General features: G+C 57.1%; 48 protein-coding genes, 1 other RNA gene and 5 pseudogenes (1 of these 54 running past the window's edge). 18 read left to right on the top strand and 36 right to left on the bottom strand.

Annotation, left to right across the window (positions count from 1 at the left end):
* The 3 genes from argJ to BOW53_RS03290 all read right to left on the bottom strand — a co-directional run.
* Window positions 1-95: the start of a bifunctional glutamate N-acetyltransferase/amino-acid acetyltransferase ArgJ gene (gene argJ / locus BOW53_RS03300; RefSeq protein WP_078486086.1), read on the bottom strand. The gene continues 1,117 nt to the left of window position 1, outside the view; 95 of the gene's 1,212 nt are visible here — the first part of the coding sequence; the start codon lies at window positions 93-95; its stop codon lies beyond the left edge, outside the window.
* 21 nt (window positions 96-116) lie between these two features.
* Entirely contained in the window at window positions 117-2,903 is a 2,787-nt protein-coding gene (secA, locus tag BOW53_RS03295) for a preprotein translocase subunit SecA (protein ID WP_078486085.1), read from the bottom strand.
* A gap of 128 nt (window positions 2,904-3,031) precedes the next feature.
* The gene (locus tag BOW53_RS03290) at window positions 3,032-3,877 is read right to left on the bottom strand and encodes a M23 family metallopeptidase (protein WP_245831980.1); all 846 of its coding nucleotides are present in this window, start codon (window positions 3,875-3,877) and stop codon (window positions 3,032-3,034) included.
* Between the two features lie 196 nt (window positions 3,878-4,073).
* On the opposite strand from BOW53_RS03290, the gene BOW53_RS03285 reads away from it, so the two are divergent.
* Window positions 4,074-4,520: a DciA family protein gene (locus BOW53_RS03285; protein WP_078486083.1), complete on the top strand. Its 447-nt coding sequence runs from the start codon at window positions 4,074-4,076 to the stop codon at window positions 4,518-4,520.
* Between the two features lie 25 nt (window positions 4,521-4,545).
* On the opposite strand, the gene lpxC is transcribed toward BOW53_RS03285, so the two are convergent.
* The 19 genes from lpxC to rnpB form a co-directional block, all read right to left on the bottom strand.
* Window positions 4,546-5,457: a UDP-3-O-acyl-N-acetylglucosamine deacetylase gene (lpxC, locus tag BOW53_RS03280; RefSeq protein ID WP_078486082.1), complete on the bottom strand. Its 912-nt coding sequence runs from the start codon at window positions 5,455-5,457 to the stop codon at window positions 4,546-4,548.
* 229 nt (window positions 5,458-5,686) lie between these two features.
* On the bottom strand, window positions 5,687-6,877 hold the full coding sequence (ftsZ, locus tag BOW53_RS03275; protein WP_078486081.1) for a cell division protein FtsZ: 1,191 nt from the start codon (window positions 6,875-6,877) through the stop codon (window positions 5,687-5,689).
* Window positions 6,878-6,952: 75 nt separating this feature from the next.
* Window positions 6,953-8,188 carry a cell division protein FtsA gene (gene ftsA, locus BOW53_RS03270; RefSeq protein ID WP_078486080.1) on the bottom strand — a complete coding sequence of 412 codons (1,236 nt, stop codon included), beginning with the start codon at window positions 8,186-8,188 and terminating at the stop codon, window positions 6,953-6,955.
* Entirely contained in the window at window positions 8,189-8,947 is a 759-nt protein-coding gene (locus tag BOW53_RS03265; RefSeq protein WP_172838749.1) for a cell division protein FtsQ/DivIB, read from the bottom strand.
* Window positions 8,948-9,030: 83 nt separating this feature from the next.
* Window positions 9,031-9,945: a D-alanine--D-alanine ligase gene (locus BOW53_RS03260; RefSeq protein ID WP_078486078.1), complete on the bottom strand. Its 915-nt coding sequence runs from the start codon at window positions 9,943-9,945 to the stop codon at window positions 9,031-9,033.
* Window positions 9,942-10,841: a UDP-N-acetylmuramate dehydrogenase gene (gene murB, locus BOW53_RS03255; RefSeq protein WP_078486077.1), complete on the bottom strand. Its 900-nt coding sequence runs from the start codon at window positions 10,839-10,841 to the stop codon at window positions 9,942-9,944. Before murB ends, BOW53_RS03260 begins: the two co-directional genes overlap by 4 nt.
* A complete protein-coding gene (locus BOW53_RS12695) occupies window positions 10,841-11,014 on the bottom strand; it encodes a hypothetical protein (protein WP_172838748.1) in 174 nt (57 codons plus the stop codon). Before BOW53_RS12695 ends, murB begins: the two co-directional genes overlap by 1 nt.
* Entirely contained in the window at window positions 11,014-12,453 is a 1,440-nt protein-coding gene (gene murC, locus BOW53_RS03250) for a UDP-N-acetylmuramate--L-alanine ligase (RefSeq protein ID WP_078486076.1), read from the bottom strand. Before murC ends, BOW53_RS12695 begins: the two co-directional genes overlap by 1 nt.
* Complete coding sequence (murG, locus tag BOW53_RS03245) at window positions 12,450-13,526, bottom strand: undecaprenyldiphospho-muramoylpentapeptide beta-N-acetylglucosaminyltransferase (RefSeq protein WP_078486075.1); 1,077 nt, start codon at window positions 13,524-13,526, stop codon at window positions 12,450-12,452. Before murG ends, murC begins: the two co-directional genes overlap by 4 nt.
* Window positions 13,511-14,683, bottom strand: a complete 1,173-nt coding sequence (gene ftsW / locus BOW53_RS03240; protein ID WP_078486074.1) for a putative lipid II flippase FtsW — start codon at window positions 14,681-14,683, stop codon at window positions 13,511-13,513. The genes murG and ftsW overlap by 16 nt, the downstream gene beginning before the upstream one ends.
* Window positions 14,680-16,062 (bottom strand): UDP-N-acetylmuramoyl-L-alanine--D-glutamate ligase, encoded by a 1,383-nt coding sequence (gene murD / locus BOW53_RS03235; protein WP_245831979.1) that lies wholly within the window; start codon window positions 16,060-16,062, stop codon window positions 14,680-14,682. Before murD ends, ftsW begins: the two co-directional genes overlap by 4 nt.
* Window position 16,063: 1 nt before the next feature.
* Window positions 16,064-17,146, bottom strand: a complete 1,083-nt coding sequence (mraY, locus tag BOW53_RS03230) for a phospho-N-acetylmuramoyl-pentapeptide-transferase (protein ID WP_078486073.1) — start codon at window positions 17,144-17,146, stop codon at window positions 16,064-16,066.
* A gap of 1 nt (window position 17,147) precedes the next feature.
* Entirely contained in the window at window positions 17,148-18,512 is a 1,365-nt protein-coding gene (locus BOW53_RS03225; protein WP_078486072.1) for a UDP-N-acetylmuramoyl-tripeptide--D-alanyl-D-alanine ligase, read from the bottom strand.
* Complete coding sequence (locus BOW53_RS03220; RefSeq protein ID WP_425442890.1) at window positions 18,509-20,005, bottom strand: UDP-N-acetylmuramoyl-L-alanyl-D-glutamate--2,6-diaminopimelate ligase; 1,497 nt, start codon at window positions 20,003-20,005, stop codon at window positions 18,509-18,511. The genes BOW53_RS03225 and BOW53_RS03220 overlap by 4 nt, the downstream gene beginning before the upstream one ends.
* 26 nt (window positions 20,006-20,031) lie before the next feature.
* Window positions 20,032-21,786 carry a peptidoglycan D,D-transpeptidase FtsI family protein gene (locus BOW53_RS03215; RefSeq protein ID WP_078486070.1) on the bottom strand — a complete coding sequence of 585 codons (1,755 nt, stop codon included), beginning with the start codon at window positions 21,784-21,786 and terminating at the stop codon, window positions 20,032-20,034.
* Entirely contained in the window at window positions 21,783-22,061 is a 279-nt protein-coding gene (gene ftsL / locus BOW53_RS03210; protein WP_078486069.1) for a cell division protein FtsL, read from the bottom strand. Before ftsL ends, BOW53_RS03215 begins: the two co-directional genes overlap by 4 nt.
* Entirely contained in the window at window positions 22,058-22,993 is a 936-nt protein-coding gene (rsmH, locus tag BOW53_RS03205; RefSeq protein ID WP_078486068.1) for a 16S rRNA (cytosine(1402)-N(4))-methyltransferase RsmH, read from the bottom strand. Before rsmH ends, ftsL begins: the two co-directional genes overlap by 4 nt.
* Window positions 22,994-22,995: 2 nt before the next feature.
* A complete protein-coding gene (mraZ, locus tag BOW53_RS03200) occupies window positions 22,996-23,451 on the bottom strand; it encodes a division/cell wall cluster transcriptional repressor MraZ (protein ID WP_078486093.1) in 456 nt (151 codons plus the stop codon).
* A 246-nt stretch (window positions 23,452-23,697) separates the two neighbouring features.
* Window positions 23,698-24,061: RNase P RNA component class A (gene rnpB / locus BOW53_RS03195), an RNA gene on the bottom strand.
* A 201-nt stretch (window positions 24,062-24,262) separates the two neighbouring features.
* Here rnpB and BOW53_RS03190 point away from each other — a divergent pair.
* Window positions 24,263-25,435 carry an acetylornithine transaminase gene (locus BOW53_RS03190; protein WP_078486067.1) on the top strand — a complete coding sequence of 391 codons (1,173 nt, stop codon included), beginning with the start codon at window positions 24,263-24,265 and terminating at the stop codon, window positions 25,433-25,435.
* Between the two features lie 38 nt (window positions 25,436-25,473).
* Window positions 25,474-26,394 carry an ornithine carbamoyltransferase gene (gene argF / locus BOW53_RS03185; protein ID WP_078486092.1) on the top strand — a complete coding sequence of 307 codons (921 nt, stop codon included), beginning with the start codon at window positions 25,474-25,476 and terminating at the stop codon, window positions 26,392-26,394.
* 88 nt (window positions 26,395-26,482) lie between these two features.
* Here argF and BOW53_RS03180 read toward each other — a convergent pair whose 3' ends face one another.
* From BOW53_RS03180 to BOW53_RS03165, 5 genes and pseudogenes are all read right to left on the bottom strand, one after another.
* Window positions 26,483-27,238 (bottom strand): ABC transporter ATP-binding protein, encoded by a 756-nt coding sequence (locus BOW53_RS03180; RefSeq protein WP_078486066.1) that lies wholly within the window; start codon window positions 27,236-27,238, stop codon window positions 26,483-26,485.
* Window positions 27,235-27,995 (bottom strand): annotated as a pseudogene (locus BOW53_RS03175) (ABC transporter ATP-binding protein). Before BOW53_RS03175 ends, BOW53_RS03180 begins: the two are co-directional and overlap by 4 nt.
* Before the next feature lie 4 nt (window positions 27,996-27,999).
* Window positions 28,000-28,158, bottom strand: coding sequence for a hypothetical protein (locus BOW53_RS12690; protein WP_172838747.1), 159 nt, complete (start codon window positions 28,156-28,158; stop codon window positions 28,000-28,002).
* 2 nt (window positions 28,159-28,160) lie between these two features.
* Window positions 28,161-29,177: pseudogene (locus BOW53_RS03170) on the bottom strand (branched-chain amino acid ABC transporter permease).
* Between the two features lie 110 nt (window positions 29,178-29,287).
* Window positions 29,288-30,660, bottom strand: a pseudogene (locus BOW53_RS03165) (substrate-binding protein).
* 661 nt (window positions 30,661-31,321) lie between these two features.
* On the opposite strand from BOW53_RS03165, the pseudogene BOW53_RS03155 reads away from it, so the two are divergent.
* Both BOW53_RS03155 and BOW53_RS13815 read left to right on the top strand, forming a co-directional pair.
* Window positions 31,322-32,059, top strand: a pseudogene (locus BOW53_RS03155) (SUMF1/EgtB/PvdO family nonheme iron enzyme); the annotation flags it as partial.
* A gap of 89 nt (window positions 32,060-32,148) precedes the next feature.
* Window positions 32,149-32,268: a hypothetical protein gene (locus tag BOW53_RS13815; protein ID WP_425442889.1), complete on the top strand. Its 120-nt coding sequence runs from the start codon at window positions 32,149-32,151 to the stop codon at window positions 32,266-32,268.
* Window positions 32,269-32,282: 14 nt separating this feature from the next.
* On the opposite strand, the gene BOW53_RS03150 is transcribed toward BOW53_RS13815, so the two are convergent.
* The 5 genes from BOW53_RS03150 to BOW53_RS03130 form a co-directional block, all read right to left on the bottom strand.
* Window positions 32,283-33,554, bottom strand: coding sequence for an NAD(P)/FAD-dependent oxidoreductase (locus tag BOW53_RS03150; RefSeq protein WP_078486064.1), 1,272 nt, complete (start codon window positions 33,552-33,554; stop codon window positions 32,283-32,285).
* A gap of 222 nt (window positions 33,555-33,776) precedes the next feature.
* Window positions 33,777-34,337, bottom strand: a complete 561-nt coding sequence (locus BOW53_RS03145; RefSeq protein ID WP_078486063.1) for a hemerythrin domain-containing protein — start codon at window positions 34,335-34,337, stop codon at window positions 33,777-33,779.
* Window positions 34,338-34,473: 136 nt separating this feature from the next.
* Window positions 34,474-35,565, bottom strand: coding sequence for a mechanosensitive ion channel domain-containing protein (locus tag BOW53_RS03140; RefSeq protein WP_078486062.1), 1,092 nt, complete (start codon window positions 35,563-35,565; stop codon window positions 34,474-34,476).
* 41 nt (window positions 35,566-35,606) lie between these two features.
* A complete protein-coding gene (locus BOW53_RS03135; RefSeq protein ID WP_078486061.1) occupies window positions 35,607-37,328 on the bottom strand; it encodes a potassium channel family protein in 1,722 nt (573 codons plus the stop codon).
* Window positions 37,329-37,337: 9 nt separating this feature from the next.
* Complete coding sequence (locus BOW53_RS03130; RefSeq protein WP_078486060.1) at window positions 37,338-37,721, bottom strand: DUF6394 family protein; 384 nt, start codon at window positions 37,719-37,721, stop codon at window positions 37,338-37,340.
* A gap of 272 nt (window positions 37,722-37,993) precedes the next feature.
* Here BOW53_RS03130 and BOW53_RS12685 point away from each other — a divergent pair, with 272 nt between their 5' ends.
* From BOW53_RS12685 to BOW53_RS03100, 7 genes are all read left to right on the top strand, one after another.
* Window positions 37,994-38,155: a hypothetical protein gene (locus BOW53_RS12685; protein WP_172838745.1), complete on the top strand. Its 162-nt coding sequence runs from the start codon at window positions 37,994-37,996 to the stop codon at window positions 38,153-38,155.
* Window positions 38,145-41,111 (top strand): ATP-binding protein, encoded by a 2,967-nt coding sequence (locus tag BOW53_RS03125; protein ID WP_078486059.1) that lies wholly within the window; start codon window positions 38,145-38,147, stop codon window positions 41,109-41,111. The genes BOW53_RS12685 and BOW53_RS03125 overlap by 11 nt, the downstream gene beginning before the upstream one ends.
* Window positions 41,104-42,453, top strand: coding sequence for a sigma-54-dependent transcriptional regulator (locus tag BOW53_RS03120; protein ID WP_078486058.1), 1,350 nt, complete (start codon window positions 41,104-41,106; stop codon window positions 42,451-42,453). Before BOW53_RS03125 ends, BOW53_RS03120 begins: the two co-directional genes overlap by 8 nt.
* 299 nt (window positions 42,454-42,752) lie before the next feature.
* Complete coding sequence (locus tag BOW53_RS03115) at window positions 42,753-43,019, top strand: DUF4212 domain-containing protein (RefSeq protein ID WP_078486057.1); 267 nt, start codon at window positions 42,753-42,755, stop codon at window positions 43,017-43,019.
* Between the two features lie 15 nt (window positions 43,020-43,034).
* Complete coding sequence (locus BOW53_RS03110; protein ID WP_078486056.1) at window positions 43,035-44,765, top strand: sodium:solute symporter family protein; 1,731 nt, start codon at window positions 43,035-43,037, stop codon at window positions 44,763-44,765.
* Window positions 44,766-44,877: 112 nt separating this feature from the next.
* Window positions 44,878-46,734 (top strand): putative nucleotidyltransferase substrate binding domain-containing protein, encoded by a 1,857-nt coding sequence (locus BOW53_RS03105; RefSeq protein WP_078486055.1) that lies wholly within the window; start codon window positions 44,878-44,880, stop codon window positions 46,732-46,734.
* The gene (locus BOW53_RS03100) at window positions 46,734-47,432 is read left to right on the top strand and encodes an exonuclease domain-containing protein (RefSeq protein WP_078486054.1); all 699 of its coding nucleotides are present in this window, start codon (window positions 46,734-46,736) and stop codon (window positions 47,430-47,432) included. Before BOW53_RS03105 ends, BOW53_RS03100 begins: the two co-directional genes overlap by 1 nt.
* Before the next feature lie 179 nt (window positions 47,433-47,611).
* Here the strand turns inward: BOW53_RS03100 and BOW53_RS03095 are convergent, their stop codons facing one another.
* Together BOW53_RS03095 and BOW53_RS12680 are read right to left on the bottom strand one after the other, a co-directional pair.
* Complete coding sequence (locus BOW53_RS03095; protein ID WP_135606978.1) at window positions 47,612-48,295, bottom strand: hypothetical protein; 684 nt, start codon at window positions 48,293-48,295, stop codon at window positions 47,612-47,614.
* Window positions 48,295-48,495 (bottom strand): hypothetical protein, encoded by a 201-nt coding sequence (locus BOW53_RS12680; protein WP_172838742.1) that lies wholly within the window; start codon window positions 48,493-48,495, stop codon window positions 48,295-48,297. The genes BOW53_RS03095 and BOW53_RS12680 overlap by 1 nt, the downstream gene beginning before the upstream one ends.
* Window positions 48,496-48,636: 141 nt before the next feature.
* On the opposite strand from BOW53_RS12680, the gene BOW53_RS03085 reads away from it, so the two are divergent.
* From BOW53_RS03085 to BOW53_RS03075, 3 genes are all read left to right on the top strand, one after another.
* On the top strand, window positions 48,637-50,580 hold the full coding sequence (locus BOW53_RS03085) for a sodium:solute symporter family protein (protein ID WP_078486052.1): 1,944 nt from the start codon (window positions 48,637-48,639) through the stop codon (window positions 50,578-50,580).
* Between the two features lie 187 nt (window positions 50,581-50,767).
* Complete coding sequence (locus BOW53_RS03080; RefSeq protein ID WP_135606976.1) at window positions 50,768-51,097, top strand: tetratricopeptide repeat protein; 330 nt, start codon at window positions 50,768-50,770, stop codon at window positions 51,095-51,097.
* A gap of 38 nt (window positions 51,098-51,135) precedes the next feature.
* The gene (locus BOW53_RS03075; RefSeq protein WP_078486050.1) at window positions 51,136-51,441 is read left to right on the top strand and encodes a tetratricopeptide repeat protein; all 306 of its coding nucleotides are present in this window, start codon (window positions 51,136-51,138) and stop codon (window positions 51,439-51,441) included.
* On the opposite strand, the gene BOW53_RS12675 is transcribed toward BOW53_RS03075, so the two are convergent.
* Window positions 51,428-51,592 carry a hypothetical protein gene (locus BOW53_RS12675; protein ID WP_172838743.1) on the bottom strand — a complete coding sequence of 55 codons (165 nt, stop codon included), beginning with the start codon at window positions 51,590-51,592 and terminating at the stop codon, window positions 51,428-51,430. The genes BOW53_RS03075 and BOW53_RS12675 overlap by 14 nt on opposite strands.
* A gap of 137 nt (window positions 51,593-51,729) precedes the next feature.
* Here BOW53_RS12675 and BOW53_RS03070 point away from each other — a divergent pair, with 137 nt between their 5' ends.
* From BOW53_RS03070 to BOW53_RS03060, 3 genes are all read left to right on the top strand, one after another.
* Window positions 51,730-53,496, top strand: a complete 1,767-nt coding sequence (locus tag BOW53_RS03070; protein WP_342748395.1) for a putative nucleotidyltransferase substrate binding domain-containing protein — start codon at window positions 51,730-51,732, stop codon at window positions 53,494-53,496.
* Between the two features lie 276 nt (window positions 53,497-53,772).
* A complete protein-coding gene (gene acs / locus BOW53_RS03065) occupies window positions 53,773-55,719 on the top strand; it encodes an acetate--CoA ligase (RefSeq protein WP_078486048.1) in 1,947 nt (648 codons plus the stop codon).
* Window positions 55,720-56,190: 471 nt separating this feature from the next.
* Entirely contained in the window at window positions 56,191-57,024 is an 834-nt protein-coding gene (locus BOW53_RS03060; protein WP_078486047.1) for an NYN domain-containing protein, read from the top strand.
* A 308-nt stretch (window positions 57,025-57,332) separates the two neighbouring features.
* Here the strand turns inward: BOW53_RS03060 and BOW53_RS03055 are convergent.
* Window positions 57,333-57,671 (bottom strand): annotated as a pseudogene (locus BOW53_RS03055) (transposase); the annotation flags it as partial.

The following is a 57,671-nucleotide window of genomic DNA, read 5'->3' as shown; positions in this document are numbered from 1 at the left end:
ACCAGGTCATTGCGATCCGGGTACTTTATTCCTGCTGCAGTGGCACCCAGCCGGATACCGGCAACAGGAAGGAACTCCAACTCATCCCCTGCCATGGCATCTATACCCTTACCCGGTCACTGCAACTTGCCGTGACACTGCTTGTACTTCTTTCCCGACCCGCAGGGGCAGGGTTCATTGCGGCCGATTTTCCGGTCACCGCGCACGAAAGGCTGGTGCTGCTCCGGGGCTTCGCTCTCGCCAAAACCGGCAAACTCCTCGTGCTGGAACTGGATCTCGTCAGGCTGCTCCTGGCGCTCAACGGCCATCTCCTCCTGGGCCTGCACCTGGACCTTGGTCAGCACCGAGACCACTTCGTGGGTAATGCTGTTGAGCATGCGGGAGAACATCTCGAATGCCTCGCGCTTGTACTCCTGCTTGGGATTCTTCTGGGCATAGCCCCGCAGGTGGATACCCTGGCGCAGGTAATCCATGGATGCCAGGTGCTCCTTCCAGTTGGCATCGAGAATCTGGAGCATGATCGCCTTTTCGTACATGCGCAGGTTCTCACTGCCCACCAGGGCCTCCTTCGCCGCGTACTCCTGCTCCATTTCACTGACGATACGCTTTCGCAGCGTCTCTTCGTGCAGCGAATCGTCCTCGTCCAACCACTGCTGGACGGAGTACTGCAATCCGTAATCTTTCTCCAGCGCTTCGGTCAGACCCTGGATATTCCACTGCTCCTCGAGACTCTGGGGCGGAACATAGGTATCGATCAGCTCGTTGACCACCTCTTCACGCAGCGCCAGGATGGAACCGGACACATCGTTCACGTCCATCAGACCGTCGCGCTGTTCGTAGACCACCTTGCGCTGGTCATTGGCCACATCGTCGTATTCGAGCAACTGTTTACGAATATCGAAGTTGCGCCACTCAACCTTCTTCTGGGCATTGGCGATGGCCTTGGTCACCCAGGGGTGTTCGATGGCCTTACCCTCTTCCATACCCAGCTTCGACATGATGGCCGAGACACGATCCGACGCAAAGATGCGCATCAGGTTGTCTTCCAGGGAGAGGTAGAAGCGGGTTGAACCCGGGTCACCCTGGCGACCGGAACGACCACGCAACTGGTTGTCCACGCGACGTGACTCGTGGCGCTCGGTACCCACCACGTGGAGACCGCCTGCTTCCAGCACCGCCTGGTGTCGCTCCTGCCAGTCTGAATGAATCTTCTCGATCTCGGCGTGATCATGGTTGGGATCCAGCTTGGCGATCTCTCCCTCCGGATTGCCACCCAGCACGATATCGGTACCACGACCCGCCATGTTGGTTGCGATGGTGACGGAACCAGCACGGCCCGCCTCGGCGACGATCTCCGCCTCGCGTTCATGCTGCTTGGCGTTGAGTACCTGGTGAGCGATCTTCGCCTTGTCCAGAAGCCCGGAGATCAACTCCGAGGTCTCGATGGAGGCAGTGCCGACCAGCACAGGCTGACCGCGTTTAACGCAATCCTGAACATCCTCGATGATGGCGCTGTACTTCTCGTTGGACGTCAGGTAGACTAGGTCGCCCATGTCGTCGCGGACCATCTCCTTGTTGGTGGGAATAACCACCACTTCCAGTCCATAGATCTGGAGGAACTCCGGCGCCTCGGTATCGGCAGTACCGGTCATACCCGACAGTTTGTCGTAGAGACGGAAGAAATTCTGGAATGTAATGGAGGCGAGGGTCTGGTTCTCCTGCTGGATCTGCACTCCCTCTTTAGCTTCCACCGCCTGGTGCAGACCGCCAGACCAGCGTCGCCCGGGCATGATGCGGCCGGTGAACTCGTCAACGATAACGATCTGGCCATCACGCACAATGTAGTCCACGTTTTTCTGGAACAGGGCGTGGGCACGCAGGGCGGCTTTCACGTGGTGCATCAGCGCAATGTTGCTGCTGTCGTAAAGACTCTCACCTTCACCCAGCAGCTCCATCTCCAGCAGCATATCTTCCACGTGCTGGTGACCCTCCTCGCTGAGAAAAGCCTGGCGCGCCTTCTCATCCACCGAGTAGTCTCCCGGACCGAAGTCGGGCTTGCCATCCTCACCCTCGATGGGATCCTGGCGAGTCAGCAGGGGAATGATCTTGTCGATCTGGGTATAGAGGTCGGAACTGCTCTCGGTCGGACCGGAGATGATCAGGGGAGTACGGGCCTCGTCGATGAGAATGGAGTCCACCTCGTCCACCACGGCGAAAAACTTCTCCCGCTGCACGCGCTGGTCGGCGGAGAAGGCCATGTTGCCTCTCAGGTAGTCGAATCCGAACTCGTTGTTGGTGCCATAGGTGATATCGCAGTGATAAGCATCACGCCTGCCGACCTTGCGCAGTTGTGGATAGCCGTCTGTGGCACCCTCATATTCGCGATCGTACTGATAGGAAGACTCGTCCGGCCCCATGCCGCTAGCGGAATTGATAACGCCGACGGTAAGCCCCAGAAAATCGTAAATCTTGCCCATCCAGGCCGCATCCCGTCGGGCCAGGTAATCGTTCACCGTCACTACATGGACGCCCTTGGCAGGCAGTGCATTCAGATATACCGCCAGGGTAGCCACCAGTGTCTTACCTTCACCGGTGCGCATCTCTGCAATCTTGCCTTGGTGCAGCACCATGCCGCCGATCAGCTGGACATCGAAGTGACGCATCTCCAGCACTCTTCGCCCCGCTTCCCGCACAACGGCGAAAGCTTCCGGAAGAAGATCATCCAGGCTGGATCCCGCCGCCAGCTGCTCTCGGAAATAGGCGGTTTTTGATTTGAGCTCATCATCGGAAAGGTCCTGAAGCTGGCTCTCCAGACCATTGATCTGGGCAACAACCTTCGACATGCGCTTGATCAGGCGCTGGTTGCGGCTGCCGAAGACCTTCCTGAGAATCTTACTGACCATGAAATTTCAGTTTCCATTAGTGGTGGCAAAAAGATACGAAATCATACCCCAAATCCGGCTGGGATAGCAGGTCTCTATCGGTCCTGAAACGCGGAAATAAGTTCAATTCCGCAACTGACGACAAAAGGTCAGTTGATTTTTCGGAGATATTTGGATGGATTGAGGGTCTTGCCGTTGCGTACGATCTCAAAATGGACGTGAGGACCCGTGGAACGGCCGGTGGAACCCAGGCTGCCAATCACCTGGCCTTTGGTGACCAAGTCACCAGCCTCGACGAAGATCTTGCTGTTGTGACCGTACTTGGTTGCGTAACCATCAGCATGCCTGATTTCCACCAGGTAGCCGTAGCCGCTCTGTTCCCCCGCAAACGTAACCACACCGGAGGCCACTGCAAAAACATCGGAGTCTTTCTTGCCGGCGATATCAACACCGTGATGAAACGCATTTTTGCCTGTAAAGGGATCTTTTCGGTAGCCGTAACGGGAGGAGATCCACCCCTTTTTCACCGGCCTGCCAGCCGGGGTCGTCTGTTTCTGGAGCTCGATACCCAGCAGCATCTCCTCCAGCAGTTCCAGCTTGTGCTCCCGGTCGTCCAGGGTTCTCGCCAGGCCTTCGATCTCTGCAACCAGTTCCCCGGCCTCAACCGACTGGGCTGTTTCGCTGGCGTCCAGACCACCCCGCGCAGGTGATTCGGAAAAATCAAACTCACCCGTATCCAGTTTGCCGATTATGGCAAGCCGTTCACCCAGCGCATCAATACGCAGGATATGAGACTGCATTTCACCGAGGCGCAGGGCCAATGCGTCGATATGTTCACGGCTTGCCGCCCTGGTCTCTTCCAGGTCAGTCTGTTGCTGACGGATCATGTCGTGCAAAATGCGGTTGGCCCGCTCGCTCTCGCTATTGGCCAAGCGGGTCTGCTGGCCCAGTTCATAACCTGCCCACAGGGAGGTGCCGACAACTGTTGCGAACACCACGCCCACTCCAAATACAAGCTGGCGCAAGGAAAGCGCCTTGCTTCCGGACTTCTGGCAAAATTTGGACAGGAAAATGACTTTCATATTGTCTCTATCAGTCTTAATCTAAACCATGGAAATCAGACAGTAATTCACTATCAAACCAGAGATTCGGGTTACAATCAAATCCCCAGCCCCTTTCAGTCTCCCGGACATGGCAAAAAAAACACGAATTATCAGCGAGTTTCTGCGAACCGATCCAAAAATCAGGGAACTGCTGTCAAAAAACCGCACCCAACAGCAATTGCTGGACAAAGTCCGCTCCCTGCTGCCTCCCCCCCTGGACCTGCACTGCCTCGGGCTGGTGCATGAGGAGCAACGTCTTCTTATTTACACCGACTCATCCGCATGGGCCAGTCGGCTGCGTTTCTTCTCCAAGGATCTCAACACCCAGCTACGCCAACTCGGCATCGGGGTCGAGAAAATCACAATCCGTGTAATGCTTGGAAACAACCCGAAAAAAACCAGACGCCACACTCCCCGGAAACTCTCCCGGAACAATGCGGATCTGGTCAGAGAGACAGCTGAAGCCATCTCCGATCCTGATCTGAGCGCAGCCCTCAAGCGTCTAAGCAGGCACGGCGGCACTGACAGGAGTTAGTTCGTCTAAAGCCTGTTAACAGGTCCTAGGTAGCCTGAACAGGTTTCATGTAGGAGATGGGCACGGCATCTCCCTCATCGAAGGTCACTTCTTCCCAGGCAGTCTCGTCAGCCATCAGTGTTTTCAGCAATTTATTGTTCAGGGCGTGCCCCGATTTGCAGCCGCTGAAGGAACCGATGAGACTGTGCCCCAAAAGGTAGAGGTCACCGATCGCATCCAGAATCTTGTGCTTCACGAACTCATCTTCGTAACGCAGGCCGTCTTCATTGAGAACGCGATAGTCGTCAACCACGATGGCGTTGTCCATGCTGCCGCCGAGGGCCAACTGACGCTCACGCAACATCTCGATATCGCGCAGGAAACCAAAGGTTCTGGCACGGCTGACCTCTTTTACAAATGAGGTGGATGAGAAATCGATAGCTGCGTACTTGGTACGGTCTTCAAATGCCGGGTGATCGAAATCGATGGCAAAGGCGACCTTGAAGCCGTCGAAGGGTTCAAAAGCGGCCGACTTGTCATCCTCTTCGACCACCACCTTACGCTTGATGCGAATGAATTTTTTAGGTGCGTTCTGTTCTTCCACACCTGCAGACTGGATCAGGAAAACGAAGGGGCCTGCGCTGCCGTCCATGATTGGGACTTCTGCAGCACTGACGTCGACATAGGCGTTATCGATGCCAAGGCCGGCAAAGGCTGAGAGCAGATGTTCGACAGTAGAGACACGCACACCGTCATTGACCAACGTGGTGGAGAGGCGGGTATCACCAACGTTGTTCGGACAGGCCTTTATTTCTACCGGCTCTTCGAGATCGACACGGCGGAAAACTATACCTGTGTCAGGTGCTGCGGGCCTCAAGGTCAGGTAGACCTTCTCACCCGTGTGCAAACCCACGCCAGTGGCGCGAATCACGTTTTTAAGCGTGCGCTGCCTTATCATCTTGTCCTTAGTCCCCCGACCGTAAGTGATTCAGGAATAAATTCGTCGAATGTTACCACACCTGCGGCATTTTCAGCCAAACAGCTGCAAAAACAGCCGATTGATTCCTGAAAATCCATCAAACTTGGCCAAACTACGTACGTAATCCCTGCCACCAACTTAGGGAATTCCCCAATAAGTACCTATTTCCCCGATCCATTGCAAGTTTATCACGGTCCCGGAATCCCCCTTAATCCGCCTGGCGACGAAGGAATGCAGGGATGTCCAGGTAATCCATATCCTGTTCCTGTGCCGCGTCAACATAGTTCTGAGCAGCCTGGCGATTGCGAATAGCGGTCGGGCTGTCCAGTTCGCGATAATCCACGGCAGCACCACCTGCAGCAGCAACCGCCCCGGTCTCGACCACGTCTGAATTGACCAGGCGTACGGGAGCGGCCTCCTGCTCGGGCTGGCGCTTGACGTTCAACTCGCCAAGGCCGGTAGCAACCACGGTAACCCGCAGCTCATCCGACATTTCCGGATCGATCACGGTGCCCACCACCACGGTGGCATCATCACAGGCAAACTCCTTGATCGTGCTGCCCACTTCATCGAATTCGCCGATCGAGAGATCCAGGCCTGCGGTGATGTTGACCAGGATACCCTTTGCACCGGAGAGATTGATGTCCTCCAGCAGCGGGCTGTTGATTGCCTGTTCCGCGGCATCCCTTGCCCGGGTCTCGCCACGGGCCGAGCCCGAACCCATCATCGCCACACCCATCTCGGACATCACGGTACGCACGTCGGCGAAGTCGACATTGATCAGGCCCGGACGTGTAATCAGTTCAGCAATGCCCTGCACAGCACCAAACAGTACATCGTTGGCGGATTTGAACGCGGTCAGCAGGCTCATCTCCCGACCCAGAACCGCCAGCAGTTTTTCGTTGGGGATTGTGATCAGGGAGTCGACATACTGACTCAATTCCTCGATGCCCTGGTTGGCGATCTGCATACGCTTGGCACCCTCGAAGGGAAAGGGTTTGGTGACTACCGCCACGGTGAGAATACCCATATCCCTCGCCACTTCGGCAACGACCGGCGCCGCACCCGTACCGGTACCACCACCCATGCCGGCAGTGATAAACACCATGTCCGCACCCTGCAAGGCCTCGTAGAGCCGCTCCCTGTCTTCCAGGGCTGCCTCACGACCGATCTCGGGATTGGCACCTGCACCCAGGCCCTTGGTGATATTGGTACCCAGTTGCAGCAGGGTTCTCACCTCGCTGTTCTTCAGTGCCTGTGCATCGGTGTTGGCGCAGATGAAGTCCACACCTTCAATATTTGCGTTAAGCATGTGGTGAACGGCGTTGCCACCGCCACCACCTACACCCACGACTTTGATTACCGCGTTCTGACTATATGCATCCATCAATTCAAACATTACCTCTCTCCTCTTTCGCCGGACTCGCGGAGTCCGTCACCCGTAGTTTAAAAACCGGTTCACTCCTGAACCGCGTTAAAAATTCCCCTGGAACCAGCTCTTCATGCGACTCCATACTGCCTTCATCCCGCCCCCGCTGGGCATGTCCTGCAGACGCGTGGACTGGTTCTGATTTCCAAACAGCAGCAACCCTACGCCGGTGGCATAGATAGGATTGCGCACAACATCGACAAGACCGGTCACGTACTCCGGCACGCCCAGGCGAACCGGCATGTGGAATACCTCTTCCGCCAGATCGATCAGGCCTTCCATCTTGGAACTGCCGCCGGTCAGCACCACACCTCCGGCGATCAGGTTTTCAAAGCCGCTGCGCCTGAGCTCCGCCAGCACCAGGCCAAGCAACTCTTCATAGCGCGGCTCCACCACCTCGGCCAGGGTTTGCCTCGACAGACGCCGTGCCGGCCGGTCGCCGATACTGTGTACCTCGATTGTTTCATCCCCCGCCGCAAGCTGGGTCAGCGCACAGGCGTAGCGGATCTTGATCTCTTCGGCATGCTGGGTCGGCGTACGCAGTGCCACCGCAATATCGTTGGTCACCTGGTCACCTGCGATCGGGATTACAGCGGTATGCCTGATGGAGCCTTCCGTAAAAATAGCGATATCGGTTGTACCGCCACCAATATCCACCAGGCAGACACCCAGCTCCTTCTCGTCCTCACTCAACACGGCGCAGCTGGAACTCAACTGTTCAAGAATCAGGTCATCCACTTCGAGCCCACAACGGCGGACACACTTGACGATGTTCTGGGCCGCGCTCACCGCCCCGGTCACCATGTGCACCCTTGCCTCCAGGCGCACACCGGACATACCGATAGGCTCCTTGATCCCCTCCTGCTCATCGATGATGAACTCCTGTGGCAGGATATGAAGGATCTTCTGATCCGCGGGAATCGCAACTGCACGCGCCGCATCGATCACCCGCTCCACGTCACTGTGGGTAACCTCGCGATCCTTGATGGCAACAATGCCGTGGGAGTTGAGGCTCCGAATATGGTTGCCGGCAATGCCTGCATGCACGGAGTGGATCTCGCAACCCGCCATCAGTTCGGCCTCTTCCACCGCCCGCTGAATCGACTGCACGGTGGACTCAATGTTCACCACCACACCCTTCTTCAGACCACGGGAAGGGTGAGACCCAATACCGATAATCTCGATCTCGTCCCCGTCCTTGATCTCCCCAACGATAGCCACAACCTTTGAGGTACCGATATCAAGGCCCACGATGAGGTTTTTTTCTGCCTTTTTGGTCATCTAAACCTGTCCCCTACCAGCCGTCTTGCCGTGCTTGGTCTTTACACCAGAGGCCGGCTTCATTACTTCGGTATCACTACCCTGCTCAACGCTGTCCCGGTAAACCGCCAGGCCGTTGGTGTAACGCATATCGATACGCTTCACCGAACTCCCCGGTTTCACCTTCAACCACCCGTAAACCGCTGCGAAGCGCTGCAGGCGCTTTTCTGCATCGACGCTGCCCAGCTGCAGTTCGAGTCCGCGGCGAAACTGCAACATCCACGAGTTGCGCTGATCCATCTTCAGACTTTCTATTTCCAGGCCCAGCGGAGTAACTGTCTCCATCATCTCCCGGTAACGCCGCACAACATCTATAGAGCTTCCCTCCGGGCCACTCAAACCGGGCAGGCCTGCAGGTATCGAGCCTGCTGCCGGTGCAAACACCTCTCCCCTCAGGTTGACCAGCCTGTCCTCACCCCAACGAGCCAGGGGCTCCTGCTCTTCAACCCACATCATCAATGTATCCGGCCACACACGACGGACACTCACCTGGTCGACCCAGGGCAGTCTCAACGCCGCTTCCCTCACCGCATCCACATCGATGGTGAAGAAGTTGCCGGTCACCCGATTACCGACGGCATGTTCCAGGTCAATGCGCTTGAGATGCCTAAAGTCGCCATCGATGCGGACCACCTTCACTGGCAGCACGTTTGGATCACGCAGCTTCAGCACACCCCAGGTGACACCACTGCCCATTGTTGTGGACAGAACCAGCGCCATCAGCCATCGCCCGACGTTTCCCCAATTCACACTGGCGAGTGGCAACGCCTTCTGCGGTCTCTTCTGTTTCTTGCGCTTTGCCATTACAGGGTGGTCTCCAGGATCCGCCAGACCAGTTCATCGAAATCGAATCCACGTTCTTTTGCTGCCATCGGCACCAGGCTGTGGTCGGTCATACCGGGCACCGTGTTCACTTCCAACAACCAGGGTCTTCCCGATTCATCCACCAGGATGTCCACCCGTCCCCATCCTTCGGCGCCAACACCGCGGAAGGCCTCCAGCGCCAGGGCTTGCAGCGCCTCTTCCTGCTCCCTGTCCAATCCACAGGGACAGTGGTAATGGGTGCTGTCCGCCTGGTACTTCGCCTCGTAGTCATAAAAGGTATGGGGCGTCTCCAGCCTGATCAGCGGCAGCGCCTCATTACCCAGGATGGCCGCGGTGTACTCGGAGCCGGTCACCCAACACTCAGCCAGCACCTCGCTGTCGAATCCCGCTGCACCCTGCCAGGCCGCATTCAATTCCTCTACCGTGTTCACCTTGGCCATACCAATGCTCGAACCCTCGCGAGCCGGCTTGATCATCAGCGGAAAGCCCAGTGCCTCGGCCGCTTTCAGGTCCGTCTCGGAACGCAGCAACACGTAATCCGGGGTCGGCAGCCCCATTCCCTTCCACAGCAGCTTGCTGCGGAACTTGTCCATACCCAGGGCGGAGCCGGCAACACCGGTTCCCGTATAGGGCAGACCAAGGAGCTCAAGTGCCCCCTGGATCACACCATCCTCACCACCCCGACCATGCAGCACGATGAATACCCGGCCGAACGCCCCTTTCGAAAGCACATCGAGCACATCCGGCCCGGCATCGATGCCATGGGCATCCACTCTTTTACGACAGAGGCCATCCAGAACAGCACGTCCGCTGTTGAGTGACACCTCACGCTCAGCAGACATGCCGCCCATGAGTACAGCCACCTTGCCGAAGTCTGCCGCCTTGACACTCATGCCTTTGCCTCACCCACTATCCGAACCTCGGTACGCAGACGGATACCGCTCGTCTTTCCAACCCGGGCCCGCACCAGTTCAATCATGCGTTCGATATCCTCAGCCGTCGCATCACCGGCATTGATAATGAAGTTGGCATGTTTCTCGGACACCTGTGCACCACCTATGGCAGTACCCTTCAGGCCTGCCGCTTCTATCAGGCGTGCCGCGTAATCCCCTTCAGGATTGCGAAAAACCGAACCACAACTTGGGAGCCCCGTGGGCTGCGTTGCCGCCCGACGCTCCAGCAGGCTGCGGATCTCCCGTTGCCCCGCTTCCACGTCACCGGCTTCCAGCACCATAACCGCAGCCAGAAACCACTCTCCCTCAGGCCCCGCCATGTGGCGGTAGCCGATCTCAAACTCATCGGGATTGCGCTTACGGACTTCACCGTAACGATCCACCGTCTCAACCTCGACAATATGCTCCCAGGTCTCGCCACCGAAGGCCCCGGCATTCATCGCCAGGGCACCACCCATGGTGCCCGGGATGCCGGCCAGGAACTCGGCTCCGCATAATCCCTTGCGGGCTGCAAACCGCGCCAGCTTGGCACAGGCCACACCGGCCTCGATACGCAACCTGCCATCCGACATCAGCTCAAGACCTTCCAGCCGGCCCTGGGTGGCGATCACCGTACCTTTGAACCCACCGTCCCTGACCAGCAGGTTGCTGCCCAGCCCCAGCCAGAGCAGAGGCTCTTCCTCCGACAGCTGACTCAGAAAACACACCAGGTCCTCACTGTCAGCCGGCCGATAGAAGCAGCACGCCGGACCACCCACACGCCAGGTTGTGTGCAGGGCCAGGGGTTCGTCGTAACGCAACTCCCCTCGCAACTGACTGTTGTCCCGTGCAGTCATCACTGACCGGACCCCTTTTGTCTTGCTTTTTTACGTTTCAATGCCTTGACCGCCAGAGATTCGCTTTTTCTCAACATGGATGTCTTGCCTTTGCCTCTTGGCAAAGTGGCCACCTTGAGCGGCTCGCCGCATCCCATGTGCAGACGCCTGTTTGTAATATTCGAACCCGTCATCACGCCCCCCCTTTTCCGCTCAGCCTTGCAGGCAGCGTTGCAGCAATAGCCCCGATATCCCCGGCTCCCAGGGTGAGCACGATGTCACCGTCCCGCACCAGTCCCGAGAGCACTTCCGGCAGTTCGGACATCGGATCAACGAACACCGGCTCCACCTGCCCCCTGGTGCGAATGGCCCTGCTCAGGTCCCGGCCTTCGGCACCGGCGATGGGGGCTTCCCCGGCGGCATAGACCTCGGCCAGTACCAGCAGATCAGGCTTCGACAGGACTTGCACGAAGTCGTCGAACTGTTCCTGGGTCCGGGTATAGCGGTGAGGTTGGAAAGCAAGCACTATGCGCCGCTCGGGCCACCCTTCACGTACCGCTGCGAGGGTCGCCGCCACCTCCCTGGGGTGGTGACCGTAATCGTCCACCAGTAGAACTTCCCGGCCATCGGGCAGCCTGCACTCGCTTGCCTGGAATCGCCGCCCAATACCCTGAAATCCTTCCAGGGCCTTCTGGATGGCATCAATTTCCACACCCAGCTCCCTGGCCACGGCGATGGCGGCCAAGGCGTTCAGAACGTTGTGCCGGCCAGGCATGTTGAGGGTGACCTCGAAATCGTCACCGTCGGAAGTAACCCTGAACCGGGTACGCAGTCCCACCTGGTGGATCTCGGTTGCACGGAAATCGGCATCTTCCGAAGTACCGTAGGTAATCACCTGGCGGGTAATCTCGGGCAGCAGGTCACGGGCATGCTCATCATCAATACAGATGACTGCGAGACCGTAGAACGGAAGGTGATGAAGAAATTCGATAAAGGTCTGGCGCAGCCGCTCGAAATCACCACCGTATGTGGCCATGTGATCGGCGTCCACGTTGGTCACGATCGAGAGCATGGGCTGTAGGTAAAGAAACGACGCATCGCTCTCGTCCGCCTCGGCAACCAGGTAATCACCCTTGCCCAGGCGTGCATAGGTCCCTGCAGAATTGAGCTTGCCGCCAATAACAAAGGTAGGATCCAGTCCTCCCTCACCAAGCAGGCTTGCCACCAGGCTGGTGGTGGTGGTCTTACCATGGGTACCGGCTACTGCAATACCGTAGTTGAAGCGCATGATCTCGGCCAGCATCTCGGCACGGGGCACAACCGGGATACGCTGCTCCCGGGCTGCTGCCACTTCCGGATTGGATTCGCTCACCGCGCTGGAGATCACCACGGCATCGCAACCGGTAATATTCTCAGCCCGGTGACCGATCTTGATCTTCGCGCCCTGCTCCTGAAGACGCCGGGTCGCCGCGCTCTCTTTGAGATCGGAGCCCGAGATCTGGTAACCAAGATTGAGCATGACCTGGGCGATGCCGTTCATGCCTGCGCCACCGATACCGACAAAGTGAATCTGCCTGATCCGCCCCATCGCCTCTGCAGCCAGCCTGAGCTGTGTCTTACCGCCGGTATTCATCGAACGATCTCCTCGCAAATATCGGCAACCCGGCGAGTCGCATCGGGCAGTGCCAGGGCACGTGACTTCTCGGCCATATCACGGACAAGCACGCGGCCCTCCAGCATCGGCTCCAATTGCCGGGCCAGGTACTCAGGGGTCAACTCATTCTGTGGTAGAAGCAGCGCCGCACCCTTATCAGCAAGGTAGGCAGCATTTTGGGTCTGGTGATCGTCCACGGCGTAGGGATAGGGAACCAACAACGCACCCACACCTGCAGCCGCCAACTCGGCAACCGTCAGGGCACCGGCACGACAGATCACCAGGTCTGCCCAGGCATAGGCCTCTGCCATGTCTGATATAAATGACGTTACCTGTGCATCGACACCGGCATTGCGGTAACTGACCTGGGCATCCTCGAGTTTGCTGCTACCGGCCTGGTGGCGCACTTCCGGCCTCACATCCTCTGGAATCAGGGCCAACGCCTGGGGTACAGTTTCGTTCAGGGCCTGTGCTCCCAGGGAGCCACCCAACACCAGTAACCGAAGCCTGCCATCCCGTTCTGCGAACCGAATACCGGGTTCATCAATAGCTGCGATTTCGGAACGTACCGGATTTCCGGTCACCTCGGCACGACGCCCTGTCTGAAAACTGCCCGGGAACGCCTCGAGCACCCGGGTCGCAATACGCGCCAGGTACTGGTTGGTCATTCCGGGTATAGCGTTCTGTTCATGTATCACGAGAGGTATGCCTCCCAGCCTCGCCATCAGTCCGCCGGGACCGGCCACGAATCCACCCATTCCCAGCACCAATGCAGGCTCCCGACGCAGCATCACCAATCCCGCTTGTGACATCGCTCTAAGCAGACGGAAAGGCAATGTGATCCAGCCCAGCAATCCTTTACCTCGCAGCCCCTTGATACTGACCCACTCCATCTCAATGCCATGCTCGGGTACCACCCGCGCCTCAAAACTGTCGGGTACGCCGAGCCAGAAAATCTCGGCACCACGCGCTTTTAACTCCTCTGCCACAGCCAGTGCAGGAAAGACATGACCACCGGTTCCACCCGCCATGACCATTATGCGTGCGTCCATTGCACCTCCCCCGACACCTCGCTGTCGCCGCGACGCACTTCGTAATCTATCCGCACCAGTAGACCGATCACCATACAAGCCAGGATAATGCTGTTGCCGCCATAGCTCATCAGCGGCAGCGTGAGTCCCTTGGTGGGAAGGAGTCCAACATTGACCCCGATATTGATAAAGGCCTGCATACCGACCCAGAGTCCGAAGCCCTGGGCCACGTAGGATTCGAAACGCCTGCCTGCACGCTCTGCCAATACGCCAATGCGGAATGCCCGCCAGACCACAAGCCCAAACAGGAGGATCACTGCCAGCGTACCTACCAGGCCGAACTCTTCACCGATGACAGCCATCAGAAAGTCGGTGTGCGCCTCCGGCAGGTAGAACTGTTTCTGGATTCCGTTGCCCAATCCGACACCGAACCACTCACCCCGACCGAATGCGATCAGGGCCTGGGCCAGCTGATAACCACTGTTCTCCACGTCAGCCCATGGATCGAGGAACGCCGTTACCCGCTGCATTCGATAGGGAGAGAAGATCACAAGGCCGACCAGTGCCGCGCAGGCAGTGCCCACCAGGAGCATGAACTGCCAGAGCACCACGCCACCGAGAAACAGCATCCCCATCGCGGTGGCCAGCAGCACGGCGGTGGTGCCGAAATCAGGCTGGATCATGATCAGCGAACAGGCAACGACCAGGAGCAGCATCGGCTTGACGAAGCCCCAAAGACTGTGGGTGACCTCCAGTTGGCGCCGAACCAGGTAACCTGCGATGTAGAACACCAGGAACAGTTTCATGAACTCGGAGCTCTGAAGATTGAACGGCCCGATGGGAATCCAGCGGGTCGCACCATTTGCTTCCCTGCCGAGCCCGGGTACCAGAACCAGTAACAGCATGAGCAGGCCGACGAAGTAGAGTGCGGTACTCCACTGCTCCCACTGCTCCATCGGAATCCGGCTGACCAGCAACACACCGATCATGCCCAATCCGATGGCTATCAGGTGCCTGTTCACATAATAAAAAGGCAGGTCGCTTATCCGGTGCAGGGATGCCGATGCCACCATCACCAGGCCAAGTCCCAACAGCGCCACGGCAGAACTGACCAGCCAGTAGTCGATATCCGGCAGCATGCTTGGCGCCTCGCCTATGGTGGCCTGGGTTCTGCTCATGAAACCAGCCTCCCCACCTCGGTCATGAAAACCTCGCCCCGGTGTTCATAGCTGCGATACATGTCAAAGCTCGCACAGACCGGGGAAAGCAGCACACGGTCACCGGGTTGCGCCAGCCCTGCAGCAAGCGCCACCGCCTCCTTCATATCCTCGGCAAATGCCACGGGTACCGTATCGCCTATGGCATCGGCGATTCCCTGTGCGTCCTGCCCAATCAGCACCACGCCCCGGGCCGTATCCTTCACCACCGGTTTCAGATCGGAGAAATCCGCACCCTTGTCGTCACCACCTGCAATCAGCACCGTCCTGTCCTCACCCGCGGTGGAGGCGAAACCCCTCAGGGCAGCGATACAGGCACCGACGTTGGTACCCTTGGAGTCGTTGTACCAACTCACACCGGCATGCTCTGCCACGAACTGGGTGCGATGGGGCAGTCCCCTGAACGCCCGCAGGGCATCGAGCATGGCAGACATCGGCAACTCAAGCGCCCGCCCCATGGCAAGTGCCGCCAGGGCGTTGGCCAGGTTATGACTACCCGGCACCCGCAACTCGTCTGCCGCCACCAGTCGCTCCTGTTCAAAGCAGAGCCACAGCCGTTCATCCTCGATGCGCAGTCCGAAGCTGTCTTTGCCCGGCTCACCGAGGGTAAAAAAAAGAGCAGATTTCTCTGCACCCTGCATTGCCATTACCAGGGGATCGTCAAGATTGAATACACCGACCTCGGCATGATGATAGATGCGCGCCTTGGCATCGGCATAAGAGGCAAGGGAGTCGTAGCGGTCCATGTGGTCTGCCGAAACGTTCAACACCACCGCTACACGGGACGCCAGTGTATGGGTGGTCTCCAATTGAAAACTGGAGAGCTCCAGTACGTAGAGATCAGCATCGTCAGACAACAGATCCAGTGCCGGTTCACCGAGATTTCCGCCTACCTTTACCTGGCGCCCGGCCTTGTCCGCCATCTCTCCCAGCAGGGTGGTCACGGAACTCTTGCCGTTGGAGCCGGTAATGGCCGCCATCGGCGCATTCACCTCCTGGGCGAACAGCTCAATATCGCCGATGACCGGTACTCCCCGCGCCATCGCATCACGAATCAGGGGCTGATCAACCGGAACCCCCGGACTAACCACCAGTCTGTCAGCGGCCTCGAATACCGCCGCGTCAAACGCGCCGAGAAAAAGCGCCGTATCGGGCAGCTCTCTTCGAAGCTCTTCCAGGCCGGGTGGCTGTTCACGGCTGTCGGTGATGGCGGCAGACACACCCCTGGCAGCGAGGAAACGGGCACAGGAGAGCCCGGTCTTGCCCAGACCGACCACCAGTGTCTTACCTGTCTCCATGCTATCCATCCGTTTCATCACCTGTTCAGCAAGCCGTGCCATATCAGCGGATCTTCAGACTGGCCAATCCAATCAGTACCAGGATCACCGTGACGATCCAAAAACGCACGATGACCCGCGGCTCGGGCCACCCTTTCAACTCAAAATGGTGGTGCAGCGGGGCCATGCGAAAAATCCGTCGTCCTGTCAGCTTGAACGAAGCCACCTGCAGCATCACCGAGACCGTCTCCATGACAAAGACGCCTCCCATGATTACCAGCACCAGTTCCTGGCGCACTACAACAGCCACCACCCCCAGGGCCGCACCGAGGGCCAGGGCGCCCACATCGCCCATGAACACCTGGGCCGGATAGGCGTTGAACCATAGAAAGCCGAGGCCTGCGCCCACCAGTGCGCCACAAAAAACAACCACCTCACCCACCCCTGAGAGATGCGGAATAAGCAGGTAATTGGAGATCTGCGCATGACCGGTTACATAGGCAAATATTCCCAGCGCGCCAGCAACCAGCACAGTCGGCATGATGGCCAGCCCGTCCAGACCGTCAGTGAGATTCACCGCATTGCTTGAACCCACGATTACGAAATAAGTCAACAACACGAACCAGGGACCAAGATCGATAACAAGATCTTTGAAGAAAGGAATGATGAGCTGGGTATCGGCAGGCGCGACCGCCGTAACATAGAGCGCATATGCTGCACCCAGCCCCACCACTGACTGCCAGAGATACTTGTACTTGGCCGCCAATCCCCGGGGATCCTGCAGTACCAGTTTCTTGTAGTCGTCATAAAATCCGATCACGCCAAACAACAGGGTGACGATCAGGATGATCCAGACATAACGGTTGGAGAGGTCGGACCAGAGCAGTGTACTGATGGCTATGGCAACCAACAGCAGCGCACCACCCATGGTGGGTGTACCTGCCTTGGAGAGATGGGACTGTGGACCATCATCCCTCACGGTCTGGCCGATCTGATGTCTTGTCAGGCGACGGATCATGATCGGCCCCACCAGGAACGATATGACCAGGGCCGTCAGAACCCCCAGGATCGCCCGCAGGGTCAGGTATTGGAACACGGTGAAACCGGGATCAAATTGGGCCAGGTATTCGACGAGATATAGCAGCATCTCAGTCTACCTCCCCTTCCAGCAATGCGTTGATGACCTGCTCCATTGCGGCTTTCCGTGATCCTTTCACCAGGACACGGTCTCCTGGATTCAACGTATTCAACAATGCACCAGCGAGTTCCTCGTGGGTCTCGAACAGGCAACCGCCTTCACCAAACGCATCTGCGGCACCCCCGGCCTCGCTCATTGCATAGAGATGCTCGATGCCGGCCCTCCTGGCATATTCGCCCAATTCACGGTAGAACAACTGACCTTCCTCACCCATTTCAACCAACTCCCCAAGCACCAGGAAGCGACGCCCGGGTGCCGTGACCAAGACATCGATGGCGGCGTTGACCGAATCCGGATTAGCGTTGTAGCTGTCATCGATCAGGCCGATCCCGTTTTTCCCGGCAAGGGGCTGCAGTCGCCCTTTGACAGGCGCAAGAGATGCCAAGCCCTCCCTGATCTGCTCAAGGGATATGCCAAGCAACTGTGCTGCAGCAACTGCAGCCAGCGCATTCATACGGTTATGGCGACCTGCCAGGGCCAATTCGATCGTCACTTCACCCTCTGGGGTGATCACCGGAAAACGGCTGCAGAAGCCGGTCTCTGTCCAATGGACCTCCCACGCGTCTTCAGGGCTGTGAACATCCGCCAGCTGCCTGACGCCGAATGTGCGTACCTGCCGATCCCCGGCAAGCTCCCGCCAGAGCGGCGCCCAGGTATCGTCGCCGTTGAATACGAACCAGCCACCATCTGCCAGTCCGGTGACGATCTCGCCCTTGGCCCGGGCAACCCCTTCCACGCTGCCGAATCCCTCCAGGTGGGCGCGAGCCGCATTGGTCAGCACCGCCACGTCCGGTCGGGCGATGCTGCTCAGGTATTCGATCTCTCCGCCGTGGTTGGCGCCCATCTCGACCACCGCGTAGTCCTGCTCCTGCAGTCGCATCAGGGTAAGGGGAAGACCAATGTCATTGTTCAGGTTGCCCTGGGTGGAGAGTACTGTACCGCTCTTGGCCAGTATGACTGCCAACATCTCTTTCACCGTGGTCTTGCCGTTGCTCCCGGTAACGGCCACAAGCGGCGCATTGCTGGCCTGCCGCCAGAGTGCTGCCAAGCGCCCCAGTCCGATACGGGTATCCGGCACCACAACCTGTGAAATGGCCACATCGCTTTCGCGACTCACCATGGCTGCGGCCGCACCAGACGCCTTGACCCGGCCGATGAAATCGTGGGCATCGAAACTCGGACCCTGGATAGCGACGAAAAGATCGCCTGACCCGATCGTGCGGGTATCTGTACTGACACTGCTGAAGCAGACTTCGGCACCCAAATGCTGAGTGCCGAGCTGTTCTGCTACCGAAGTGGTGGTAAAGCTGATCACTGCACCACCCCCAACGATTTCAAGACCTGTTCACTGTCACTGAAGGGGAGTTTCAGATCACCCACCTGTTGGTATGCTTCATGGCCTTTGCCTGCCACAAGCACCAGGTCCCCAGGGGATGCACGATTGATCGCATCGGCAATGGCTTCAGCCCTGTCCCGCTGCACCACAACCGTCTCGGGCCTGGATACACCGTTCAAAATATCTTTAATAATCCCGTCGCCGTCTTCGCTGCGGGGATTGTCATCCGTCACCCACACCCTGTCTGCCAGGCGTTCTGCCACCGCACCCATCCCGGCCCGCTTGCCTCGATCACGATCACCACCACATCCAAATACCACGCTCAACTCACCTTTGGCGTGGGGACGCAGGGCCACCAGGGCATGCTCCAGAGCATCCGGAGTATGCGCGAAATCCACGACAACGAGCGGCTGCTCTCCGCCACCAAAATGCTCCATGCGGCCAGGCGCCGTCTCAACGCAGGAGAGTCGAGCCAGGGCCTTCTCCAGACCCTCGCCTCTCTCGAGCAGCACCCCGAGCACCGCTAACAGGTTGCTGACATTGAAGCGACCCAGAAGAGAGGTATTCAGCACACCATCCCCCCAACTGCTGCGCACCGAGATACGCATACCTTCAACACCTGAATGGATCTCATCCACGAAGATCCATTCATCCAGGCCATCCTCATCTTTTGCCTCGATGGCGTAGCCAATACGACGCAGCCCGGACGGAAGCTCCGCCGCCAGGCTGCGTCCAAATGCATCGTCCATGTTAAGCACGGCACAGCCCAGGCCGGGCATGAAAAAGAGGCGCCGCTTGGCTGCCTCGTAACTTGCCATGGTGCCGTGATAGTCGAGATGATCACGCGAGAGATTGGTCAATACCGCGATATCGAATCGCAAGTCTTCTGCACGCCCCTGATCAAGTGCGTGAGAGGAGACCTCCATGGCCACCAGGTCGGCACCTTCCTTTTTCACTTCAGCCAGAACCGATTGCAACTCCACCGGATCCGGCGTGGTATGAATGCCGGGCTTCAAGTCTCCCAGAAAACCATTACCCAACGTGCCTATCACTGCGCAACGAAGATCAGGGGCCAGCGCTTGTGCCAGAAACTGGCTGCAGCTTGTCTTGCCGTTAGTACCCGTTATACCTACCAGGGGAAACCCGGCGCTGGGGTGATCGTAAAAGCGCCCGGCAATACGACTCACCTGCCGACTCAAACCTTCCACCTGCAGCAGGGGCACCTGTGTCTCTGCCGCCAACTGCTCGATATGCTCGGCACTCCACTGCTCATCCGGTTCGCAAACCACGGCGACCGCCCCGGCCGAGAGTGCCTGGGACAAAAACTCAAGCCCATGCCTGGCGCTCCCGGAGCAGGCAAGAAAAAGTGACCCGGTGGCGACCAGGCGGCTGTCGATCGCAAGACTCTCGATATGGCGATCAGATGACGCAGATACACTGGCGATACCACCCAGCAGTTCCGACAGGGTCATGCCCTCTTGTAGCCTGATGGCCGCCATCATTGCTCAGCCCCCAGGCCTGCCAGCCTCACCGAATCGGCCGACAGATCATCAGGCGCCACGTTGAGCAGACGCAATGCGCCAGCCATCACTTTCGAGAAAACTGGCGCAGCAACCTGGCCACCGTAATACTTACCGGCCCGTGGCTCGTCGATCATTACCACCATCACCAGGCGCGGATCACTGGCAGGCGCCATGCCTGCAAAAACGGCAAGATACTTGTCTTCCGAGTACCCTCCGGAGGTGATCTTCTTTACCGTGCCGGTCTTACCGGCCACCTGGTATCCAGGTACTGCCGCAGCCGGAGCTGTGCCCTCAGCAGAGACCACGGCCTTGAGCATCTGCCTGACATTCTTGGCCACCTCGGCACGCATTACCCGCTCACCTCTAGGCTCCTCGTCCAGGCGCAGCAGGGAGATGGGGAACTTGATGCCATCGGCGGCAAGCACAGCATAGGCCCGCGCCAACTGCAGCGGCGTGACCGAGAGACCATACCCAAAGGACAAGGTTGCATGATCTATCTTCGACCACTGAACATGAGGGGTGAGCTGACCACCTGCCTCGCCCGGGAAGCCTGTGTTGGTGGGATCGCCGAATCCCATTTTGAAGAAGTAGCTCCAAAGCTCTTCACGAGGCAGATCCAGGGCTAATTTGCTTGCACCCACGTTGCTCGACTTGCGAATCACCGTGGAGACGTCGATCTTCCCGTAATTGCGGATGTCCTTGATCTGGTGCCGACCGACTTTATAGAAACCGGGCGTAGTATCAATTGCAGTGCTTGGACGATACCGGCCGGATTCGAGCGCAGCCGCCACGGTAAAAGGCTTCATGGTGGAACCGGGCTCGAATACATCGGTCAGGGCACGATTGCGAAAACGACCGCCACGCGCATCCTTTGAACCATTCGGGTTGTACGACGGCTGGTTGACCATCGCCAGCACTTCACCCGTACGCGCGTCCAATATAACGGCAGAACCGGATTTGGCCTTGTGGTGTTTCACCGCTCCCTTGAGCTCCCGGTAAGCGAGAAACTGCAGTCGACGATCAAGACTGAGATGGAGCTCCTTGCCCGGCAATGGCTTGCGAATACTCTCCACATCCTTTACTGCACGCGCTCGTCCATCACGGATGACACGTTTCTTTCCAGGGGTTCCCTGCAGCCACTGATCAAAAGCGAGTTCGAGCCCCTCCTGCCCCTGGTCATCGACATTGGTGAACCCGACAACATGGGAAAACACCTCACCGGCCGGATAGTAACGACGGAACTCCCGTTGCAGCTCCACACCATCGATATCAAGAGCCATCACCTTCTCAGCCAGATCCGGATTGACCCGCCGCTGGAGGTAGACAAAAGAGCGATTGCTTCGCTGAGCCAGCAACCGCCGCAATTCATTGGTCTCCTTGCCCAACGCCTTGGCCAGCGGCACCAAAACACGACGGTCGGGGGAGAGCACCCTGGGGTTGGCCCAGATGGAATCGACGGGCGTACTGATAGCCAGTGGCTCGCCATAGCGATCATTGATCATGCCCCGATGTGCCGACATCTCGACAACCCGCAGATGCCTGCGCTCACCCTCGGTCTGCAGAAAATCAGTCTCAAATATCTGTTGATCAACGGCACGCCACACCAGCGCAACGGAGGCGACCCCCATCAGGGCAAGCAGGGTCCAGCGCCGCGCCCGATAACTGGGCAGCGCCACCTTCTCCTTTTTCAGAGCCTTTTCAGCCCTTTTCTGCCGTTTCTTGCCGCTCATTTACCGGACCTGATTACCACCACCTCTTCAGATGAAGGGATGTGCATTTTTAATTTCTTGCGCGCCAGGCGCTCCACACGCCCATGGGTTGCCCAAGTGCTCTGCTCCAGCTGCAAACGCCCCCATTCGACATCAACAGCATCACGCTCTGTTCTCAGCAACTGCAGTTCCACGAAGTACTTGCGCGAGGAGTACTTGGCATAGACCACCCCAGTTGCCGATACGAGCACCGCAATGATCAAAACAACCAACGCAATAAAGCGGCCGCGACTCATGAAAGCCGCTCCGCAACCCGCAACACTGAACTGCGTGCACGGGGATTTTCCGAAACTTCCTCCTTGGATGGCCGCATCGCCTTCCCTATCCGCTTCAGCTTGGGCTTGAGCTGGTCCTGGGTGACAGGTAATCCAGGAGGAAACTGCCCACCCCTTTCGCCGTCACGCATAAAACGCTTTACGATGCGATCTTCCAACGAGTGAAAACTGATAACTGCAAGCCTCCCCCCGGGGGCCAGCACATCAAGCGCCTGATCAAGACAGGCACCAAGATCCTCGAGCTCTTTATTAATATGTATACGTATCGCCTGAAAGCTGCGGGTCGCCGGATGCTTGCCCTTTTCATGGCTCGGGTTTGCCGCAGCGATGATCTCCGCCAACTGGCGCGTGGTCGTTATGGCACACTCCTGGCACGCCGCCACGATGGCCCGTGCGATTCGCCTGGCAAAGCGCTCCTCGCCATACTCTTTCAGTACCCGGGCAATCTCATCCGCCTCGGCCCCGGCGAGCCACTGCGCCGCGCTCAACCCCGCAGAGTTGTCCATGCGCATATCCAGAGGACCGTCGCTCAGGAAACTGAACCCCCGCTCCGGGCGATCCAGTTGGGGTGAAGAAACCCCCTGGTCGAGCAAAAGGCCATCGACCCGACCAACCACCTGGTGTTTCTCCGCAAACGTCTCAAGCATCGCAAAAGAGCCCTGCTCTATTACAAAACGCCGATCCCCGCCAAACGCCGCTTCCGCCGCCGCTATCGCATCCGGGTCCTTGTCGATGGCAATCAACCGCCCTTCTGGCCCCAGGGCCTTGAGGATGGCATCACTGTGACCTCCCCGACCAAAGGTTCCGTCGATATAAACGCCGGACGGCCTAATATTCAGCGCCTCAAGTGACTCGTTGAACAGCACCGGCAGATGTTCGCTCATATCCGCCATCGTCAGATCGACAAAGTTTCCAGATCGGCCGGCAGTTCAAGAGACTCTAAATCGGCCTCTTCCAGCCATTCATCGCGCTGTCCGTTCCAGCGCTCTTCATCCCACAGTTCAAACTTGTTTCCCTGGCCGATCAGCACCGCATGTTTATTCAGACCGGCAAAATCTCTCAGTGGCGGAGGCAACAGCACCCGCCCCTGGGCGTCCATTTCCACTTCAGTGGCATGCCCTACCAGCAGCCTCTGCAGGCGCCTGGCAGCCTTATTAAAGGAAGGGAGGTTCATCAGCTTGCGCTCGATCTCCTGCCATTCGGGCAGAGGGTAGATCAGAAGGCAGTGATCGGTATCAACGGTAATGACCAATTCGGAGGCACAGCAATCCCGCAACCGATCGCGAAAACGCGTCGGAATCGCAAGACGCCCCTTGGCATCCAGATTGAGTCGATTGACACCCCGAAACAATGTAAGCGCCCCGATAATTCCTTTTTTTCCAAAAAAATCCACTTTCTCCCACTTCTCCCCATAATAGGTATCGGTTTTGCCACTTGTCAAGGAAATACCCACAAAAACAGGAAAACTTCCTTTAAAGACAGGAGGTTACGAGCGGGAATTAAAAGAAGTAAGGAATAAAACACCAAAAAAACATGACGGTAAGTCACGCACTTAAAGTGATTTATGAGGTTTAGGGGTGTGAATTAGGAATAAAATGTTGGGAGTCGGCCTGTAAGCCGGGTTCTGTCGAGGATGATCATTCATCTGGGAACACGTCACCGTGCGCCTCAAGCAACCTACCCGGAAGCCGCGTGGGCCACACGTTGCGGACGAGCCGCCTGCTTCCCTATTTGGTCTTGCTCCGGGTGGGGTTTACCGTGCCGCCACCGTTACCGGTGACGCGGTGCGCTCTTACCGCACCATTTCACCCTTACCGGCCCTTGCGGACTTAGGCGGTATACTTTCTGCTGCACTTTCCGTAGGCTCGCGCCTCCCAGGCGTTACCTGGCACCCAGCCCTCCGGAGCCCGGACTTTCCTCCACCCTTAATATATAAGGGCCGCGATCATCCGGCCGACTCCACAACCTCCACCTTAATCGGAGGCAATGAGAACTTCAAGTCCGCATAAATCCAGCTATTGCAATCATTCAAACCAATCGATAAACTTTCCCGTTTACCTGATATTTCGGGGGGTAGTTTTTTGGGGTACTTGGAGCAGCCTCGGGCTGCCTTTTTTGTTTCAGGGGGCGGGCAAACCAGTTGCCCGTTTACGTAGAAGAGTATGACGGATTCACTCATGGCCACTTACAAACGGCTACCGGTCAGTTTCCAGCGCGGCGAAGGCGCCTGGTTATGGGATACCGATGGCAATCGTTACCTGGATGCCCTTTCGGGTATTGCTGTGTGCGGCCTTGGCCACGCCCACCCTGCCGTTAAAGAGGCGTTGTGCGACCAGGCCGGTCAACTGATTCACACCTCGAACCTGTATGGCATCAGCCTGCAGGAACGACTGGGTGACATGCTGACCCGCCTGTCCGGCATGGATCGCGTATTCTTCAGCAACTCTGGCGCAGAGGCTAACGAAGCCGCCATCAAGCTGGCCCGTCTCTATGGTCACACCAAAGGGGTAGAGAACCCGATTATCGTGGTTATGGAGAACAGCTTCCATGGCCGCACCCTGGCCACCCTCTCAGCCACTGGAAACCGCAAGGTCCAGGCCGGTTTCGAGCCGCTGGTAAAAGGCTTTGCACGCATTCCTTTCGGCGACATCGACAGCCTGCCCCAGGTCGCGGAGAACACACCCAACGTTGTAGCGGTGCTCGTGGAGCCGATCCAGGGGGAAGGCGGCATCAATATTCCGGCAGAGGATTACCTTAACCGGATTCGTGAAATCTGTGACGAGCATGACTGGCTTATGATGCTGGATGAAATCCAGACCGGTGTCGGCCGAAGCGGAAAAATGTTTGCCCACCAGCACAACGGCATCACCCCCGATGTGATGACCCTGGCCAAAGGCCTGGGCAACGGCGTTCCCGTCGGCGCCTGCCTGGCCAAGGGTAAAGCTGCAGAGGTATTCGGCCCCGGCACCCACGGCTCTACCTTTGGCGGCAACCCCCTTGCCTGCGCGGCGGCGGTTGCGGTACTGGAAACATTGGAAGGAAACAACCTCGTCCAACGTGCGGACCAACTCGGCGCCAGGCTGCTGGCCGATTTTGCCGACGCCCTGCAGGGCGTGGCCGGTATCGAGGAGATCCGGGGTACCGGCTTATTGATCGGTATTGAACTCGACCGCCCCTGTGCAGAACTGGTTGGCAAGGCGCTTGAGCAGGGCCTGCTCATCAATGTAACTGCAGATAAGGTGATCCGGTTGCTTCCACCGCTGATCCTGAGCGACGACGAAGCCAAGCAGCTTGTCGACACGCTTTCCAACCTGATCAAGGAGTTTCTGAGCTGATGTCACACTCAACTGCAGTCTCGGAATTCGAACAGACAATGGCAAACACTAAAACCAAACAGCCCAGGCACTTTCTATCACTGCTTGATCTCTCATCGGATGAGCTGCGCTCGCTGGTTGCACGCGCGTCCGAACTGAAGAAGATGCAGCATGCCGGCGAGATCCACGAGCCGCTGAAAAACCAAACCCTGGGAATGATCTTCGAAAAGTCATCCACCCGTACCCGCGTCTCTTTCGAGACAGGCATGACCCAGCTGGGCGGCCACGCCCTCTTCCTCTCGCCCCGGGACACCCAACTGGACCGCGGTGAGCCGATCGAGGACAGTGCACGGGTGATGTCGCGCATGGTCGACTGCATCATGATCCGTACCTTCGAACACGAGAAGGTGGATCTGTTCGCCGCCAACTCCCGGGTTCCCGTGATCAATGCCCTGACCGACCTGCTGCACCCCTGCCAGCTGATCGCCGACATGCAGACCTACTTTGAGCACCGGGGCGACATCAAGGGCAAGACGGTCACCTGGGTGGGAGATGGCAACAACATGTGCAACTCCTACATCAACGCGGCCAGGCAGTTCGATTTCAAGCTCAACATCGCCTGCCCCGAAGGCTACGATCCCATTACCGAGATCATGGATCCCGCTGGCGATCGCTGCCAGATCATCCGTGACCCGATGGAAGCGGCAGCCGGTTCAGACCTGGTGGTAACCGATGTCTGGGCCAGCATGGGCCAGGAGGAAGAGCAGGCCAAGCGCGAGAAGGCCTTCGCCATCTACCAGGTCAACGACGACGTCATGGCCCAGGCCAACAATGACGCCCTGTTCATGCACTGCCTCCCCGCTCATCGCGGCGAAGAGGTGAGCGCCTCGGTAATCGACCGCCCCGACAGCGTGGTGTGGGATGAAGCGGAAAACCGCCTCCACTCCCAGAAAGCGCTGCTTGAGATGCTGCTCTGCTGATCAGCACCTCCCGTCGCGACAGGCTGAAACAAAAAGCCCGGCAGTAATGCCGGGCTTTTTGTTTTGTCACGATGGATCGTGTATGGACTTAAATTGCCAGGTACTGCTGACGCAGATCTGCATTGTCCAATACCTCCTGCGCAAAGCCATCGAACACCACCGGACCCATGTCGAGGATAATGGCACGATCTGCCAGACGCAGCGCCGCCACCGCGTTCTGCTCCACGATGATGGTGGTGATACCCAGCTCCTTGATGCTGTCGACGATCTTCTCGATCTCGTGCACGATCACCGGCGCTAGGCCCTCGTAGGGCTCGTTCAGCAACAGCAACTTGATGTCCCTGGCCAGGGCACGGGCCACCGCCAGCATCTGCTGCTCACCACCCGAAAGCGTGGTGGCCTTCTGTTCGCGGCGTTCCGCCAGCCTGGGGAAATGCTCGTAAATACGCTCGATGGTCCAGCCGACGGGTGGAGCAATCTGGGAGAAGATCAGATTCTCCTCCACCGTCATGCCGGCGATGATACGCCGATCCTCCGGCGCCAGCCCCACCCCGCTCTGGGCAGCCTCGTGAGACTTCATGTTATGCAGGGGCTTGTGATCCAGCCAGATCTCACCATGGGTGACCTGGGGGCTGTCCACCCGTGCAATGGAGCGCAGGGTAGAGGTCTTGCCCGCACCGTTTCGACCGAGAAGCGCGAGGACCTCGCCTTCGCGAATGTAGAAACTGACACCCTGCACGATGTAGCTTTCGCCATAGTAAGAGTGAATATCCCAACAGGAGAAGAACGCCGGATCAGAGCCGGTACGCTGTACTGTGGGTACCGCAGGTACATGTCTGGTCATAGTTCCACTCCTCCGAGATAGGCCTCTTGTACCTTGGGGTTACCACGTATGTCGTCAGGTTCGCCATCGGCGATGATCCGGCCCTGGGCCAGCACACTGATCCGGTCGGCAAGACTGAATACCACGTGTATATCATGCTCGATGATCACCTTGGTCATTCGGCGCTCCTTGATGCGCTTCAGGAGATCAATGGTTCTGTTGGTGTCATGCCGAGACATGCCCGCCATCGGCTCATCCAGCAGCAGAAGTTTCGGATGCTGGATCAGCGCCATGGCCAGCTCCAGGCGGCGCTTGTCACCGCGGGAGATATTGCCCGCATGGTGCTCCGCCTGGTCGATGAGGCCCACGTCTCCAAGCACGTGCTTCGCCTCCTCGATGATCTCCTTCTCCTGGGAGAGACGCTTGAAGGCGTTGAAGCTGAAGGCGCCATCGCGCTTGGCAAAGGCAGGCACCATGACATTACGCAGCAGCGACAACTCAGGAAAGATCTCCGGCGTCTGGAACACGCGCACCAGGCCCGCATGGTTGATCTCGTACGGCTCCATCCCCGTAAGGGTGATGCCATTGAAGGTCACCGTGCCGGTATCCGGCACAAGACGGCCAATGCAGACATTGAGCAGCGTCGACTTGCGGCCCCGTTGGGTCCAATAATGGCGTGGGTCGTACCCTCTTCAACCTTCAGGTTGATGTCCGCCAAGGCATGCAGTCCGCCGAATGTCTTATCGACACTATCGATATCTAAAACAATCTCACCCATCTCTTTACTCCTCCGGCGGTAACGGTAACGTGTGAGCCGGCTTGGGTTCTTTCCTGCCGATGTTGCTGACAAAGGCACTGATACGACGAATGCCTTCCACCACGCCACCGGGCAGGAAGATTGCGAGAACCCACCATTGATTGAGTTTGTACTGTACGCTCATGATCAGTCCTCCATCACACCTTTACGTCCCATCAGACCACGAGGCCTGACCAGGAGGATAACCACGGCGACTAGGTAGATAATGATCTGGTCGATACCGGGAAGAATCGCCTTGACCTCGTTCATGGAGGCGAAGGATTGCAGAATGCCCAACAGGAAACCCGCGGCGACAGCGCCCCCCCAGGGAACCCATGCCACCTACAACCACAACCACGAAGAGAGCACCAGGAAGTCCATACCTATGTGGTAGCCAGGCGGTAGAATAGGCGCATACATGACCCCGGCAAGACCCGCCACCACAGCGGCGATACCGAAGACGACAGTGAAGCGGCGCTCCACATTGATTCCCAGCAGCCCCACTGTCTCCCGGTCGTGCATACCGACCCTAACCACCATACCGAAGGTGGTGAACTGGAGAAAGGCGAAGACCGCAAAGATGACAACCCCCGAGAAGAGCAGGTAGATGAGTCGCCACCAGGGGTAGACCACGTCTGCACTCAATCCCAGCATTACGCCAATGGTGGCGCTGCCGGAAACGATATCCGGCGCCGGCGTGGGAATCGGATTGGCGCCGAACATGGATTTAATGATCTCCTGCAGCACGATGGCCAGGCCGAAGGTCACCAGGACCTGTTCCGCATGGGGGCGCTTGTAGAAATGCCGGATCAGCCCACGCTCCATGGCAATACCCACCAGCAGCATGATCGGTATCGCCAGTAATATCGATATGGGCACCGACCAATCGATGATAAAGGTACCGAAGTCACCCCACCAGATCTCAAGGTAAGGCTGCTCCTTGTAGGCGTCGAAAAAGGTGATGCTTTCGTCTTTCACCTTTTTCGATATGGTTAGTATGTTTTGCAGCGAAACTGCACAGAATGCCCCGAGCATGAACAGCGCACCATGTGCGAAGTTCACGACTCCGAGGGTTCCGAATACGAGCGTCAGACCGAGAGCGATCAGCGCATAAGCGCCGCCCTTGCCCAACCCGTTTAGAATCTGAAGAAGAAATGCGTCCATCACCGTCACACAACATGCATGGAGAACAAACAGGGTAAAGGGACTGCCGGCCTTGCGACCGACAGTCCCTGTCAGTTACCTGCCTATTAATTCAGGCAGGCCAAGCGCTATTAAACCTCGTAAGGTCCGAGATCGCCACCCAGCATATTGGCGGGATACTCAACCTGTGCACGCGGCACTTCCTGTACAACCTCCAGCAGGTCGAACTTGGAGCTTGGATTCTGGTTACCGCGCACCACGAGCACATCCTTGAAGCACTGGTGGTCTTCCGCACGGTATTCAGTGGCACCATTGCCCATGCCGTCGAACTTGAAGCCTTCCAGTGCCTTGATCACCTGGGGCGGAGCGAAAGTACCGACGCGTTCGCAGGCATCGGCATACAGGATGGTCTGAACATAGCAGGTGTGGGCCGCCTGGGAGGGCGGGAACCCGTACTCCTGGCCGAAGGACTTGACGAAAGCCTTGGAGCCTTCATCCTGCAGTGACCAGTTCCAGTTGCTGGAACCGAAGATGCCCTTGATGTTTTCGCTGGCACCCTGGGCCATGAGGCGGGAGAACAGCGGAACCACGATCTGGAAGTCCTTGCCGTTGACCTGCTTGTCGCGCAGACCGAACTGCACGGCCTGGGTCAGGGAGTTCACCATGTCCTTGCCGTAGTGGTTCAGTACCAGTACGTCAGCGCCGGATTTCAGTACCGGGGTGATGTACTGTGAGAAGTCACCAGCGCCCAGCGGGGTGCGTACGGCGGCCTTGGTCTTCCAACCGAGTGCCTCGGTGTACTTCTTGATTGAGCCCTCCTGTGACCAACCCCAGGTGTAGTCAGCAGTCAGGTGGTAGGCGACGCGGTCATTGCCGAACTCTTTCTCCAGCACGGGACCCAGCGCGGCGCCGGACATCTCGGTGTTGAAGAAGTGACGGAAACCGTAACGACGCTTGTCTTTGCCGGTGGTGTCGTTGGAGTGGGTCAGACCGGCCATGAAGATGATACCCATCTCCTGGCACAGACCCTGAACGGCAATAGCCACACCAGAGAAAGAAGCACCGGTTACCATCAGAACACCGTCCTTCTCGATCATGCGCTTGGCGGAGGCGCGGGCCGCATCGGACTTGGTCTGGGTATCACCGGTCACGTACTCGACCTTTTTGCCCAGGACACCGTTGCCTTTCAGAGCCGGCGGCTTCATGGTGTTCATCCCTCATCGGCGTAGGCGCCGGTCTGGGGAACGTTGAACAAGCGAGTCTTCGACCTCGTGAAAGATTTTGGGACATCCAAGTCCCCAAAATCGACTCGGCTTTCAGCCTTCCATGGCGGTCAGCGACCGAGTTTCACGGAGCTGGCATTACCAGGGTTGTTGCGGAAATCCTTGGCCCAGGCGTCCTCCACAAAGAACATGGGCGAACTGGCAGCCGCCATGGCTGCAGCACTTACCTTGATAAAACCGCGACGTGAAAGCTCACTGGTTTTGGACTTATCTTCACTCATTCGATAGTTCCTCTCTCCATTCGGGCTTGATGCCCTTATTGCGAATACGCATCCCATGCGATCATGACTCACGCATGTATGCCGTTTTTATCGATCCACCCTTTGTGGCGTGGATCATTTCTGTTTAGGTAGCTGTACTACCGGCATGCACCACCAACACAACCGAACCCGGCTCTCCGGCCTGGGGGCGATCTGGGTTGTAAACCCTCCCGCCACGCGGACTCAGCCCGCGATAAATGGACCAACTTCCCTGTGTTGCGACTCCACCGGAGGTGACCGGCTTCACCGAAGCTTGAAAGGTCCTGTTCAACCGCAAAATCAAACGGTTTGACAGACACAACGCTCAACCCAATGTTTGCAGCAAAATCGATGCCAGATGAATTACTTCTATTGAATTCAGAGGGTTATTTCCTTCCCAAGGAAGAGCGTTACCGTAAAGGCCACCCTGAAGAGAAATATGTGTTCCGTTAGGTAACACGTGGCAACCCCAAGTAACACTTAACTACCCTTATACAAGCGAAAGTAAAATTTTGTTATTAAAGAGATTGTTTTATCGCCAAACAACATATAAGGTTCCGGCTGGCCGCGGCCTTTATGACCGTATAAACAGACTGACGCATGCCGCTGACAGCACCATCAGAGCCCGGACAACGACAGAACCTTGCTTGATACGCTCACCAATTGCCCAAGTTGCAGGCAGCCAATTGCAGAGCCGGATGCTGGCTTCCGTTCCCACTGCGGCTGCGCCCTCAAGACAGATCAATGTTGTATCTATTGCGGACACCCGCTATCTCCTGACGCAAGATTCTGCAGCTACTGCGGAAGAGCAACCGACAGTGAGGCTGCCGAAGCCCAGGCTAACCAGCATCTGTTGGAACCCGGCATATCAGAAGGCGACTGGGTACACATACCAGTTGGCAATTTCGCCATGGGTTCACCAGCCGATGAAAAGGACAGGTTCAGCTCCGAACACCTCCACGATGTCACTGTCGCCGCTTTCGAAATGCTGAAGACCCCGGTGACCTTCGATATGTTTGACGCCTACTGCATCCAGGAGGCTTTGGTGAAACCCTCGGATGAATCATGGGGCCGCGGAAGCCGGCCGGCAATCCATGTCAGTTACTGGGACGCTATTCAATACAGCGCATGGCTGCAGAAACAGACCGGCTGGGTGATCAGGCTGCCCACCGAGGCCGAGTGGGAGTACGCCTGTCGCGCAGGCACCAAAACACCCTTCTGGACCGGCGATACGATTTCACCCGAACAGGCAAACTACAACTGCCATTACGGTTATGGCAACGGTCCCAAAGCGGAGCCACTCCAGAAAACCACACCCGTCGACCGCTATCCCTCCAATCCCTGGGGACTTCATGATATGCACGGCAATGTCTGGGAGTGGTGCGCATCCCTCTACGATGAAACCTATTCCGGCTTTGAAATGGGCGATGCCACTGCAGACGTCACCAACCCAACCACCACCCCCGGGTCGTGCGTGGCGGCTCCTGGTACAACCTGCCGGGCGCCCTGCGCAGCGCATCACGCAACCAGCTGCCTCCGGACCACAGCCACTACCGGGTGGGATTCCGCCTGGTAAGAGAAGTTGTTTAAGCTGCGAGGCCGATCTATTTGAGCTTGCCGATACCCAGCATCTTGAGGATGTACTTCTCGTAGATAGGCTCAGTGGTACCCTTTTTCATCTTGCGGATAAAGTACTTCTCGAAAGCGATCTTCGCCATGTGCACCCACTTGCCCTTCTTGAACCAGGCCACGTTACGGGGCGGTATCTGTGGCAGCGCCACGAAGGCCGCACCGGTATCTCCCATGTCCGCCAGGCAAATGGCATTCCAGGTAGCATTGGTGGAAAGGTCGCGGTCATTCAGCTCATCGGTGATGTTGTGAACAATGGCCGTCACCATGGATTCAATCATGTAACCGGTCTTCGGCGCACCGGTGGGAACCACGGTGGCCTCTACCGGCGGAATAGCGATACAGACACCGGCTGAGTAGATGTTCTGGTAGGTGGGGTTGCGCTGATGGCTGTCCACGAAGACGAAGCCGCGCGGGTTGCATAAGTCCTCGACATTGGCCACTGCATCAACGCCTTTGAACGCCGGCAGCATCATGGAGTACTTGAACTCAAGCTCATGCTCCTTGATCAGGTGCCCGCTGTCGTCGAACTGTTCAACAAACATCTTGCCGGACTCCACCTTGATCACCTTGGCGTTGGTGATCCAGTTGATGTGGTGGTTACGCAGATCGGACTCCAGAAAGCCCTTGGAATCACCCACACCGCCCAGGCCGAGATGGCCGATATAGGGCTCCGAGGTCACGAATGTCATGGGCACCCTGTCCCGCATCTTGCGCTTACGCAGATCGGAATCCATGATGAAGGCAAATTCGTAAGCAGGGCCGAAGCAACTGGCAAAGGGCATGGCCCCAATCACCACGTGACCCGGATCTTCCAACAGCTTCTTGTAAGACTCGTATGCATCCAGGGCGTGATCCACGGCACAGATCGATTCGGTGTTGCCGGCAATGGGACCGGCGCCTTCCACCTCTTCAAACGCCAGGCGCGGGCCTGTTGCGATGACCAAGTAGTCATACTCGACCACCTCGCCGCCATCCAGCTCCAGCTTGTTGTTATCGGCATCAATCCTGTCGCAACGCTTGGCGATAAAGTTGATCCCTTTGCGCTCGACATGAGGACGGATATCGAAAGTAATACTGGAGCGGTCACGCCAGCCCACAGCCACCCAGGGATTGGAGGGGACGAACTGGAAGTAGTCCCTTTCGTTGATTACGGTAACCTCGTGCTCTCTGCCCAGGGATTCACGAAGCTCATATGCACAGGGCAAACCACCCGTACCTGCCCCCAAAACGACTATATGAGCCATAGTAACCTGCCTCCTGTGGAGATTATTTATAGTGAAATGTGCACAGCCTGCTTCGACCGGTTTTTATTCTTCTGGCCGGTAGGTCGGACTTATTGTTATATCTGTGTCAGCACTGTGCAGACAGTGCATTTCACCATACCGTTTGAGCAGGTAAAAATAAAGTTTTTATTCGTGTAATCAGGAAGTTAATTAAATAAATATACGCTTATACGCAGACCCGGTTCAGGCGTCATCTCTCTCTTCGGCCTGGCTCAGGTATTCGAACAGATTGTGGAACCTGATCTTGTCCGGCGCATCGAAAACGGGATCGTCATAGGTGGGCAGATCGGCCATCACTTCCCGCCAATCCTCTTCGGTCATCACCCGATCGACCACTGGAAACACCTCGCTCTCTTCGAGATCAAGATGCTGACGCTGCAGGGCGATATATTCCCTTCCCTGCACCTCCAGCTCCTCACGGGTCATCACCCCGCCCTGGAGTATATTCTCGAGTGACTGCCTGAACTGCTTGGTCAACTGCTCGAGCCCCTCATGCTGAGACTGCAGTCGCTCCAACAGCTCCCGCTGCTCCCCCATGCGCCGTTTCGCCACATTGAATATCCGGTTCTCCAGGGGATCATGCCCTTGGTCAGCATAGGCTTCGAGATACTCCATCAGTTCGATTTTGAGATCGAAGTTTGACTCCCTCCCTGCATAGAAATGGTCGAGTTGGCTACTCAGGAGGGTCAATACCTGGTCCAGGTTGATATGATCCTTGTGCAACTTCTCAAGCAGACTGTGCATCGGTCGATCTCCAAGTCAGAATTGAATATCTCGTTTATTACGCGTCTGAATGCGATAGATAGCGCAACACCATCAAGTGCGCACAGGAACGCCCTTGTTCATGGCAACATAACATTTTTGCATTGCAACATAAATCTCACGCGGATGACTTCTGCATGACCGGCGCTGGTGCATCGAATTGCTGAAGCATGGGTGTTGCGAGGCTGACACCCTTCTCTGACGACTGCTTCAGGATCAGTCCAAGCAGCTGTTGCCGTGTCCGCAGCAGGTGCCTCACATCCTTGGTGTAGTAGAAAACCGACCAGAGCACGGCAAAGTCCCCGGCATCCACCGCCCGCACCTCAATCCCGGGATGCGCCTCGACTGCGATATCGGCATCTTCTATCGCCCCCTGAAAAGCAGTTTCGAACAGCTCCCGTACATCCTCTTCCGGCACGTCATAGCCGATCTTGAACTGCAGCATCTCCCGCAAGCCCTTGGCGGAGGCAAACTTCGAACGATTATGCAGCGTCTGCTGACGCAGCTTCGAGTTCTGAAGCATGATGCGATGGTTGTTCACAAGGTTCAGTATCTCTGTATGAAAGACCTGGGTTTTGAACACCATACCGATCACGCTTCCTCCATCACTGAATTCGATCACGTCACCCTCTTCCAGCAACCGGCTGTTGAGAATGATCAGGCCACTAATGATGTCAGGAGCCCAGGAACTCTGGGTCAGCGCAAGGAATACACCGATAAAACCGATTACACCGCCGGCCTCCAACAGGCTGTCAAAGCCCAGAATTCTGACAATAGCAACCAATGATACGGTGAAGATAAAGACTGCGCTGAGCAGGCTCAACAACCTGGAGTTATATGTCTCAGCAATAACACTGCCACCATTTACCTCGCGCTCGCGACCGAAGCGTTTCTTCACCAGGTAATCGGAGATATGAAAAAAGAGATAACCCAGGTAAATCACCAGCAGACTCATCAACCCCTTGCTGGCCCAGGAGTGGTCAGCCAGGTGGCGCAGATTGATAAAGACCACGAACAGCAGAATCAGCAAGTTGATGGCTCGAAATATATGCAGTCGCTTGCCCAGGCCGTCACCTTCAACATGGGAAAAACGACTGACGATCGCTCGCGAGAAGATCAGCAATAAACCATTGATGACAACTAACGCCAAATCAATGGGCGACAGACTCAGCAGTATGCCGGAGAGGGTGTTTTGCAGGTTATCCAACATCAATAGAATGCCTTCCGCATCGTGTTAACAAACCGCGATTATCACTCGGAGACCTTATCCGTTGTTGAGCCCATTCTATGGAAAAATCCCCAAACCCAACCCTGGGGCTTGGTCTCCCCGGTAAGTATGTAGCTCAACGCATTCTCATTCTTCAGCGCCCACTCCATACTGCTTCTGGCAGAACTGCGCCCGCAGAACAGCAGCTTGTCACCCTCGCCTATGGACATCTCCTCGCTCGGCACCATGTAACGTTTATTGTACTGCTGCAGCAGCAGCGGAATACAGGGAAGCGTCTTTTCCCTGTCCCTCGGGTCGGCAATCATGTGCCCTATGTTGATTTCGTGACCGCTCTCGCCTGCCTCCAGCAGAGCACTTGCCGTATCCCGGGTCAATTCCACCTCCCACACCTCGGGTACCCGCTCGTGAACCAGGGCGCCTACCCGACTCACCAGCTCGCAGGCCCAGCCGTCATCCTCGTACATCGCAAGCCCCATGAATTCATAAAGCATCGGCGTACCCAGCAGCACCCGCACCTTGTTGGCGATGATAGAGCTCGGATGCATCACGATACCGGCGTTCACCGCATCGAATATACTCTGATTCTCATGATGAGTCTGACGGGCGATAAAAAAGAGGTCCGGGTTGAGCTCCCTGGCCGTCATGATGATCGACAGGTTGTTCGTATCGTTGTCGGTTCCTGCGACCAGGCCGACCGCTCGCGTCACACCCGCCTCTTCCAGGGTATCCGCCTCGGTACCCCGCCCGATGACACACCCCTCCTCGGGCATCCCGGTGTTTTCCGGCGCCGCCTCGATCACCACCGGGTCGATCCCTTCCGCCTTGAGACGTCGATATACCGCACGACCAAATCGACCGTAGCCGCAAATGATCCACAGCCCCTTGGTGGGCGGATAGATCGGTTCACTCAAGACCTGATGCTCAAACCCGGCAAGCCACTCATGCAACGTATAGAGGCCGGGGGCCTGCATGGCAGTCGCAAGGTGATTGGCGAAAGCGTCGTAGGGATCGACGATATAGTCGGTGCCGAAGGAATTCATGTTGGCTTCGATATCGTGGGAATCCGCACGGCAGATCACCTTGATATCGGGATGCAGCAACTTGCTGGTCAGGGCAATTTTCAGATTGACCTCGTTGTGATTGGTCAGTGCCACAACGCCTTCACAAAGCGGATGCTCCAATCCGGCTTCCAACAAGTGAACAGGGCGACTGGCATCCCCATGCAGAGCCGGTACGTACTGGCGCAGATTTTCCAGCCTCAGGATGCTGATCCTTTCAGGATCTATATCGATGGCCACTACGTGCTGATTCCGTTCGGTCAATGCGCGTACCAGCGCGCTGCCCGTTTCACCGTAGCCGCAGACCAGAAAAAAGGGCTCGCACAGATGCTTGATACGACGTGCAAATCGTCGCTCCACCATCGCCTGCTGGAAACCCTTGTCCTGCACCAGGGCCAGCAGGGTACCGATGGCGTAGATCCACACAACCACCGTTGCGTAGAGTAAAAAAGTCACCCACAAGCGCTGGCCGTCGGTAAATTCGTAGGGGATCTCGCCAAACCCGATGGTCGTGGCCATGAAACTGACAAAGTAGAAGGCATGGAAGAAATCCATGTGCCACGGGTTTCCCTGGGCATCCTGCCCCGGAATCAGCACCAGCCCCAGTACAGCCACCGCGTAGGTGAGCACCAGGGTCAGCACCGGGCGGCGCATGCGCTGCATGACAATGAAAACGATATTATCCATCAGCCGGCATCACCGACGCAGCATCACCGTCTCGATGACCAGTAACACCACCGAAACCACGTTGGCCAGCATCGCACCACCAGAGAGGGAGACGATACTTGCCGTGGCCACGGGGGTCAGCCCACTGCCCGTGACATGCTCGACGAATCCCCAGACCAGGGCGGCTGCAAAGAGTTGCAACAGCGCCACCAGGCTGGTCGCCAGCAACACGGCCCCCATCTGGGTGCGGTCGCCGAATTTCAGTATGGTTGCGATCAGGTTGACCACGATCACCGCAAACAACTCGTAGACGTGGTGATGATCGGGATTATCGATCTCCCCTACAAAAAAACCAAAATTGAGGGTCAGGGCCAAAACAATAAAAAAGCCGAAAACCACTTTCTCCGGATTCATCCGTTACTCCTTTGCCTATATCCGGGAGCATGCCCCCATGCAGACCGCAACAGCAGCCCTTATTGTTCTTCTCCAATGGTAAACAGGCAGTTCACCACGCTTTAGGGAAATATTACGCACTATGACGGATACCGCCAGAACTCTTTTTTAATCTCTGACCGGAAACTGATTTCAATCAGGGCAAGGACAGGCAGTATTGTTACATTTGGTAACAGTTGTTACCCTAGGCCGATGATCAATCGTCCCGATCCCTCACATCAGAGAGAGAGAGCATGCTGTTGCTGGTGCTGCTTGCGCTGTTTCGTTTCGCCTTGCCGCTCACCATCTGGTGGGCATCGAACACCAGCCCATGGTTTCTGCCCTATCTCCTGTGGCTGTTCATCATCCTGATTGGGGCATGGCTCAGCGCCCGACACAGTCATCATGACTTATGAACTGGAGGTCCTGTTCGGGGCCAGCATCTTCTACCTGATCATCCTCTTCTTCGTAGCCTATGTTACGGACAGCGGCATGATATCCGAGCGCTGGACAGCCAACCCCCTGGTCTACGTCCTGTCGCTGGGCGTCTATGCAACATCCTGGAGCTATTACGGCAGCGTCGGTTTTGCCGAGCGTGAGGGTTACCAGTTCCTTACCGTCTACCTGGGTGTCACCATAGCCTTTCTGTTCAGCCCGTTCCTGCTGCGACCGATACTCCGCCTCACCTGGGACTACCAGTTGACCTCGCTGGCAGACCTGCTGGCCTTTCGATTCCGCAGCCAGTTTGCAGGGGTCCTGGTCACAATTTTCATGCTGGTGGGCTCACTCCCTTACATCGCACTGCAGATTCGGGCAGTTACCTCATCAATTCAGGTACTGACCACGGAAACCGCCCCCAGCTCACTGGCCCTGGGGTTCTGTGCACTGCTAACACTCTTCTCCATCCTCTTTGGCGCACGCCACATCTCGCCAAGAGAGAAACACCGGGGACTGGTCGCCGCCATCGCCTTTGAATCCCTGGTCAAGGTGATTGCACTGTTGCTGGTAGGCGGACTTGCCCTGTTCGGCGTCTTCTCCGGACCTGGGGAACTGGCCCTGTGGTTGAACAAAAACCCGGAAGCCACCAGGGCGCTATACGAGCCGGTGCGTGAGGGCCCCTGGGTTACCCTGCTGTTCCTGTCGTTCTGCGCGGCTTTCCTGCTGCCGCGCCAGTTCCACATGACCTTCACCGAGAACAACTCGTTCAAATCCCTGAGCGTGGCCAGCTGGGCCTTCCCCCTTTTGCTGCTGCTTCTCAACCTGGCCATCCCACCCATCCTGTGGGCGGGAAATTACCTGCAGCTGGATATGGACGCAGACTACTACGTGCTGGGAATAACCCTGGCCAGGGGGCCTGACTGGATGCCCATGCTGGCCTTCATCGGCGGCGTATCGGCGGCCAGCGCAATGGTGATCGTCTCAACCCAGGCACTCTCCTCCATGTGCCTGAACCACCTGCTGCTGCCGACAAGTTATCCGGACCCCAAGGTGGATATCTACCGCTGGCTGCTTTGGGGACGACGACTGCTCATCGGTATCATCATTTTTGCCGGTTTCATCTTCTATGAACTCCTGGAACACAACCAGGGACTGGTTCAGCTCGGTCTCATCTCGTTCGTGGCGGTTGCCCAGTTTCTGCCGGGCATCATAGGCGTGCTCTACTGGCGTCGTGCTACGCGCCTGGGATTCATCACCGGTCTTCTTGGCGGTATCACGGCCTGGTCCATCACCCTGCTGATACCCCTGCTGGAAAACTCCGGACTGATCGAAACCGCCTTCGACATCGCAGCCCTGCAGCAGGCATCAGGACTGGATCACTGGCAGTTCTCCACGTTCTGTTCACTCTCTATCAATACGACCCTCTTTATCCTGGTGTCGATCTACACCCGGCAGTCACTTGAAGAGAAAGAGGCAGCCTTGGCCTGCCGCAGCGATGCCACTATGCCGGTGCCTCTGGGCGGTGTTGTTACTGCCGGCTCCCCCGCACAGTTTTCAGAAGGCCTTGCAGGACTCCTGGGTAAAGAGGCCGCCCGGCAAGAGGTGAAACAGGCCCTGCAGGACCTGGACCTGGACCTGGACCTGAATGAGAATGAGACCCGCCCCCGGGAGCTCAAGCGCCTGAGGGAACGAATCGAACGCAACCTCTCCGGCCTGGTTGGCCCTCACATGGCGCACATGATCATCAGCCAGCAGTTGCAGATGGACAGCGAGGCAAAAACCGCCGTTGCCGACTCCATTCGCTACATGGAGGAGAGGCTCGAAGAGTCCCGCAGCCGGCTGCGCGGGGTCAACGCCGACCTGGACACCCTGCGCCGCTATCAACGCCAGATCCTGCTGGATCTGCCACTGGGTGTCTGCGCCGTAGCGCCCGATCATACCGTGGTCATCTGGAACCTGGCCATGGAACTGATGACCGGTGTGCCCAGCAAAGAGGTGATGGGGCGCAAGCTGAACAATCTGCCAGAGCCGTGGAACGAATTGCTGGCCGGATTCGCCCTGGCCATAGACGAGCACATCCATCACATGGAGATTCTGCTGACAGGCCGTACACGCTGGTACAACCTGCACAAGGCCAGCATTCCCGATCCCGACCTGACCCGTCACGGCCCTGGCGAGCGTGCAGGCCTGGTAATGCTCCTGGAAGACCTGACCGACCTGGAAACACTGGAAGCAGAACTGGCCCACAGCGACCGACTCGCTTCGGTAGGACGCCTCGCCGCAGGGGTTGCCCATGAAATCGGCAACCCGGTCACCGGCATTGCATCACTTGCCCAGAACCTCCGGGAGGAGAACGACCCGGCCATCGTCAGCGACAGTATCGAGTCCATTCTTCAGCAGACACGCCGCATCAGCAGCATTGTCCAGTCCCTGATGAGTTTCAGCCGCAGCGGCAGCGTCGGCGGCGACTATGAGACCTTCGTACTCAATGACATCATCGAAGAGGCGATCCAACTGGTTGCGCTGACCCGTTCGGGGAAGCAGGTCTCCTGTGGCAACAGTTGTCCGACAGACATCAAACTGGTGGGTGATCGTCAAAGACTCTCCCAGGTCATGGTCAACCTGCTGACCAACGCCTGCGACGCCTCGGGCATCGGGGACAGGGTGGAGATCTTCGCCTTCGCTGAAGAGGGACAGATACAACTCGAAGTGATGGACCAGGGCGCCGGCATCCCCGAAGAGGCCCTGGAAGAGGTTTTCGAACCCTTCTTCACAACCAAGGCCCCCGGAGAAGGCACCGGTCTCGGACTGCCCATGGTCTACAAGATCATCCAGGAGCATAGCGGCCAGATCGATATAGATTCCGTCCCCGGCATAGGGACACGGGTGGTCATCAAGTTACCCCAACATTCGGATCAGCAGACCAATGAATAAGATCTTGATCATAGAGGATGAAGAAGTCATCCGCACCGCGGTCAAACGCCTTTTGGAACGCAAGGGTTACCAGGTAGCCGAAGCGGGGTCCGTGGAAGAGGCGGAGTCGGCCTATGACCTCGAAAACTTCAGCCTTATTCTCAGCGACGTCAGATTGCCGGGACTGGCTGGTACCGAGATCATTGATAAGGCACCCAGTGTGCCGGTGTTGATCATGACCAGCTACGCCAGCGTACGCTCCGCCGTGGACTCAATGAAAAAGGGCGCGGTGGACTACATTGCAAAACCCTTCGATCACGATGAACTGCTGATGCTGGTCCTGCGGACGCTCAAACAGGGGAAGATGGAACGCCAGAACGAGGCGCTGAAATCGGAACTCGACAAGGAGTACCCCGTCGACGGCATGATCGGAAGCTGCGGAGAAATGCAGGAGGTGTGTCGCCGCATCAAGAAAGTCGCACCTACCGACACAACTGTCCTCATTCTGGGTGAATCCGGTACAGGTAAAGAGCTGGTTGCCCGCGCCCTGCACGAACAGAGCCTGCGCAACGAATCCCCCATCATCACGGTAAACTGCGCCGCCATCCCCGAGACCCTGATCGAATCTGAACTTTTCGGACATGAAAAGGGGGCATTCACCGGCGCCGATACGGCCAGAACCGGCCTCGTGGAAGCCGCCGACGGTGGCACCCTGTTCCTGGACGAGATCGGCGAACTGCCGGTAGCCGCCCAGGCAAGGCTGCTGCGTGTGCTGCAAAATGGCGAGATCCGCCGGGTAGGTTCCGAGCAGTCCCGCAACGTTGACGTCAGGCTGATAGCGGCCACACACCGGGATCTCAAACAGCGTGTCCAGGAGCGCAGTTTCCGCAGCGATCTCTACTTCCGACTCCGGGTCGTGGAGCTCAACCTCCCTCCCCTGCGTGAACGCGGTGACGATATCATCGAGTTGGCCAAGGTGCTTCTGGACAAGGCGCGCACAAAATTCAACCGTCCACCTGTCACCCTGAGCCCTGAAGCCATGGAACTGGTTACCCACTACAACTGGCCGGGCAATGTACGTGAGCTGGAAAACACCATGGAACGGGCCGTGATCCTTTGTGAAAGCAACACCATCACTCCCGACCTGCTGGCCATAGAGACGACAAACGACAACCAGCCCGCGCAAAAAAACGGAGAAATGGGCGAACTCTCCCTGGAGGAATACTTCAGGCAATTCGTCCTCGAAAACCAGGACAAGATGACCGAAACGGAACTTGCCAAACGCCTGGGAATCAGCCGCAAGGCTCTTTGGGAGAGACGCCAGCGCTTTGGCCTGCCCCGCCCCAAGAAAGGTTCCGCCTAAAAGCTGGAAACACCTGCTCATGGGAACAGTTTTCGCTTCCTTGGGTAACATCGCCACGTTACCCAAGGTAACACGATACACCTCGAGCCTGTGAATAACAGGATTCAACCCTTAAAAAATCAACTAGTTACACTTATGGCCTGACCATTGCAGTGCACCATGGGTTGATCTGCCCTACATCTTGTCCCAAGGCAGGAGGCCCCAAACCCAGGTATGCAGTCTTCACCCGGGAGGAACAAGCGGATGCCGATCAACCTGGACGTCCATAAACAAACGAAATAAATCCGGAGGACTGTTTCATGAGCTCACCTCAAGACACGTCGGGCCAGGCCTATTGGAAGGCCAACATCCGACTGGTATCGATTCACCTCGTAGCATGGGCATTCGTGTCCTACTTCTGCGGCATCATACTGCGCCCGGTATTCTCGGGAATTGCGGTCGGCGGCGCCGACCTCGGTTTCTGGTTTGCCCAGCAGGGTGCCATGCTCGTATTCATTGTGCAGATCTTTATCTACGCAGCCCAGATGAACAAGCTCGATCGCGAGTTTGACGTTCACGAAGACTGATAAGGGGAATTCTTCATGGATCTGCAAACATTAACTTATATTGTCGTGGGCTTTACCTTCGCCCTCTACATCGGTATCGCGATCTGGGCCAAGGCCTCCAGCACCGGCGAATTCTACGCCGCGGGCCGCGGTGTACACCCGGTTGCCAACGGTATGGCGACCGCTGCCGACTGGATGTCCGCTGCATCCTTCATCTCCATGGCGGGTCTCATCGCCTTCAAGGGCTACGACGCCTCCATCTTCCTGATGGGCTGGACCGGTGGCTACGTGCTGCTGGCCATGCTGCTGGCACCTTACCTGCGTAAGTTCGGTAAATTTACCGTGCCCGAGTTCATCGGTGACCGCTACTACTCCCAGACTGCCCGTATCGTTGCGGTAATCTGCCTCATCGTAGCCTCCATTACTTATGTAATCGGCCAGATGAAGGGTATCGGCGTGGCCTTCTCCCGCTTCCTTGAGACTGAGTTCGAAACCGGCCTGTTCACCGGCATGGCGATCGTATTCATCTACGCCGTACTCGGCGGCATGAAGGGTATCACCTATACCCAGATCGCCCAGTACTGCGTACTGATCTTCGCCTACACCGTACCGGCCATCTTCATCTCCCTGAACCTGACCGGCAACCCCATTCCGCAACTCGGCCTGTGGGGCAGCCTGGAAGATGGCACACCGCTCCTGCAGAAGCTTGATGCGACACTGGTGGAACTCGGCTTCGCCCAGTACACGGCGCAGAAAGGCGGCACCCTCAACATGGTGCTCTACACCTTCTCGCTGATGATCGGTACCGCGGGCCTGCCCCACGTGATCATCCGCTTCTTCACCGTACCCAAGGTACGTGATGCGCGTGCATCCGCAGGTTGGGCACTGGTGTTCATCGGCATTCTGTACACCACCGCTCCCGCGGTAGGTTCCATGGCCTTCTACAACCTGGCCAAGACCGTACAGCCCGGCCCGGTTGCAGCTGCTGACGGCGCCCTGCAGTACGAAGCCCGTCCCCAGTGGTTCAAGAACTGGGAGACCACCGGTCTGCTCAAGTTCGAAGACATGAACAACGACGGCCGCATCCAGTACCGCAAAGGTGGCGACAACGAGCTGAAGGTCGACCGCGACATCATGGTTCTGGCCAATCCGGAAATTGCCAAGCTGCCCAACTGGGTTATCGCCCTGGTGGCGGCAGGTGGTCTGGCCGCAGCACTGTCCACCGCGGCAGGCCTGTTGCTGGCCATCTCGACGGCAATCTCTCATGACTTGTTGAAGGGCATCTTCATGCCGAGCATTTCGGAGAAGAACGAGCTGTTGGCAGCCCGACTTGCCATGGCAGGCGCGATCATGGTGGCCGGCTATCTCGGCCTGAATCCACCAGGCTTCGCCGCACAGGTGGTGGCACTGGCGTTCGGCCTTGCTGCATCCTCGATCTTCCCGGCGTTGATGATGGGTATCTTCAACAAGAACATCAACAACACCGGTGCCGTGGTCGGCATGCTGGCCGGTCTGGATTCCACCCTGCTCTACATTTTCTGGTTCAAGGGCTGGTTCTTCATTCCGGGTACCGCCATGGCGGCGAACACCACTGCCAACCACTTCCTGGGTATTGCACCCGAGGCGTTCGGTGCTGTGGGCGCGATGATCAACTTCGCATCCGCGATCATCGTATCCAAGATGACTGCACCGCCTCCGGAGCACATCCAGCACCTGGTTGAGGACATCCGCGTACCGAAAGTTTCCGGCTCTGCCACCGACCACTGATCACATCACCTGATGTGAGTTAGAATGGACCCCGCCCAGTGCGGGGTCCTTTATTTCAAGACCTCAAGCTAACGCCGCTACAATGTAAGAAGGCACCTCCCAGGGAGATCGCATGGAGATTGAACTACTTGAGATACGGGACTTTCTGGCGAGCCACCACCCGTTTGATCAACTGAGTGAATCCGCACTGTCCGCGCTACCGGAAAAACTACAGATGCGCTATTACCGGCGTGACAGCGCCATCCCGGACAGCGGCAGCCTCGACAGCTTTCTCTACATCGTACGCACCGGTGCCGTTGAACTTGCCAGCGATGACGAACTGATAGCACGCCTTGGCGAAGGGGATGTGCTGGGCTACCGGACATCGAGCCTGGCCAACATCTCCGAGCTTCACGGCACCGCCATAGAGGACACCCTGATCTACCAGCTTCCTGCTGCCGAGGTGGATAAGCTGTGCAATCAACATACCCAGCTCGCCTATTTCTTCGGCCCCGTCGGTGGCGATCGCCTCAGGGACGCCATCAGCCAGAGCGCCAAGGAGTCCAACAGTCAGCTCAACCTGATGACCACACCGGTCAAGGACCTGCTCAGCCGCCGGCGCCCGATCGGCATGCCGCCTACTACCACTATCCAGGAGACGGCGGCGGCCATGAGCGAAGAGCGGGTCTCATCCATACTGATCACCGAAGGTGACAAATTGCTTGGCATTGTCACTGACCGCGACCTGTGCCGGCGCGTCGTCGCAGAGGGACTCGATTACAACACCCCGGCAGAAGAGATCATGACCCGGGACCCCTCGACGGTTGAGGAGGACGACTACGCCTTCGCCGCCCAGCTCTACATGGCCCGACACAACATTCATCACCTGCCAGTGGTCAAAAACGGCAAGGTCACCAACATGCTGACCGCCACCGACCTGACCAAGCACCAGACCACCTCTGCAGTCTACCTGGTTGGGGATATATACAAGCAGCGTGACATCGAGCGCATGAAAGAGGTCGCCGCCAAGATCCCTGACCTGCTGGTCAATCTCGCGGCAGCCGAAGCCACCGCCGACAGCGCAGGCCATGTCATCACCTCGGTTACCGACGCCATCACCACCCGCCTGTTGCAGCTGGCCGAGGAGAAACTCGGACCGCCACCGGTACCCTATGCCTGGGTGGCCGCCGGCTCCCAGGCACGCAACGAACAGACCGCCCGCTCAGACCAGGACAATTGCCTGGTGATGGATGACGGGTATGACCCCGACCTCCATGGCAACTACTTCAAGGCGCTAGCCCAGTTCGTCTGTGACGGATTGAACGCCTGCGGGTACGTCTACTGTCCTGGCGAAATGATGGCCATCACCGACCAGTGGCGCCAGCCACTGAAAACCTGGAAGCAGTACTTCAACAAGTGGATCGACCAGCCAGAGCCGAAAGCGCTGATGCTGGTCTGCGTGTTCTTAGATATGCGCTGCGTGGGTGGAGAGATGTCACTATTCAGGGAACTGCGCAGCCACATGCTGAACAGGACCCGGGGCAACCGCCTGTTCCTTGCGCACATGGCGGGCAACGCCCTATCCCACCAGCCACCGCTGGGTTTTTTCCGCAACTTCGTACTGATTCGAGGGGGCGATCACGACCAGACTTTCGACATGAAGCATACGGGGATCGTGCCCATCGTCGACCTGACCCGAGTCTACACCCTGGCTGCCGGCAGCGAGGCGGTCAATACCCTGGATCGCCTGGAGGTGGTCGCAGAGGGGGGCGAGGTCTCTGCCGATGGTGCAACCGATCTCAGGGATGCCCTGGAGTTCATCAGCGATCTGCGCATTCAGCACCAGGCCCGATTGATCAAAAAGGGGGAAAGAGCAGACAACTTCATGTCACCTGATGAACTGTCTCACTTCGAACGCAGCCATCTGAAAGACGCCTTCTCGGTTGTTCGCACCATGCAGAATGTCCTGAGCCAGCGGTACCAAAGATAATGTCCTTCTGGAAATACCTGTTCAACCTGGAGGAGCGGCGCAACTGGTACCTGCGCAAGAAGCCTGAAGGCCCGTTGCGGGACTACTACGAGGTTCCCTTCCCGCCGATGGATGCAGACTGGAAACAGGTGGACTATCTTGCCCTGGACTTCGAAACAACCGGCCTGGACCAGAAACGGGACGAGATTCTCAGCGTCGGCTACACCACCATACGGGGCCAGAGCATCTACCTGGGTGATGCCACCCACCTGCTGACCAAGCCGACCGGGGCAATACCCGAGTCATCGGCAGTGGTGCATGGCATTTTGGACGACCAGGCCTCGGAAGCCATGGGCATTAAGGAGGCCCTGCCCATCCTGCTCGATGCGCTGGCCGGCAAAGCGATGCTGGCCCATCACGCCGCTATCGAGTACAACTTTCTCAGCAACGCCTGCAAGCGTATTTACGGCTACCCCTTTATCAGCCCGGTAGTGGATACACTGGCCCTTGAGGTTCGGCAGTTCAGAAGCCGGAACGAGTCGATTAAACGGGGGGATCTGCGTCTTGCCAACGCCAGGGACCGTTACGGCTTGCCCCGCTACCCGGCCCACAATGCCCTTACCGATGCCGTTGCCGCCGGAGAGCTCTTCCTGGCCCAGGCAGTCTACCACCAGGGCAAGCGCTCCCCGACCCTGAAGGACCTGACGGTCATCAGCTGAAAAGAAGCGTATCTCATCATCATTTTGTAGTGCTGTACATTGATGTAACCCTGTAGGAGCGAACTTGTTCGTGATGAGCGCTCGATAATATCCAAATGCTGTTCGCGAACAAGTTCGCTCCTACAATAACCATCAGTTCTCAGCCTGATCACCAAACACAATGACCTGAAGCGACTGAACTAGCGCTTCTTGTCCTTCTGCTTGCTATCGTCCATACCGAGCGCCACGCCAAGGACATTGTCCACCAACCGGTATCCCACCTTGCGCGCCATCAGCAGCAGGAAGAGAAACTGCGCCCCGAAGAGGAACAGGTAGGCACTGACGATCTGGAAAGGCACTCTAAAGTTCACCACCCAGCCAACCAGGAACACCCCCAGAAAAACCAGGGCCAACAGGTAGAGATCCCGCAATATGTGCCAGTGAATGCGTGTATTCATGACCACCGGCATGTCGGCATGCTGTTTATGCAAAGCGTTCCAGGTCTCGATCTGCACCTGGGGGTTGAACCCTGAATCCTTGACCTTGGGAAACGCCTGCACCAGGGCACTGGTTTCAAACGGCTGCCTGCGGTTGGTCAGAAATGCATTGAACGCCGGATGAGGGTAATTCATGCGCATGTAGAGGATGCGGTTTTTCCATTCCGTACCCAGCCGCCAGACCAATGCCACCACCACAACCATCACCATCAGGGTAATCGTCACCACGTAGCCGATCTGGGGACTGAGCTTGTTCCAGTTGACCAGGCTGATGAAAAACGGCTCCAGCCCATAGGGAAAGTGGAGCAGGAAAAGGTGCAGCATCATACCGTTGATCAAAATGAACAGGGCAACCAGTCCCTCGTGAAGCAGTTTTACAAATTTCATCAACACCATCCCCGGCCAGCCGCAAAAGCCGCAAAAGCCGCAAAAGCCGCAAAAGCCGCAAAAGCCGCAAAAGCCGCAAAAGCCGCAAAAGCCGTTATTTCACGTGATTTACCCGCAATACGCAACCACCACCCACCATCAAGAGAAGCGTTACCTTTATACACACTTCCCGGCATCAGGTAACAGTAAAAAAGTAACACATAGCACTCTATTGGCAGCTAATCCATTGAACGCTGAAGAGTGCCGAATCGGCATACTTTTCGCATCACAACCGGATTACGGTTTTAGTTTTTCCACCAGTGAAAATCTGAAAAACAGTCACGAACATGAGGATGCGATAAATGGAAGTCGACGCCAAGATTATCTGGTTGTTTGTCTTCGTAGCACTCTACTGGGCCTACTGCTTCTGGGGCATCAAGGGTGCCCTGACTGCCAGGACCGCCAGCGACTATTTCGTGGCCGGACGCCAGATCTCTCTCTGGGTCTTCATCCTGGCCGCCACGGCCACATCGTTCTCAGGCTGGACCTTCATGGGACACCCGGAGCTGATCTACCGGGACGGATTCCAGTACGCCTACGCCTCTTTCTATGCCATCGCCATACCTTTTACCGGGGTCATGTTTCTCAAGCGCCAGTGGATGCTGGGGAAGCGTTTCGGGTTTATCACCCCTGGCGAGATGATGGCCTACTATTTCAAATCCGATACCGTCCGTCTTTTGGTGGTACTGGTGGCACTAGTCTTCTCCATACCCTACCTGGGCATCCAGCTGCGTGCGTCGGGATTCCTGTTCAATGTGCTGACGGATGGGCTGCTGGAGGTCGAGGCCGGCATGTGGCTACTCTCCGTCGTGGTCATCATCTACGTCGCCTCTGGAGGATTGCGGGCCGTGGCCTATGTTGACTCTGCCCAGGCCATTCTTCTCTCTGGCGGAATCATGATCATCGGCATCATTGCCATTAACGCGATAGAAGGTTTCGGCCAGTTCACCCAGGGACTGGCCGCGCTCACCGCCATCGACCTCGAAACAGGCAAGGCTGCTTTCGGAGAAACAACACCTGACGGCTACAGCGCCTATGTCGCCATTCCGGGCATGATCCAGTATGGCGCAGGGCTCGGCACCGACTCGGCGCCTGTAGGTGGCGCCTGGACAGGGATCATGATTCTCACGTACATGTTTGCTCTCATGGGCATTCAGTCCGCCCCTGCCTTCTCGATGTGGGCCTTTGGCAACAAGAGCCCTGAGCCCTTCGCACCTCAGCAGGTTTGGGCCTCATCGGCAGGCATCGGCTTTATCCTGATGGTCTTTGCCGCACTGCAGGGCATAGGGGCGCATTTCCTGGGTGCCGACAGCGCCTTCATGGCGGCCCATCCGGAGCTGGTCAACCCGGTGATGGTGGAAGTCCTGCAGAAGATCGGCGCTGACGACCTGCTCCACAGCCCAAGCAATCCGGACATGCTGGTTCCGCAACTCGTCTACCTGATGTCCGACCTCGCGCCCTGGCTGGTGGGCATTCTCGCGGTCTGTGCACTGGCCGCCATGCAGTCCACCGGCGCAGCCTACATGTCCACCGCCGGCGGCATGCTGACACGTGACCTGATAAAGCGCTTCATCATTCCCAATGCCTCCCATATCCAGCAGAAGTTCTTCGGGCGCCTTGGCGTGGTCGCAATTGTCCTGACGGCCCTGGTCTTCGCCACGGCGTCGAATGACGCTCTTGTACTCCTGGGCGGACTGGCCGTGGCCTACGGTTTCCAGATGTGGCCCGCACTGATCGCCGGGCTCATCGCGGTAACCCTCACCGAGAATATTGGCGCCCAGTACATGCCATGGGGTCGTTGGCCCATGACTATCCACTCGGCTGGCTGGGGAATATTTCTCAACCTGGGCCTGGCCATTCTGGTCTCTGCAGTCACACAGAACGCAGATGAGCACAGGCACCGCATGACGTTCCACAACTTCCTGCGCCAGCACGCCGGGCTCTCAGCGTCGAAAAAAGGACTCGTGCCCATTGCCTGGATCATCACCATCACCTGGTTCTTCTTCGGTATAGGCCCAGGAGCGGTCATCGGGAACTGGATATTCGGAGACCCTGCGGACGCGGCCACCTGGCTGTTCGGCATTCCCTCCATCTGGGCATGGCAACTGCTCTGGTGGGTGCTGGGTATATTCATGATGTGGTTCCTGGCCTACAAGATGGAACTTTCAACTGTGCCTGAAGAGGAGATTCATGCACTGCATGAAGATATAGACGACATCCAGATGGATATCGACCGGCCCAGTTGACCCGGACCAGTGACATGATGCGGAAATCACTTAACGTAGATTTCAGTTTGTCTGTGGCTTTGGGGGAGGCCTCCCTCCCCCCATTTTTTTAACCGCAGACGACAGGCAAGTGCTGAAGATGAAGATAGTTTTGCACCGACAACTATTAGGGCATTAAGGGATGACTGAACGCCGCTATAGAAAATTTGTGCAACTGGCAGCTCTGATGACTGTCTGCTGGATTGCATGGAGCCTGTATGAACTGAACTGGAGCAGCACCACAACAGAAACCAGGGCACTCTCTGCTGGCGCCCGTTACCTGGAGGATGGTCAACTACAAGACGCCCTGAGCAGTTTTGAAGCTGCCATGAGCACATCCCCAAATCATAGTGGTGCGCTCCTGGGCAAGGCCCAGTCCCTGATGCAACTGGGAACCGAAGCCATACATGCAAACCGGAAACCGGTACCCGGCAGAGAGGATGCATTAGCGCATTATCGCATTATCGCAATGCACTCACAGCCCTGGACAGAGCCATAGCACTTGAACAGGACAAACCGCTGGATTCATCAAACCCTGTGCTGATTGGCGTGGCCTTTGCCAACAGGGGCATCCTGAAAGATCGCATGGGCAAACATGAAGCGGCATTGGACGATTACCTGCATGCCCTTGAAATCGCACCCGAAACCGGCGAAGGACCAGGTTTTCTGACTCGCTTTCTCAGGAATCAGCCCCGGAAACCGGCAACCATTGCCGATCGTGCCGAATACCTGAAACAGCAATTGGCGCTACCCGAACATGAACGTCTACTGCACATACCCGAGGCAGACCGGAAGCAACGGGCGTACACGCTTTTAGGGGCTGTTAACACTAAAACAGACTGAGGATATCGACGAGCAGAACCCGAAAGAAAAAGAGCAATGCAATGGCGCCGAACAGCATATGACCTATATCGTTCTCCCCATCTTCATTGCGATGAGTCAGGGCATGGTAGGCGATGGCTCCTGTAACCAGGAGAAAGATCCAATCGAACACTGAAGCTCCTTTAGATACCAGATGAGTGCAATGATACAGACCGCAGAAAAATTAAGCATTGAGCAGGGCCTGTCCGGGACCCGCTCATTCAGGGATGTTTTAATTGAAACACTCTCGATGCTTGTTTCTGCGTCCGAATACCAGCTATTCGCACCTGGCAGCGCCCTGTTTCAGCCGGGAGACCCTATCAAAAGGCTGTCTATATCATGCTCGAAGGCAGCATCATGCTGCACCGACCGAGCGGCAGACAGGACGCTGTGCAGCCAGGTGACTTCATCGGCCTTGCCAACTACCTGGATGGAAACGATCACACGACCAAGGCTGAAGTAACCAGCCAGTCCAAGGTCCTTTCTGTACCTGAAGCCGTACTTCAACGCTTGGAAAAGGAGCGCCCGGACCTGTTCAACGCCCTGAACCGTGTCATCGCAGCCAAGCTGCGTGAGCGCAGCCCCGACAGAAGTATCTCCACCGGCGTGTTGGCCCAACCCGTCACCCGGATCATGAAATCACCGGTCTCCTCTTGCGAAGGAAACACCACCATTGCAGAAGCGCTGACACTGATGCAGGAGCGAAAGATCGGTAGCCTCGCCGTTACCAACCACACGGGAAAACTGCAGGGCCTGCTCACTTTTTCAGGCCTTGCCGAAGCTGCCATTTCCAATGGCGCAAAGCCCACGGACAGCGTCCTCGATGTCGCCTGTGAAACACCCCATATCGTCGACTCCGGCACACCACTCTGGGAAGCACAGGAACTGCTGAAGCGGCAACATTCCAAGTATCTGCTGGTTGTGGATGACAGCGCACCAACCGGCATGGTCTCCGAAAGCGATATCCTTCGGGTGCTGATTTCCCGCCCCAGCATACTGGCCAACCGTATCAGGGAAGCCGACAGTATGAAGGAGCTGATCAGCCTGTCTGCAAGGATCATCGAGGCTGCTGTCGACGCACAGAGAAGCAACCACCTGCCAAGCGATGCCGTGCGCCTGCTGAGCGAGACCCACCTGATTATCCAGCGCAGGGCAATAGAACTGACACTGCGCTGGATGAAGCGTAAAAACCACGGTGCGCCTCCAGCCAGCTTTGCAATATTCATCATGGGTTCAGGGGGTCGCAAGGAGATGCTGCTGAACCCCGACCAGGACAACGCCCTGATCATCCAGGATGTTCCCAAGTCAGAAAGAGAAAATGTGCGGGAGTGGTTCAATCGATTCACCAAGCGCATGAACAGAAACCTGGCGCGGGTCGGTTACTCACTCTGCCCCGGGGAGATCATGGCCTGCAATCCCCAGTTCAGCAGGAGCCTCAAGGAGTGGAAAGCAGAAATCACAAAGATCACGGATCTACCCACCGCCAAGTCTGCCCGCTGGTCCAACGTGGTTTTGGATTTCGACACCCTCTATGGGGATAACACGTTGACATCCGAACTGCGCCGTCACCTGCTGAGCGAAGTAGGAAAAGGCCACCAGTTATTCAAACTCATGGCAGAGGATGATGCGGAGGGCAAACCTGCCATCGGCCTGTTCAATCAACTGGTGACCACCAGCGACGGCCAGTGGATCGACATAAAGCGAAACGGCCTTCGCATCATCACTGATGCCACCCGGATCTACGCACTGGATACCGGCATCACCATGCAGAACACTTCCGACCGACTGGAAGCACTGCTCAGGGCGGAAAAACTCTCCAAGGACTTCAAGGATGCCATCCAGGAGGCCTACGAGGAGCTGTTGGACCTGCTGTTGACTCACCAGATCGAGCAGCACCGGCAGTCGAAGAAACTGGACAAACTGATCGACCCCACAACGCTCTCGCGCCAAAGCCGCAGCACATTACGTATGGCTATGCGCGCCATCAAACGGTTCCAGCAGCAGTTGCAGGGCGATTATGATGTCGATGCTTATTAGGGGCTTTTGACATGATGCTGATAGTCATTGACAGGACATTTTCATGGGGCACAATGAGAAATTACGTGCTCATCCATCCACTGGCAAAGAGGATCTGGTGGGTGCCCAACGTCAATCCGACATGATGTTCTGATTGACATGTAAAACGCACTGTTCAAACCGACAATAATGAAAACAGATCCCACCCGGGTACAACCCGGCGTTAACTGGAAACAACATTTGTAAAGCATAGGTAGCGGCCAAGCCGCACCAACCACGCAACAAGGAGACAATGAAATGTCTGAAGATAAGGTCTTCCCGGTCCCTGCTGACTTCGCAGCCCAGGCCAATGTCAACGAAGCCCAGTACCAGGAGATGTACCAGCGCTCCGTAGATGACCCTGAAGGGTTCTGGGCCGAGCAGGCAGAGAACTATCTTTCCTGGTACCAGCCTTGGGACAAGGTGCTGGACTGGAGTTACGACGAGAACGACCTGCACATCGAATGGTTCAAGGGTGGCAAGCTCAACGTCTCCTACAACTGCCTGGACCGCCACCTGGATACCCGCGGCGACCAGACCGCCATCATCTGGGAGAGCGATGATCCCGGCCTCGACAAGAAAGTCACCTACCGGGAACTGCACACCGACGTCAACAAGTTCGCCAATGTACTGAAGAGTCGTGGCGTGCAGAAAGGCGACCGCGTCTCCATCTACATGCCGATGATCCCCGAAGCGGTAGTGGCCATGCTGGCCTGTACCCGCATCGGCGCCGTCCACTCCATCGTCTTCAGCGCCTTCTCTCCGGATGCCCTGCGTGATCGTATCCAGGATTCAGACTGCCAGTGTGTCATCACTGCCGACCAGTCAATCCGTACCGGCAAGGCCCTCCCTCTCAAGCACAACGCCGACCAGGCGCTGGCACAATGCCCCAACGTCCACACCTCTATCGTGGTGAAACGCGGCGGAGAGCCCGTGGAATGGACTGAGGGTCGCGATGTCTGGTACCACGAAGCGCTGGAAGGGGCAGACCCTGTTTGCGAACCGGAACAAATGGACGCGGAAGATCCCCTGTTCATCCTCTACACCTCCGGCTCCACCGGCAAGCCCAAGGGCGTTCTGCACACTACCGGTGGCTACCTGCTGCAGGCGGCCATGACCCACAAGACCGTATTCGACTACAAGGACGGCGAGGCCTACTGGTGTACCGCCGATATCGGCTGGGTCACGGGCCACAGCTACATCGTCTACGGCCCCCTCACCAACGGTGCAATCAGCCTGATGTTCGAGGGCGTGCCCACCTACCCCGATGCCGGCCGCTTCTGGCAGGTATGCGACAAGCACAATGTCTCCACCTTCTACACTGCACCTACGGCAATCCGTGCCCTGATGGCTATTGGTGAAGAGCCGGTGAAGGCCACCAATCGCTCCAGCCTGCGCCTGCTCGGCACCGTGGGTGAGCCCATCAACCCGGAGGCCTGGGAGTGGTACAACCGCGTTGTCGGTGACAACCGCTGCCCCATCGTCGATACCTGGTGGCAGACCGAGACCGGCGCTCACATGCTGACCCCGCTGCCCGGCGCAACCAAGTTGAAACCCGGCTCTGCAACCACCCCCTTCTTCGGCGTACAGCCGGTACTGCTCGATGACCAGGGCAACGAGATCGAGGGCAACCCCGCCTCCGGTAACCTGGCCATCAGGCATCCCTGGCCATCCCAAATGCGCAGCGTCTACGGTGACCACCGCCGTTTCTTCGAAACCTACTTCCAGATGTATCCCGGCTACTATTTCACCGGCGACGGCGCACGCCGTGACGAGGACGGTTTCTACTGGATCACCGGTCGCGTCGATGACGTACTCAACGTCTCCGGCCACCGCTTGGGAACCGCCGAGATCGAATCGGCCCTTGTGCTGCACGACAAGGTGGCCGAGGCAGCGGTTGTGGGCTATCCACACGAAATCAACGGCCAGGGTATCTACGCCTATGTCACCCTGATGGCGGGCGAAGAGTACGTTGATGAGCTCAAGAATGAGCTGATACAACTGGTGCGCAAGGAGATCGGCCCCATCGCCAAGATCAACATCATCCAGTGGGCTCCCGGCCTGCCAAAGACCCGTTCGGGCAAGATCATGCGCCGCATTCTTCGCAAGATCGCCGCCAACGAGATCGACGCCCTGGGTGATACCTCGACCCTGGCAGATCCCAGCGTTGTGGATGACCTGATCGAAAATCGCGCCAACAAGTAGGGCGCTCCCAAAGCAACGGATCTATTCCGGTGCCCCAATAAGAAAAGCGGACCCTTCCGGGTCCGCTTTTTTTGTACTGCTTTCTTTCATGCTCAAGGGCTAACCTCGATCATACAAAAGTCAAACTAATCCCCGGCTGCACCCTCAGCGAGACAATGCTCAATACGCCTGATCACAGGAACATGAAGCGACAAGGTAAAGGGCAGATTGTTACACCTGTCAATTGAGTGTCCACTCGCAGATAACGGCACCGAAAACCCCTCTCTCATACACTCAGCCCTTAAGCATCAAGATAGATCAGCCCCATGAAAATCATGTACCATTGAGCGTATGGTGCGAAAACAAACACACACCAACAGTTGTCATCCCACCAATTAAATTTACAACCGACAGCGCGCGCATTTATTAATTTGAAGCTGTCACAGCCCACACATTGCCAAGCAATCCCTACCAAGAAGAGGATTAGTCAAATTGAGTGAATTGAAAGTTGGCGTATTCGTCGACGCCGAAAATATCAAGTTCAACGGCGGTTACCAGTTACGTTATGACATTTTGCGGCGTTTTGCCGCACGGGACGGAGGCACCCTGCTGCGTCTCAATACCTACCTCGCCTTCGACCAGGAGCGCGCCCGGGAAGATTCCGAGTACGCTAAGAAATCCCACATCTACCAGCAGATGGTGCGTGACTATGGCTGGAAGATCACGGTCAAGACTGTCCGGCGCTTCACTGACGATGAGGGAAATGTCACCACCAAGGCCAATGCGGATCTTGATCTTGCAGTGGATGCCATGCTGCAGGCAGAAAACCTGGATCTCATCCTGCTGGTTACAGGAGACGGAGACTTTCTGCAAGTGGTAACCGCCCTGCAGAACCGGGGGTGCCGCGTGGAACTGCTCGGATTCAAAAATGTCTCGAAGCAACTGCAGCGCCAGGTGGATGCCTTCTACCGGGGATATCTCATCCCTGATCTCCTGCCCTTCTCCTATGAGCTAAGAAACGAGTGGGGAGAGCCGGGTTCATGCGTCAGGGGCGTATGCACCAAGTGGTTTGCCGACAAGGGGTACGGCTTCCTGCGATTTATTAAAGAGGTCTCCCCAAACCTCTGGGTTACGGATCCCAGGGATTCCGAATCGCCCTACGAAAGCGTTTTCTGTCATGCAAATGAACTGGCGGAAAGCGTAACACCGGAAGACCTGATGAACCGGGACACCGTTATCGAGTTCTACCTGGAAGAGAGCGAGGTGAACGAAGGCCTCATCGCCACCAATGTCAGGCTTGTCTACTCGCCCAATCGCAGTTCATGAATTTTTACAAGCGAGTCTTCGACCTCGTGAAAGATTTTGGGACATCTAAGTCCCCAAAATCGACTCGGCCTTCGACAACCTGTTAGTGCCCCGGACGTCCTGGTCACCGACCGCTACGCGATAACATCGCAAGCTCCTTACCGCTCCACAGTCGCCTCCCAATGACTACACGCCGTGTTCGGATGCCTACTTTGCTTCCCCTCTAGCAATCGGTGACCAGAAGAGGGTATTTTCTGATATCCAGGCATACCTCCCCCTTTCCCCCGTTGTTTATCGACGTGCCGGGGCAACACTCGTAAGCAACTTCCCGGAACCAGGCGTTCGGCGACCTTGCGGAACAAGGCCTGGTAGGGAAAGGAGCTGGAGAGCAGGAAGCGGATGCGCCGAGTATTGCGTAATATCACTGCACCGATCTTGGGCAACCTAAGCCGTAGTGTGCTCACCTGGGCATTGGCCAGTTCCGTATCGTGTAAAGCCAGACGCCGGATCGCTTCCATCAAGACATAGGCCAGGCTCGATAGCAGCAGGCGGAACTGGTTGGCCCACCAGTGGTGTGCGCTGGTGCGCTCGGCAAACAGTCCCAACTGTTGTTCTTTGATCCGGTTCTCCATGTCGCCACGGGCACAATAGACCTGATCATAAAGTGC

The sequence above is a fragment of the Solemya velesiana gill symbiont genome, assembly GCF_002020805.1.
Lineage (GTDB): Bacteria > Pseudomonadota > Gammaproteobacteria > Chromatiales > Chromatiaceae > Sedimenticola_A.
This window is presented reverse-complemented; position numbering and strand designations above follow the sequence as displayed.

Bases quoted from the DNA above. Each gene is read 5' to 3' on its own strand.
- secA (WP_078486085.1), bottom strand. From the start codon at position 2,903: ATGGTCAGTAAGATTCTCAGGAAGGTCTTCGGCAGCCGCAACCAGCGC.
- BOW53_RS03285 (WP_078486083.1), top strand. From the start codon at position 4,074: ATGGCAAAAAAAACACGAATTATCAGCGAGTTTCTGCGAACCGATCCA.
- lpxC (WP_078486082.1), bottom strand. From the start codon at position 5,457: ATGATAAGGCAGCGCACGCTTAAAAACGTGATTCGCGCCACTGGCGTG.
- ftsZ (WP_078486081.1), bottom strand. From the start codon at position 6,877: ATGTTTGAATTGATGGATGCATATAGTCAGAACGCGGTAATCAAAGTC.
- ftsA (WP_078486080.1), bottom strand. From the start codon at position 8,188: ATGACCAAAAAGGCAGAAAAAAACCTCATCGTGGGCCTTGATATCGGT.
- BOW53_RS03265 (WP_172838749.1), bottom strand. From the start codon at position 8,947: ATGGCGCTGGTTCTGTCCACAACAATGGGCAGTGGTGTCACCTGGGGT.
- BOW53_RS03260 (WP_078486078.1), bottom strand. From the start codon at position 9,945: ATGAGTGTCAAGGCGGCAGACTTCGGCAAGGTGGCTGTACTCATGGGC.
- murB (WP_078486077.1), bottom strand. From the start codon at position 10,841: ATGACTGCACGGGACAACAGTCAGTTGCGAGGGGAGTTGCGTTACGAC.
- BOW53_RS12695 (WP_172838748.1), bottom strand. From the start codon at position 11,014: ATGACGGGTTCGAATATTACAAACAGGCGTCTGCACATGGGATGCGGC.
- murC (WP_078486076.1), bottom strand. From the start codon at position 12,453: ATGAATACCGGCGGTAAGACACAGCTCAGGCTGGCTGCAGAGGCGATG.
- murG (WP_078486075.1), bottom strand. From the start codon at position 13,526: ATGGACGCACGCATAATGGTCATGGCGGGTGGAACCGGTGGTCATGTC.
- ftsW (WP_078486074.1), bottom strand. From the start codon at position 14,683: ATGAGCAGAACCCAGGCCACCATAGGCGAGGCGCCAAGCATGCTGCCG.
- murD (WP_245831979.1), bottom strand. From the start codon at position 16,062: ATGGCACGGCTTGCTGAACAGGTGATGAAACGGATGGATAGCATGGAG.
- mraY (WP_078486073.1), bottom strand. From the start codon at position 17,146: ATGCTGCTATATCTCGTCGAATACCTGGCCCAATTTGATCCCGGTTTC.
- BOW53_RS03220 (WP_425442890.1), bottom strand. From the start codon at position 20,005: ATGACCCTGTCGGAACTGCTGGGTGGTATCGCCAGTGTATCTGCGTCA.
- BOW53_RS03215 (WP_078486070.1), bottom strand. From the start codon at position 21,786: ATGAGCGGCAAGAAACGGCAGAAAAGGGCTGAAAAGGCTCTGAAAAAG.
- ftsL (WP_078486069.1), bottom strand. From the start codon at position 22,061: ATGAGTCGCGGCCGCTTTATTGCGTTGGTTGTTTTGATCATTGCGGTG.
- rsmH (WP_078486068.1), bottom strand. From the start codon at position 22,993: ATGGCGGATATGAGCGAACATCTGCCGGTGCTGTTCAACGAGTCACTT.
- BOW53_RS03190 (WP_078486067.1), top strand. From the start codon at position 24,263: ATGACGGATTCACTCATGGCCACTTACAAACGGCTACCGGTCAGTTTC.
- argF (WP_078486092.1), top strand. From the start codon at position 25,474: ATGGCAAACACTAAAACCAAACAGCCCAGGCACTTTCTATCACTGCTT.
- BOW53_RS03180 (WP_078486066.1), bottom strand. From the start codon at position 27,238: ATGACCAGACATGTACCTGCGGTACCCACAGTACAGCGTACCGGCTCT.
- BOW53_RS12690 (WP_172838747.1), bottom strand. From the start codon at position 28,158: ATGAGCGTACAGTACAAACTCAATCAATGGTGGGTTCTCGCAATCTTC.
- BOW53_RS03150 (WP_078486064.1), bottom strand. From the start codon at position 33,554: ATGGCTCATATAGTCGTTTTGGGGGCAGGTACGGGTGGTTTGCCCTGT.
- BOW53_RS03145 (WP_078486063.1), bottom strand. From the start codon at position 34,337: ATGCACAGTCTGCTTGAGAAGTTGCACAAGGATCATATCAACCTGGAC.
- BOW53_RS03140 (WP_078486062.1), bottom strand. From the start codon at position 35,565: ATGTTGGATAACCTGCAAAACACCCTCTCCGGCATACTGCTGAGTCTG.
- BOW53_RS03135 (WP_078486061.1), bottom strand. From the start codon at position 37,328: ATGGATAATATCGTTTTCATTGTCATGCAGCGCATGCGCCGCCCGGTG.
- BOW53_RS03130 (WP_078486060.1), bottom strand. From the start codon at position 37,721: ATGAATCCGGAGAAAGTGGTTTTCGGCTTTTTTATTGTTTTGGCCCTG.
- BOW53_RS12685 (WP_172838745.1), top strand. From the start codon at position 37,994: ATGCTGTTGCTGGTGCTGCTTGCGCTGTTTCGTTTCGCCTTGCCGCTC.
- BOW53_RS03125 (WP_078486059.1), top strand. From the start codon at position 38,145: ATGACTTATGAACTGGAGGTCCTGTTCGGGGCCAGCATCTTCTACCTG.
- BOW53_RS03120 (WP_078486058.1), top strand. From the start codon at position 41,104: ATGAATAAGATCTTGATCATAGAGGATGAAGAAGTCATCCGCACCGCG.
- BOW53_RS03115 (WP_078486057.1), top strand. From the start codon at position 42,753: ATGAGCTCACCTCAAGACACGTCGGGCCAGGCCTATTGGAAGGCCAAC.
- BOW53_RS03110 (WP_078486056.1), top strand. From the start codon at position 43,035: ATGGATCTGCAAACATTAACTTATATTGTCGTGGGCTTTACCTTCGCC.
- BOW53_RS03105 (WP_078486055.1), top strand. From the start codon at position 44,878: ATGGAGATTGAACTACTTGAGATACGGGACTTTCTGGCGAGCCACCAC.
- BOW53_RS03100 (WP_078486054.1), top strand. From the start codon at position 46,734: ATGTCCTTCTGGAAATACCTGTTCAACCTGGAGGAGCGGCGCAACTGG.
- BOW53_RS03095 (WP_135606978.1), bottom strand. From the start codon at position 48,295: ATGAAATTTGTAAAACTGCTTCACGAGGGACTGGTTGCCCTGTTCATT.
- BOW53_RS03085 (WP_078486052.1), top strand. From the start codon at position 48,637: ATGGAAGTCGACGCCAAGATTATCTGGTTGTTTGTCTTCGTAGCACTC.
- acs (WP_078486048.1), top strand. From the start codon at position 53,773: ATGTCTGAAGATAAGGTCTTCCCGGTCCCTGCTGACTTCGCAGCCCAG.